Consider the following 57,671-nt stretch of genomic DNA (forward strand, 5'->3'; position numbering starts at 1 on the left):
TCGGCCGGCGCCAGCCGTGACTTCTCCCTGTCCATACCGATGGATCAGCTGCACCTGGGGGAGAACGGCGTCTATCAGCTCGGCGTCTCGCTCACCGGTGGCACCTCCAGTCAGCCGTGGCCGCAGGTGCTGGGCATCGAGCGGACCTTCCTGCCCTGGCAGTCGGGCCCGTCCACGAAGAAGTCCCAGCTCACCTATCTGTGGCCGCTGATCTCCGCCGTCCATGTGACCGCCCGCACGGACAACGACGAGGACCGCACCCCGATCTTCCGGGACGACCGTCTCGCCGAGGAGCTCGCTCCGGGCGGCCGGTTGCAGCAGATGGTCACGCTGGGGAAGAACCTCCCCATCACCTGGGTGATCGACCCCGACCTGCTCGCCACGGTCGACGCGATGACGAAGAAGTACGAGGTCCAGAACCCTTCGGGCAACGGGACCAGGGCGGGCAGCGGCCAGACGGTCGCCAAGCAGTGGCTCGACGCCCTCCAGAAGGCCGTGGACGGCAAGCAGGTGGTCGCGCTGCCGTTCGCCGACCCCGACCTCGCCTCGCTCGCCCACCGCGGTAAGAACGTCACCGGCGCCCTCAGCCACCTCCAGGGCGCCACCGAGCTCGCCTCGACGACCGTGGAGACCATCCTCGGGGTGCGGCCGCGCACGGACTTCGCCTGGCCGGTGGACGGCGCGGTCGACTCCTCGATCGTGGACGTCGCCACCTCCGCGGGCGCGCACAACGTCATCGCCCGCAGCGACAGCCTGCGCGAGACCGGCGGGCTCTCCTACACCCCCACCGCGGCCCGCCAGATCGGCGGTGGCAATACTGCGGTGGTCGCCGACGCGCGGCTGTCGACGGCCTTCACCGGCGACATGTCCAAGGCGGAGAACTCCACGCTCGCCATCCAGCGGTTCCTGGCCCAGAGCCAGATGGTCAACCTCCAGGCGCCGGACAAGCAGCGCAGCATCGTGGTCGCCCCCCAGCGGACGCCCACCACCAGCCAGGCGCAGGCGATGGCGGCGGCCCTGGAGGGCCTCTCCGGGCAGTGGACACAGCCGCTGGGCCTGGGGCAGGCCGCCAAGGCGAAGCCGGACCCGAACGCCACCCAGCGGGTTCCCAGCGCCCGCTCCTACCCCCGGTCGCTGCGGGCGCGGGAGCTGCCCACCGACGCGTTCAACAAGATCCAGGAGACCCAGAAGACCCTGGACAACTTCGAGCCGATCCTCACCGCCAAGTACCGGGTGGTCACCCCCTTCGGGAACGCGATCAGGCGCGAGATGTCCACCTCGTGGCGGAGCGAGGCGCGGAACGCGGCCGGCTTCCGTCACGACGTGCAGACCTATCTGTCCGGACTCACCAAGAAGGTGCGCCTGGTCCCGAAGACGGACATGACCCTCTCCGGGCGGAGCGCGACCGTCCCGGTCACCGTGCAGAACAACCTGGTGCAGAGCGTCGAGCTACGGCTCGTCCTCCGCTCCCAGCAGGGCAACCGGCTGGCGGTCAGCGAGCCCCAGCTGGTCAATGTCGAGGGTGGCCACAGCCAGTCCGTGAAGTTCGGGACCACGGCCAACGCCAACGGCCCGGTGTGGGTCTCGGCCCAGCTCTACACCCCGGACGGACAGCCTTACGGCCGCGAGATGCTGTTCGAGGTGAATGTCACCGAAATCACGTCCACCGTGATTCTCGTGATCGCGGGCGGTGTGCTGCTGCTGGTCCTCGCCGGTGTCCGGATCTACGTCCAGCGCAAGCGCGCGGCCGCGAAGAGCGGTGAGGATGGCGGAGACGGGGAAGACGCCGAGAAGGCGCACGGGCAGGATGAGGACGACAGCGAGGCGCCGCGGACCGACCGGTGTGACCCCGCACACGCCCTCGTGCCCGAGCAGCCGAGTGACCCGGCGCCGGACACCGGATCGCAAAGCGCTGGCCCATCCGGCTCGGGTGAGAAAGTGGACCATTGAGCAATGCCGGGGCCGGTCGGCCGCAGTGGACGATGAGGTGGGGTAGCGATGAACGCGCCGTATGACGGTGATGGCCGAGTGCCACCACCGCCGCAGCCTTCCCCTCATGGCTCCCACGACCCTTACGGACAGGAACCGCACCAGCGGGATCCGTATCTGGGCGATTCCCACCAGGCTCCCCAGGCCGATCCGCGTCAGTCGTACGGCCAGCAGTACTACGCACCGGATCCGTATCTGGACGACGCGTACGCGACGGGCAGCTTCACGCCCTACCCGTATCCGACGCAGGACCGCTACGCCCACGATCCGCTGACGGATCCGATCTACGACCGGCACGCCCCGCAGCAGGGCGGCTACCAGCAGCAGCACTACCCGCAGCCCCCCACACCGCAGGGCCCCGACCCGCGCGCATGGGCCCCCGAGGCCGCGGCCGGCCCCCAGGGCACGGCACAGCAGCCGTACACCGCCGATCAGCCGGGCCAGGGCTATCCGGGGCCCGGCGACGGCTACGGCACGGCGCAGCAGCCGCAGCGGGACGCCTTCGCGCATCTCTACCGCGATCAGCAGCCCTATGAGCCCCGGCCCGCCCAGGGCCAGGGCTATCCGCAGGGCGCGGAGAACCACCCGCACGGGCAGGCTCCCGCGCAGGGGCAGGCACCGGTCCCCGGGCCGGCGAGATCCGAGTCCGCCAACGCGACGGCCGCCGCTCCCACGGTGGCCGCTCCTGTGGTGACCGCCCCCGCGGCGGAGCCGAAGAAGCCCTCAGGGGGCAAGGGCCGCGCGTCCAGCGTGCTCCAGTCCAGCGCGCTGATGGCCGCGGGCACCCTGGTCTCCCGGCTCACCGGCTTCGTCCGGCAGATGGTGGTCCTCGCGGGGCTGGGCGCCGCCACCCTCGGCTCCACCTACGCCCTCGCCTACACGCTGCCGACCATGGTGTACATCCTCACCATCGGCGGCGGTCTGAACTCGGTCTTCGTCCCGCAGCTCGTGCGCGCGATGAAGGAGGACGACGACGGCGGCGAGGCGTTCGCCAACCGGCTGCTCACGCTGGTGATGGTGGTGCTCGGCCTCCTGGTCGCGGTGACCGTGGTCGCCGCGCCGCTGCTGATCCGCGCGATGTCGCCGACCATCGCGGACAACCCCGCCGACAACGAGGTCGCGGTCACCTTCGCCCGCTACTGCCTGCCCACCATCTTCTTCATGGGCATTCACGTGGTGGTCGGCCAAATCCTCAATGCCCGGGGCCGGTTCGGGGCGATGATGTGGACCCCGGTCCTGAACAACATCGTCATAATCTTCACCTTCGGGCTGTTCATCTGGGTGTTCGGCACCGCCGGCAGCTCCAAGATGGACACCACGACCATCACCGCCGAAGGCATCCGGCTGCTGGGCATGGGCACCCTGCTGGGGCTCGTCGTCCAGTCCCTGGCGATGTTCCCGTATCTGCGCGCCACCGGCTTCCGCTTCCGGCCGCGCTTCGACTGGCGCGGCCACGGCCTCGGCAAGGCCGCCAGGCTGGCCAAGTGGACAGTGCTGTTCGTCCTCGCCAACCAGGCGGGCGTGCTGGTCGTGACCCAGCTCTCCACCGCGGCCGGTTCCGAGGCCGAGAACCAGAACGCGCCGGGCATGAGCTTCGTCGGCTACTCCAGCGCCCAGCTCATCTGGGGCATGCCACAAGCCATCATCACCGTCTCCGTCATGGCCTCGCTGCTGCCCAGGATCTCCCGGGCGGCCCACGACGGCGACTCCGGAGCGGTCCGCGACGACATCTCACAGGGCCTGCGCACCTCCGCCGTCGCCATCGTCCCGCTCGCCTTCGGCTTCATCGCCCTGGGCATCCCCATGTGCACGCTGCTGTTCGGCGCCTCCGGCACCGACGCGGCCGTCTCCATGGGCTACATCCTCATGGCGTTCAGCCTCGGTCTGATCCCCTTCTCCGTGCAGTACGTCGTCCTCCGTGGCTTCTACGCCTACGAGGACACCCGCACCCCCTTCTACAACACGGTGATCATCGCCGCGGTCAACGCCGCCGGCTCCGCACTCGCCTATGTCGTGCTCCCCGCCCGCTGGGCCGTCGCCGGTATGGCGGCCGCCTACGGCCTGGCCTACGCCACCGGCGTGGGCGTGGCCTGGAAGCGGCTGCGCAAGCGGCTGGGCGGCGATCTGGACGGCCCCCGCGTCGTACGCACCTACACCCGTCTCGTCGGCGCCAGCGTCCCCGCCGCCCTCCTGGGCGGCGGCGCGGCCTACGCCATCATGCAGACCCTCGGAATGGGCGTCGTCGGCTCCGTAGCGGCTTTGCTGGGCGGCGGTCTCGTTCTTATCGCGGTCTTCTACATTGCTGCGAAACGGATGCGCGTTGAGGAGCTGACGGCCATGGTCGGTATGGTGCGCGGACGACTCGGACGCTGATCATTGAGCACAACCATCGTCCGCCACCGTGTGTCGTGCATAGCGGCGGACTGTGGGCACAATTGTCTTGGCTCGGAGTAGGCGCAACGGATGGGGAGGCAGGAACGACGGTGGCGGAACGGAGCACGGCTGCCGTCGACGTGGCCGACAGCGGTGGAGAGGAGCCGCTGACCGCCGAGGCGGGCAAGGCCACGGCCGACGGGGCGGGGACGAAGAAGAAGGTCGGTAAGGGGACAGAGGCCGCGGTCACCGATGATGCGGGCGCCGCGGCCGAAACCAACTCGCTGGAGCTGCACAGCGGTCACAAACTGGCCAGACGTTACCGTCTGGAGGAGTGCGTCACCCGTCTGGACGGATTCAGCAGTTGGCGTGCCGTGGACGAGAAGCTGCGGCGTGCGGTCGGGGTGCATGTGGTGCCCGCGGACCATCCACGCGCCAGGCCGGTGCTGGCCGCCGCCCGTTCGGCGGCCCTGCTGGGCGATCCTCGCTTCGTCCAGGTCCTCGACGCCGTCGAGGAGAACGATCTCGTCTATGTCGTCCATGAGTGGCTCCCCGACGCCACCGAACTCACCGCCGTGCTGGCCGCCGGGCCCCTCGAGCCGCACGACGCGTACCAATTGGTCAGCCAGGTCTCCCAGGCCATGGCCGCCGCCCACCGCGAGGGCCTGGCCCATCTGCGGCTGAACCCCGGCTCCGTGTTGCGCACCGAGTCCGGCCAATACCGCATCCGCGGACTCGCCGTGATGGCCGCCCTGCGCGGAATCAGCGCCGACCACCCCCAGCGCACCGACACCGAGGCGATCGGCGCGCTGCTGTATGCGGCGCTCACTCAGCGCTGGCCGTACGAGACCAACGCCTATGGCCTCTCCGGGCTGCCCAAGGGCGTGGGCCTGATCGCCCCCGACCAGGTCCGGGCGGGAGTGCACCGCGGCCTGTCCGAACTCGCGATGCGCGCGCTGGTCAACGACGGGGCCACCGCGTCCCGTCAGGACCAGCCCTGCACCACCCCCGAGGAGCTGGCCAAGGCCGTCGCGGCCATGCCGCGCATCCGGCCGCCCGAGCCCGCCTTCACCCCCTCCCCGGCGTACCAGCGCACGACATACCAGCAGGGCGTGTACGGCCAGCCGCCGACCCGGGGCGGTGCCCCGCACACGGCCCGCCCGGCCGCTCCCGTGCCGCCTCCGCCGCCGTTGCAGAGCCGCACGGGCAAGGCCCTCAAGTGGACCGTCTCCGCGCTTCTGATCGCCGCCCTCGGCCTCGGCAGCTGGCAGCTCGCGGACACCCTCCTCAAGGAGGAGAACAAGCCCGGTCCGAGCAACTCCAGTGAGAAGGACGACGGCAAGGGCGCGGAGGTTGCCAGCAAACCGCTGAAGATTCAGAACGCCGTGGAGTACTACCCCGACGGGAATCCCCAGCACACCAACCAGGTGCCCTTGACCTACGACGACAACCCAGACACCGTGTGGCGCAGCAAGTCCTACGACGAAGGCCCCGATCTCAACCCGGCCTTCAAGAAGGGTGTGGGCTTGGTGTACGACCTTGGTGCGGGGCAGAAGCCCAAGACGGCCACGCTCGGGCTAAAGTACGGCGGCGACCACACCACGGTGTCGCTGTACGCGGCGGACTCGCTTTCCTCCTCCGCACCGTTGGGTTCCATGAAGAAGCTCGCAACAACCACGACCTCGGACACCACGGCCAAGCTCACCGTGAACCGGCCTGAATCGGCCCGGTACGTCGTCGTGTGGATGACCGCGATGCCGCAAGCGCCCGGTGACACGTACAGCGACCCCGGCTACAAGCAGGCCATCGCCGAAGTGAAGTTCACCGGCTGAGCCGGTTGATCGGGCAGGGGGCTCAACGTTGGACGACGCCACCATCGGCGGGGCGAGCGACAGCGAGCTCCTTGCCCGGCACGTCGACGGCGACCCGGACGCCTTCAGCGAAATAGTGCGGCGCCACCGCGACAGACTCTGGGCGGTGGCGCTGCGCACCCTCGGCGACCGTGAGGAAGCAGCCGACGCGGTCCAGGACGCGCTCGTCTCCGCCTACCGCGCCGCGCACACCTTCCGGGGCCAGTCCGCCGTGACGACCTGGCTCCACCGCATCACGGTCAACGCCTGTCTGGACCGTGCCCGCAAGGCCGCCTCCCGTCGTACCTCCCCCGTCGACGACACCGAGCGGCTCGAGCAACTTCTGGAACCCCATGAATCAGCCGCCGCTCCCGCCGAACGCGGTGATCTCCATCGCGAACTGCTGCGGGCGCTGCGTACCCTCCCTCCCGAGCAGCGCGCGGCCCTGGTGCTGGTCGATATGCAGGGCTACCCCGTCGCCGAGGCGGCGAAAGTCCTGGAGGTTCCCACCGGCACGGTGAAGAGCCGCTGTGCCCGGGGCCGCGCACGGCTGCTGCCGCTGCTCTCACATCTCCACCCCAGCGGGAGGGGTAGCTCACCCTCGGGCGTGGGAAGGAACCGGACGCAGGGGACGTCCGTCCCACCGACGGCAGGACCGAACGACACAGATGCCGTGAAGGGCGGAGGTGGGCGAGCGTGACATCCTCGACGGACACGGACGAGCACCCTGAGGTCGCGGAGATCTCCGCACTCACCGAAGGTCTGCTCTCTCCGTCCCGCGCCGTCGATGTGCGCACTCACCTCGCGAGCTGCGCGCTGTGCACGGACGTATGGGAGTCCCTGGACGAGATCCGCTCTCTGCTCGGGACCTTGCCCGGGCCGGTGCGGATGCCCGCCGAGATCGCGGGCCGGATCGACGCGGCGCTGGCCGCCGAAGCGCTTCTCGACGCGACCGCCCCCGAGGGCGTGGCCGATGTTTCACGTGAAACTCCGGAGCCCGAGCCCGTTTCACGTGAAACGGCCGACAGCACCTCCAGCTCCTCCGGCTCCGACACCGTGCAGCCCGCCTCCAAGACCTCCACCGCGACGGACCGACCCGCCGGGCGTCCGCGTGGGGCCACCGGGCCGGGACGGGGATCCACCGGACCCGGCACCCGCCCGGGGGGCGCTCGCCGCTGGCGCAAGGTGGTCCTCGGTGGCGCATGCGCCGCGGCGGTGATCGGTATCGGTTCGTTCTTCATCCCGAGCGGCTCCTCCGGTGATCACGGCGACGCCGACCAGCAGGCTCATGCCAGCCAGAGCTCCGCCGGGAAGTCCACCCTCTCCTCGGGCACGCTCAAGGACCGCGTGCACGAGCTGCTCGCCGACCGGAAGTCCACCGCGTCGGATGGCGTCACCGGGCAGGGCAACTCACCCGATGTGCCGCTGCGCGCCGACGACGACCCTGAGGTGCCGTCCTGTGTACAGAGCGGCACCGGGCGCAAGGAACCGGCTCTCGCGGCGCAGCAGGACACCTACGACGGCCAGACCGCCTATATCGTCGTCCTCCCGCACCCCTCCGACAGCACACGCGTCGACGCCTTCGTGATCGACGCATCCTGCGTCTCGGCGTCCCCGTCGACTCCCGGGGAGCTTCTGGTGACCCGGACCTACCCCCGGCACTGAGGCACACCGCACACAGGGCCCTGCCTGACAGCGCTCGGGAATGCCTGACCCGTAGGATCCGTTGGGTGGGGTGGCAGCGGAATTCCGGGGGAACCCGGAGCCGCCCGCCCAGTCAGCAGTCCGGCAGTCGGCAGAGACAAGGAAGTCATCCGTGAGCGACGTCCGCAACGTGATCATCATCGGTTCCGGGCCCGCGGGCTATACGGCCGCGCTCTACACCGCCCGCGCTTCCTTGAAGCCGCTGGTCTTCGAAGGCTCCGTAACCGCCGGTGGTGCTCTGATGAACACCACCGATGTGGAGAACTTCCCCGGTTTCCGGGACGGGATCATGGGCCCCGATCTGATGGACAACATGCGGGCCCAGGCCGAGCGCTTCGGCGCCGAGCTCATCCCGGACGATGTGGCCGCGGTCGACCTCAGTGAGCAGATCAAGACCGTCACCGACTCCGCCGGTACGGTCCACCGTGCCAAGACCATCATCGTGGCCACCGGCTCTCAGCACCGCAAGCTGGGACTGCCGCGCGAGGACGAGCTCTCCGGCCGTGGTGTCTCCTGGTGTGCCACCTGTGACGGGTTCTTCTTCAAGGACCAGGACATCGCCGTTATCGGCGGTGGCGACACGGCCCTGGAGGAGGCGACCTTCCTGTCGCGGTTCGCCAAGTCGGTCACGGTGGTCCACCGCCGGGACACCCTGCGCGCCAGCAAGGCGATGCAGGAGCGGGCCTTCGCCGACCCGAAGATCTCGTTCGTCTGGGACAGCGTGGTCGAGGAGATTCACGGAGACGGCAAGCTCTCCGGTCTCACCATCCGCGATGTCAAGAAGGACGAGACCTCGGAGCTGCCGGTCACCGGGCTGTTCATCGCGATCGGCCACGACCCGCGGACCGAGCTGTTCAAGGGCCAGCTTGGCCTGGACGACGACGGCTACCTGAAGGTGGATGCGCCCACCACCCGGACGAACCTGTCCGGTGTCTTCGCTGCGGGCGATGTCGTGGACCACACCTACCGTCAGGCGATCACCGCGGCCGGCACCGGCTGCTCGGCGGCGCTGGACGCCGAGCGGTACCTGGCCTCGCTCGGTCAGGGCGACGCCACCGTCTGACTTCGCTTCCCACCCCTGCACCAACTCACTAAGGAGATTGCCATGGCCGGTGCCACGGTCACCGTGACGGACGCCGACTTCGAGGAGAAGGTCCTCAAGAGCGACAAGCCGGTACTCGTCGACTTCTGGGCCGCGTGGTGCGGTCCGTGCCGCCAGATCGCCCCCTCCCTGGAGGCCATCGCGGCCGAGCACCCCGACAAGATCGTCATCGCCAAGCTCAACATCGACGAGAACCCGGCGACGGCCGCTAAATACGGCGTGATGTCCATCCCGACGCTCAATGTCTACCAGGGCGGCGAGGTCGCCAAGACCATCGTCGGTGCCAAGCCCAAGGCCGCCATCGAGCGCGACCTGTCCGACTTCATCGGCTGAGCGAACCTCGCGTCGTCCTCATCCACGAAGGGGCTGCCCGTACGGGCAGCCCCTTCGTGTTTCACGTGGAACGCTGTACAGCGCGGGGAATCCTCTACAGCGGCCGAAGCGCGGGCTCCTTCTGGACGGCGCCGAGCAGCCGGTCCAGCGCCAGCTCGACATCCTCTTTCCAGGAGATCGTCGTCCTCAGCTCAAGCCTCAGCCGGGGGTAGCGCGGATGCGGCCGTACGGTCTTGAAGCCCACGGCCAGCAGATGATCGGCGGGCAGCACACACGCCGGTTCCTTCCAGGTGGCGTCCCCGAACGCCTCCACCGCCTTGAAGCCCCGGCGGATCAGATCCTTCGCGACGGTCTGCACCATCACCCGGCCCAGCCCCTGCCCCTGGTATCCGGGCATCAGCCATGCCGTCATCAGCTGGACGGCATCCGCCGCCACCGGACTGGTGGGGAAGGCCGTGGAGCGCGGCACATACGCCGGCGGCGCGTACAGCACAAAGCCCACCGGAACCTCATCGACATAGACCACCCGGCCGCAGGAGCCCCACTCCAGCAGTACGGCCGAGATCCATGCCTCCTTCTCCAGCTCCGGCCGGCCGGCCCTTACGGCTGCCTCGCCGCTGACCGGATCGAGTTCCCAGAAGACACAGGCGCGACAGCGCTTGGGGATGTCCGGGAGGTTGTCCAGCGTGAGCGGTACGAGCCGACGCCCCATGAAGCCAGTCCTTCACTTCCGTGGCCAGCCGCGCCACGGGCGGCTGACAGCGCACTACGCTCCCTGAGCAGGCTGCCGACGAAACCTCCGACAGCGCCCAGGCCCAATCCTGTGGCCACCAGTCCGGTGCGGCTCACCGATCGCATGGCCCTGACCTCCACATACGGCGCCTCCACATGGATCCGCCCTATCTGATCGCATCGTATCCGTGCCGAGATTGCACCGATACCGCCCTTTGGCAAACAGCGGGTCGCGTTCCGACCATCTCGGTACGCGACCCGCCCCATGCGCTGCCCCTACGGCATGGCCGCACGGGCAGCGCCTCACTCGTCCTCGTCCGCCTCTTCGCCCTCGGGAGAGAGCGGCTGCTCCAGCACCGGCCCCTCACCGGGAGCCAGCGAGCCGAGGATCCGCTCCAGATCCTCTATCGAGGCGAACTCGACGACGATCTTTCCCTTCTTCTGACCGAGGTCGACCTTCACCCGGGTCTCGAACCGATCGGAGAGACGCGACGCCAGATCCGTGAGCGCGGGGGACACCCTCGCGCCCGCCCTCGGACTCTTGGACTTCGTCGTACCACCCGACCGCGACCCCATCAGGGTGACGATCTCCTCCACCGCACGCACCGAGAGCCCCTCGGCGACAATGCGGTGGGCCAGCCGGTCCTGCTCCTCCGGGTCATCCACGGAGAGCAGCGCCCGGGCGTGTCCCGCGGAGAGAACCCCCGCGGCCACCCGGCGCTGAACCGACGGGGAGAGCCTCAGCAGCCGCAAGGTGTTGGAGACCTGCGGACGTGAGCGCCCGATACGGTCGGCCAGTTCGTCATGCGTGCAGTTGAAGTCCTTCAGCAACTGGTCGTACGCGGCCGCCTCCTCCAACGGGTTCAGCTGAGCCCGGTGCAGGTTCTCCAGCAGCGCGTCGAGTAGCAGCTTCTCGTCGTCGGTGGCGCGGACGATCGCGGGGATCTTCTCCAGCCCGGCCTCACGGCAGGCCCGCCAGCGGCGCTCGCCCATGATGAGCTCATAGCGCTCCGGCGCCAACTGCCGTACGACGACGGGCTGGAGGAGACCGACCTCCTGGATCGAGGTGACCAGCTCGGCGAGCGCGTCCTCGTCGAAGACCTCGCGGGGCTGCCGTGGATTGGGGGTGATGAAGTCCAGCGGCAGCTCGGCGAAATGAGCCCCGGCCACCTCCTCCGGCATCACCACCGGCTCGACGGCCTCGGGCTCCTTCTCCCGCGGTGCGGGCTCCGTTTCCTGTGGAACCGTATGCGTGGGCAGACCGGCCACCTTGGCCGCCGCCACTCCGCGCTCCTGGGTGAGCACCGGGACCGCGGTCGGTGAGGTGGTGGCCCCGGTCGTCGTGACCGTTCCCGCCCCCGCCGAGGGCCCGGCGCTATCCGTCCCCTTCGGCGCGGGAGGAATCAGGGCACCGAGCCCACGGCCCAGTCCTCTGCGTCGCTCACTCACTGAATCCCCTCCTGCATGCTGCTGTGCTGGTCGTGCTGGCTGAACTCGGGCAAGGCATGAGCGTGCTGGGCGTCGTAGTTCACGTTGACACCTCTGAGGGCGATCTCACGGGCCGCCTCGAGATAGGAGAGCGCCCCGCTCGACCCGGGGTCGTAGGTGAGGACGGTCTGCCCATAGCTGGGGGCCTCGGAGATACGCACCGATCTGGGAATGCTCGTCCGGAGCACCTCACCGCCGAAGTGGCTGCGCACCTCGTCCGCGACCTGAGAGGCCAGCCGGGTGCGGCCGTCGTACATGGTGAGAAGGATCGTCGAGACATGGAGTTTGGGGTTGAGATGGCCCCGCACCAGGTCCACGTTCCGCAGCAGCTGACCCAGCCCTTCCAGCGCGTAGTACTCGCATTGGATCGGGATCAGCACCTCCGCACCGGCCACCAGCGCATTGACCGTCAGCAGACCCAGCGAAGGCGGGCAGTCGATCAGGATGTAATCCAGCGGCTGCTCATATGCCTCGATGGCCCGCTCAAGCCGGCTCTCCCTCGCCACCAGGGAGACCAACTCGATCTCGGCACCGGCGAGATCGATCGTGGCCGGAGCGCAGAACAGTCCCTCCACATCCGGGACCGGCTGCACCACATCGGACAACGGCTTGCTGTCGACCAGCACGTCATAGATCGATGGAACCTCGGCGTGGTGGTCGATCCCCAGCGCCGTCGACGCATTGCCCTGGGGGTCAAGGTCGACCACCAGAACACGACCTCCGTGCAGGGCCAGCGAGGCGGCCAGATTGACCGTCGTCGTGGTCTTTCCGACCCCGCCCTTCTGGTTGGCGACCACCATCACCCGGGTCTGCTCCGGCCTGGGCAGTCCCTCACCGGCACGGCCCAGGGCTTCTACCGCCAGTTGAGCGGCACGACCGATCGGGGTGTCGTCCATCGGGGGCGGCGTTTCACGTGAAACATCCTCCCCCGACAATTCAGTACGGGGACCGGGGACCGGATCGGTCATCGGCCCCGCGATGTTGGCGTCGGACCGCAAGGATTCACTCTCCTCGACATCAGGCTCGCAATAAGCAGAGCCTGCCATGCTTTTGGGGTCGTGAACCAGCGAGGCCCGTTCTCCTGTGGATGAATCCACGTTCATACGGGGTCGGCGGTCGCGGGGCGAGGCCGCCGCACGACCGCGACTGATGATTCCATGCAGCAGGGAGCGACGTTTCACGTGAAACACGATGCACGGGACGCCTCGCCGATTGGTCGCGACACTCCGGTATGCGTAGTTTTGCCAGCTTGTATGGAGCAACGCCCTCGACTCCGGGCCGACGACTCAGGGCCAACAGCTCAGGACAGACAGCTCAGGGTCGATGACTCGGAGCCGGGTGATCGAAGCCAACTGATCAGGGACACTGATCAAGGTCGATGGCTCAGGGGCGACGGCGCGGCGACCGCCGAGCCGCCTTGGCCCGCTTCGCCGCGAAGCGCACACCTCCGGGGCTCTCCCCGACCTCGACCCGCACCACCGTCGACGGCGGGTCCACCACACCCTCACCGACATGCAGCACCGAGGTCTCCACCACCCCCAGCTTGCCCAGCGCGGCCCGGGCCTGCTTCAGCTCCTCCTCGGCGGTGTCGCCCTTCAGAAGCAGCATCTCGCCGTACGGGCGCAGCAGCGGAACCCCCCAGCCGGCCAGCCGGTCCAGCGGGGCCACTGCCCGAGCCGTCACCACATGCATCGGAGCCAGCTTGCCGAGCACCTCCTCGGCGCGGCCGCGCACCACCGTCACATGCTCGAGCCCCAGCAGCTCCACCACTTCCCGCAGGAAGTTCGTCCGGCGCAGCAGGGGCTCCAGAAGCGTGATCCGGAGATCCGGCCGGGTCAGGGCGAGCGGGATACCGGGAAGCCCGGCCCCCGAGCCCACATCGCAGACGGTGACTCCGTTGGGCACCACTTCGGAGAGCACGGCGCAGTTCAGCAGATGCCGCTCCCACAGCCGCGGCACCTCACGCGGGCCGATCAGCCCGCGCGTCACTCCCACATCGGCCAGCAGCTCGCCGTAGCGGACGGCCTCCGGGAAACGGTCACCGAATACATCCCTTGCCTCGGGGGGCGCTGGGGGGAGCTCCGCTGCTTCCGTCACGGGGACCATCCTTCCGTACCGAACACTGTGCTGAACGATGATGTAAGGCTGACAAGATTCGGCCCCGTCTGCGTGCAGACGGGGCCGGGTGGATCACGAGGCGGTACTGCTTCAGACCGGAAGCACGACCACGCAGCGCTGGGGCTCCTCGCCCTCGGACTCGCTGCGCAGCCCGGCGGCGGCCACCGCGTCGTGCACCACCTTCCGCTCGAAGGGCGTCATCGCCTTGAGCTTCACCGGCTGACCGGTGCCCTTGGCCTCCTCGGCCGCCTTGGTGCCCAGCTCGGTCAGCTCGGCACGCTTACGGGCCCGGTATCCGGCGATGTCGAGCATCAGCCGACTGCGGTCGCCGGTCTCCCGGTGCACCGCGAGGCGGGTCAGCTCCTGAAGGGCCTCCAGCACCTCGCCATCGCGACCGACCAGCTTCTGGAGATCGCGGCTGGTCGAGTCGCTGATGATCGACACCGCTGCGCGATCGGCCTCGACGTCCATGTCGATGTCGCCGTCGAGGTCCGCGATGTCCAGCAGCCCCTCGAGGTAGTCGGCCGCGATCTCCCCTTCCTGCTCAAGGCGGGTCAGGGTGTCGACACCCTCGGCGGCCGGGGTGGTGCCTTCCGTCACGGATGGACTCCTTCGTTACTTCTTGGACGGGTGCTTGGGGCGCTGCTGGCCCTTGCGCTGGCCGGACTTCGCACGGGCGGAGCCGGAAGCCGAGCCGCCGGCCGGCTTGCCGCCCTGCGCGCCCTTCTTCTGCCCCGCGCCCTGCTTCTCGGCGGGCTTGTCCGCAGCGGTGGACTTCTCCATATCGACCGGGGGACCCGACTGCGAGCTGGCCTTGCTGTGGCCGGTCGTGGCCCGCTGCGCCTTGGTCTGGCGCTTGGGCTGCTGACGGTTGGCACGCGCCGTCTCGGCCGCCTCCTTCGCGGCGACCTCGGCCGGCTCCTCCTTCAGCTTGCCCTTGGCCCGCAGCCGCTCCTGGCGGGCCTGGAAGGCGAGACTGCCCGGGGTCGGGTTACGGCGGATGACGAACATCTGCTGGCCCAGGGTCCAGACGTTGGTGGTCAGCCAGTAGACGAGGACACCGACGGGGAAGTTGATACCGAAGACGGCGAACATGACCGGGAAGATGTACATCAGCATCTTCTGCTGCTGCATGAACGGCGTCTTCACCGTGAGGTCGACGTTCTTGGTCATCAGCTGGCGCTGGGTGAAGAACTGCGATGCCGACATCAGGACGATCATGGTGATCGTGACGATGCGGACATCGGTCAGCGAGGCGCCGAGGGATTCGATCTTCGAGGCCGAGTCCAGGAACTTCACCGACAGCGGAGCGCCGAAGATATGGGCGTTACGGGCGCTGTCCAGCAGGGACTGGTCGATGACACCGACCGTCCGGTTGTTCGCGATGTGGTTGAGCACCTGGTACAGCGAAATGAAGAACGGTGACTGCGCCAGAATCGGGAGACAGCTCGAGAGCGGGTTGGTGCCCGTCTCCTTGTAGAGCTTCATCATCTCTTCGGACTGACGCTGTTTGTCGCTCTTGTAGCGCTCCTGGATCGCCTTCATCCTGGGCTGGAGCGCCTGCATGTTCCGCGTCGACTTGATCTGCTTCACAAAGAGCGGGATCAGGCAGATACGGATCAGCACCACCAGCGAAACGATGGACAGACCCCACGCCCAGCCACTGTCCCGATCGAAGATCAAGCTGTAGAACGAGTGGAACTGGACGATGATCCAGGAAACTACGTCATAAAGAGGACCGAGGATCGTGTCCACGAATCAGGCTCCTTGGGCGTTGGGCTGGGTCTCGGGCTGTGCGGCAGGCTCCACAGCCGGATGCCCGCCGAGGCGGTTCCGCAGCCGCTGGTGCCACACCGGACGCTTCCGGGGCGGGACGTGGTCGACGCCACCGAGCGACCATGGGTTGCAGCGCAGGATGCGCCAGGCCGTCAGCGCCGTTCCTTTTACCGCGCCGTGCCGATCGATGGCCGTATAGCCATAGTGCGAGCACGACGGGTAGTACTTGCAGACCGGTCCCAACATCGGGCTGATGGTCCACTGGTACAGCTTGATCAACCACAGCAGCGGGTACTTCATCGCGGCACCCCTCCCAGTAGCCGCTGCACTGCCGTGTCGAGATCACGGGCCAGCTGGTCGTGACCCGCTTCACCCGCGCCGGGCAGCGCCCGTACGACCACAAGGCTACCTGCGGGAAAACGGTCGATGCGGTCCCGCATGAGATGGCGCAGTCTCCGCTTCACCAGGTTACGGACGACGGCGCCGCCCACGGCCTTGCTTACGACGAAACCCGCACGCGCCGGAGGAGCACTCTCCCCGGATGCGTGCGGGTCCGTATCACCGCTGGTGAGGCCGGTACGAAGATGGACGACAAGGAGCGGGCGACCGGCCCTGCGTCCTCGGCGTACCGCGGCCGCGAAGTCCTCGCGCCGCCTCAGCCGATGCTCGGTAGGCAGCACGTCATGGACCTTGGGTCAGGCTGCTCAGGCCGACAGGCGGGCGCGACCCTTGCTGCGGCGGGACGCGAGAATCGCGCGGCCGGCACGGGTGCGCATCCGCAGCCGGAAGCCGTGGGTCTTCGCGCGACGACGGTTGTTCGGCTGGAAGGTGCGCTTGCTCACTCGGGGGCTCCAGAGATGAATCGGAAGGTGGCGGTCTATCGCTTGGCTGTCACCGTGCGCCCACGAGTAGCTCGCAATACGCCCGAGTGCACCGCTTCACGATCACAGGTCATCACGCCCGTGATCCTTGCCCATCGGAGGCAGGCGGCAGCAGCCATCGACAACTCGACCTCGTTACGGTACGCGCGGTTACGCCATCCGGTCAAACCGGTGGCCGACACCCTGACAGCGCGCTTTCCCCCTCAGGGTAGGGGCAAGGGAACGCCCGGCGACATCGCATGGCACATTTGTACACACCCTGTGGACAACGACTTGAACCGTGCACCCCGGCCTGACTACCGTGGCTGGGCTCCGATTCCTTCACGCCCGTCCCGAGAACCACGCATTCGTGGGACCTGTCGGCGTCCCCCACCCAGCGAGTGAGAGAGCGTGCCCTGTGGCTGACGTACCCGCCGATCTTGCCGCAGTGTGGCCACGTGTGCTCGAGCGGCTGCTGGGAGAGGGCTCCGGGCAGGGCGGACAAGGCGTCGAGGCCAAGGACGAGCACTGGATCAAGCGGTGCCAGCCCCTCGCTCTGGTCGCCGACACCGCGCTGCTCGCCGTCCCCAATGAATTCGCCAAGGGCGTACTGGAGGGCCGGCTGGCCCCCGTCGTCAGCGAAACGCTGAGCCGGGAGTGCGGCCGCCCGATCCGCATCGCGATCACGGTCGACGAGTCGGCCGGCGAACCGATCGTCCCCGCGCAGCCGCAGCGCGAGCAGCGCGAGTCCTACGAGAGCTACGACGGCCGGGACGGCTACGGCCGCCAGGCGCCGGACGATCTGCCGTCGGCCCGCCCCGCCTACCCCGGCTATCAGCAGCCGCGCCCCGATCCGGGCGCCTGGCCACGGCCCCGTGACGACTACGGCTGGCAGCAGCCCCGGCTCGGCGGCTTTCCCGAGAGCGATCCTTACGCCTCCCAGCACTCCTCGTCCGGCTATGACCAGCAGCCGTACGACCAGCACCCGCGCGGCGACTACCGCGGTCCGGGCGCCGAGCGCCCGGGCCCGGGCGGCGGCCACGGCGGCCACGGCGGTCCCGGGCCGGGCCCCGACCGCCCGCCGTACGAGCAGCGCCACGATCTGCCCGATCCGCTCGAGCGCGCCCGCGGCGGACCGCCCGTCCTGCCCTCGCAGACCGGCGCCCCCGGCCCGCTCGCCGCTCAGCCCGCGCCCGCGTCCGGCCCCGGTGAGCCGACCGCGCGGCTGAACCCCAAGTACCTCTTCGACACCTTCGTCATCGGCGCGTCCAACCGTTTCGCGCACGCCGCGGCGGTCGCCGTCGCCGAGGCACCGGCCAAGGCGTACAACCCGCTGTTCATCTACGGGGAGTCCGGGCTCGGCAAGACCCACTTGTTGCATGCCATCGGGCACTACGCACGCAGCCTCTACCCCGGCACCCGGGTGCGCTATGTGAGCTCGGAGGAGTTCACCAACGAGTTCATCAACTCCATCCGCGACGGCAAGGCGGACGCGTTCCGCAAGCGCTACCGCGACATGGACATCCTGCTGGTCGACGACATCCAGTTCCTGGCGAGCAAGGAGTCGACGCAGGAGGAGTTCTTCCACACCTTCAATACGCTCCACAACGCCAACAAGCAGATCGTGCTCTCCTCCGACCGGCCGCCCAAGCAGCTGGTCACCCTGGAGGACCGGCTCCGCAACCGCTTCGAGTGGGGCCTGATCACCGATGTGCAGCCGCCGGAGCTGGAGACGCGTATCGCGATCCTCCGTAAGAAGGCGGTGCAGGAGCAGCTGAACGCTCCGCCGGAGGTGCTGGAGTTCATCGCCTCGCGGATCTCCCGCAACATCCGTGAGCTGGAGGGCGCGCTGATCAGAGTGACGGCCTTCGCGAGCCTGAACCGGCAGCCGGTGGACCTCGGGCTCACCGAGATCGTGCTGAAGGATCTGATCCCCGGCGGCGAGGACGCGGCCCCGGAGATCACCGCCACCGCGATCATGGCGGCGACCGCCGACTACTTCGGGCATACGGTCGACGATCTGTGCGGCGCCTCCCGCAGCAGGGTGCTGGTCACCGCGCGGCAGATCGCGATGTACCTCTGCCGGGAGCTGACCGATCTGTCGCTGCCCAAGATCGGCGCGCAGTTCGGCGGCCGCGACCATACGACGGTGATGCACGCCGACCGCAAGATCAGGGCGCTGATGGCCGAGCGGCGCTCCATCTACAACCAGGTGACCGAGCTGACCAACCGCATCAAGAACGGCTGAGACGGCTGCGAGGGGGCCGCACACGGCCACCGCGAACCGCTGAAGGGCGCTCCGGGGACGGACAACTCCCGGGGCGCCCTTCAGCGTTCATGGCCGTTCATGGCCGTTCATGGCCGCGTGCCGCCGCGCAGGGCCGTTCATCGCTGTCATGGCCGCGCGTCGCCGCGCACAGCCGTTCATCGCTGTTCATGGGCCACGCGTCACCCCGCGCGTGGTCGTTCATGGCTACGAAGCTGTTCGATTCGCCGTCCGGGAGACCCGGTTCTCCACAGATCCACAGCTCATCCACCGTCCACACCCTGGGGACATATGAGTTGTCCCGATCCTGTCCACAGGGTGTGCGGTGGGCAGGGCATCGCCCGAGGTCAGGTGGTTGTGGAATTGTGGCTATCCGAAGTCCACAGACTGTGGATGACCGAGCTGCCCACAGGCCGCGCGTCAGCTTGTCCACAGGCAACCCACAGCCGAAGGCCCATTGCCCACAGCTTCTCCACACCGCTGTCCACTGTTCGGCAACGAAACGGCCACGGTCACCGGCGAGAGTGAAAGGCGTCACACCAAGGAGGCGGGTTGGGCTGTGGGGAAGGTGGGTAAAACTGGGGACGACGCTGGGGAGAACCGGCCGATGTCTGTGTATCGCATGTGCAGAACTCTTCGGCATCCACAGAAAGCCCCGGTTGTCCACTGCCTCCGCCCACAGGCACGGTGGATAAAAAACCGCCCCTGACCAGGGCGTATTGAGTTTTCCACGGTTTCCACAGGCCCTACTACTACGACCACATAGAGTTAGCCGGGAAATCGCTTCGAAGTGGGGCCTGTGCACAACCTCGGGCCGAGCCGCCCGACACCCCGTGCACCGACTTGACCCCGAGCCGCACCGACTGTCCCTGGCGTGCGTCAGACTGGTCTCCGGCGACTCAGCCGACGACGAAGGCCAGCAGGGCGAGCCAGCAACAGCAGGAGGCGGCTTACGGTGAAGATCCGGGTGGAGCGCGATGTACTCGCGGAGGCGGTGGCCTGGACGGCCCGCAGCCTCCCGGCCCGACCGCCGGTGCCGGTCCTCGCGGGCATCCTGATGAAGGCGGAGGAGGGCACGCTCAGCCTCTCCGGCTTCGACTACGAGGTCTCCGCCCGCGTCTCCGTGGAGGCCGACATCGAGGACGACGGCACGGTCCTCGTCTCCGGCCGCCTTCTCGCCGACATCTGCCGCGCCCTTCCCAACCGCCCGGTGGAGATCTCCACCGACGGGGTGCGGGTCACCGTGGTCTGCGGCTCCTCGCGATTCACACTCCACACCCTGCCTGTGGAGGAGTACCCGGCACTGCCGCAGATGCCGACCGCGACCGGCACCGTCCCCGGTGAGGTCTTCGCCGCCGCCGCGGCCCAGGTCGCCATCGCCGCCGGCCGTGACGACACCCTGCCGGTGCTCACGGGTGTGCGGATCGAGATCGAGGGCGACACCGTCACGCTGGCCTCCACCGACCGCTATCGCTTCGCCGTCCGCGAGTTCCTGTGGAAGCCCGAGACCCCCGACATCTCCGCCGTCGCGCTGGTGCCCGCCAAGACGCTCCTCGACACCGCCAAGTCGCTGACCAGCGGTGACACCGTCGCGCTCGCGCTCTCCGGCTCGGGTGCGGGCGAGGGCCTGATCGGCTTCGAGGGCGCCGGGCGCCGTACCACCACCCGGCTGCTCGAGGGCGACCTGCCGAAGTACCGCACGCTCTTCCCCACCGAGTTCAACTCGGTCGCGGTGATCGAGACCCCCCCGTTCGTCGAGGCCGTCAAGCGTGTGGCCCTGGTCGCCGAGCGCAACACCCCGGTGCGGCTCACCTTCGAGCAGGGGGTGCTGATCCTGGAGGCCGGATCCAGCGACGACGCACAGGCTGTGGAGCGGGTGGACGCCCAGCTCGACGGCGACGACATCTCGATCGCCTTCAACCCGACGTTCCTGCTGGACGGGCTCAGCGCGATCGACTCGCCGGTCGCCCAGCTGTCCTTCACCACCTCGACCAAGCCCGCCCTGCTCAGTGGCAAGCCCGCCATGGACGCCGAGGCGGACGAGGCGTACAAGTACCTGATCATGCCGGTCCGGCTGAGCGGCTGAGGCGAACGAATGAGCAGGTGTAGCCCACATCTGTGCGGCTACCCGCGGGCGTAGGCTCGGATTCACCGCGAAACGCTAGGGACTACGAAGGATCACTGATGGAGCTCGGTCTCATCGGCCTCGGCAAGATGGGCGGCAACATGCGCGAGCGCATCCGCCGCGCAGGCCACACCGTCATCGGATACGACCGCAACCCGGACGTCGCCGATGTCCACAGCCTCGATGAGCTCGTCAGCAAGCTCAAGGGCCCGCGTGTGGTGTGGGTCATGGTCCCGGCGGGCGTCCCCACCCAGATCACCATCGATGAGCTGGCCGAGCTGCTGTCGCCCGGCGACATCGTCGTGGACGGCGGAAACTCCCGCTGGACCGACGACGAGAAACACGCCGAGCAGCTCAACGCCAAGGGCATCGGCTTTGTCGACTGCGGTGTCTCCGGCGGTATCTGGGGCCTGGAGAACGGCTACGCCCTGATGTACGGCGGCGCCGCCGAGCATGTGGCCCGGGTCCAGCCGATCTTCGACGCGCTCAAGCCCGAGGGCCAGGGCGGGGCCGTCCACGCCGGCAAGGTCGGCGCGGGCCACTTCGCCAAGATGGTCCACAACGGCATCGAGTACGCGATGATGCAGGCGTACGCCGAGGGCTGGGAGCTGCTGGAGAAGGTGGACTCGGTCACCGACGTCCGCGAGGTCGTCCGGTCCTGGCAGGAGGGCACGGTCATCCGTTCCTGGCTGCTGGACCTGGCCGTCCGCGCCCTGGACGAGGACGAGCACCTGTCCAAGCTGCGGGGCTACGCGGAGGACTCCGGTGAGGGCCGCTGGACCGTGGAGGCCGCGATCGACCACGCCGTGCCGCTGCCCGCGATAACCGCGTCGCTCTTCGCCCGGTTCGCCTCCCGCCAGGAGGACTCGCCGCAGATGAAGATGGTCGCCGCGCTGCGCAATCAGTTCGGCGGCCACGCCGTCGAGAGCAGCGAGAAGTAACCACCCCGCGGGGTGGAGCAAGCAGTCCTGCCGGGGGAGGTCGGCGCAGCTCACTATGCACGTCACGCATCTCTCGCTCGCCGACTTCCGCTCGTACGCCCGGGCCGAGGTGGCTCTCGACCCGGGCGTCACGGCCTTCGTCGGGCCCAATGGCCAGGGCAAGACCAATCTGGTCGAGGCCGTCGGCTATCTCGCCACCCTCGGCAGCCACCGGGTCTCCTCCGACGCCCCGCTGGTGCGCATGGGCGCGGAGCGGGCCGTGGTCCGGGCCGCGGTCGTCCAGGGGGACCGGCAGCAGCTGGTCGAGCTCGAGCTCAACCCGGGCAAGGCCAATCGCGCCCGTATCAATCGGTCCTCGCAGGTCAGACCGCGTGATGTGCTGGGGATCCTGCGGTCGGTGCTGTTCGCGCCGGAGGATCTGGCCCTGGTCAAGGGCGATCCGGGCGAGCGCCGTCGCTTCCTCGACGAGCTGATCACCGCGCGGGCGCCCCGGATGGCGGGAGTCCGCTCCGACTACGACCGGGTGCTGAAGCAGCGCAACACCCTGCTGAAGACCGCCGCCCTGGCCCGGCGCCACGGTTCGCGCGGCGGTGGCGGCGACGCGGCCCTGTCCACCCTCGACGTCTGGGACCAGCATCTGGCCAGGACCGGTGCCGAGCTGCTCGCCCAGCGGCTCGATCTGATCTCCGTGCTCCAGCCGCTCACGGACAAGGCGTACGAGCAACTCGCCCCGGGCGGCGGCCCCGTGCTGCTGGAGTACCGCGGCTCGGCCGGTGAGGGCCTGACGGACGCGGGCAGCCGCGAGGAGCTGTACGAGCTGCTGATGGCCGCCCTCACCCAGGCCCGTAAGCAGGAGGTCGAGCGCGGGGTCACGCTGGTGGGCCCGCACCGCGACGACCTGGTCCTCAAGCTGGGCCGGCTCCCGGCGAAGGGCTACGCCAGCCATGGCGAGTCCTGGTCGTACGCCCTCGCGCTGCGGCTGGCCTCCTACGATCTGCTGCGCACCGAGGCGGGCGAGCCGGTGCTGGTGCTGGACGACGTCTTCGCGGAGCTGGACGCGCGGCGCCGAGAGCGGCTGGCCGAGCTGGTCGCCCCCGGGGAGCAGGTGCTGGTGACCGCGGCGGTGGAGGACGACGTCCCGCAGGTGCTGGCCGGCACGCGCTACGCGGTGTCCGATGGCGAGGTGCGGCGCGTATGACGGACCGGATGGACCAGCCAGGGCGGCCTTCGCCGGTTCCCGAACCCTCGGCGCCCGAGCCGTCGGGGGTCGATCTCGCGCGGGTGGCGCTGCGCGCCGCCAAGGAGCAGGCGCGCGCCCGGGGGGCCGCGGCCCAGCAGAAGAAGCAGGCGCGCAGAGGGGGCCTGCGCTCCGGCGCACGCGCCGATGGCCGCGATCCGCTTCCGCTCGGTGCGGCGATCAACCGGCTGATCACCGAGCGCGGCTGGGAGACCCCGGCCGCGGTCGGCGGGGTGATGGGCCGCTGGCCCCAGATGGTGGGGCCCGAGGTGGCCCAGCACTGCGAGCCCCAGCGCTATGACGAGGACGCCCGGGTGCTCACGGTGCGCTGCGACTCCACGGCGTGGGCGACCCAGCTGCGGCTGCTCGCCCCGCAGCTCGTGGCCCGGCTGAACGCGGATCTGGGCCAGGGCACCGTAAAGATGATCAAGGTTCTGGGCCCCGGCGGCCCGCCCCGCCGCTATGGCCCGCTGCGTTCCCCGGGCTCCACAGGACCCGGGGACACCTACGGCTGAGCAGGGGCTCGTGCCCTCGTGTTAACCGGTGGTAACAGGGTGACTGCTGAGACCCCGGTCACGGTAGCCGGTGGTTGACAGCCCGAAGCGCTGAGTGGCGGTGTGAGCCTCTTGGAGCCCGTCCCCGCATATGGGGAGTCGGCGGCGGGCGGTTCAGGGCGGCACATGCGGACTCAGGCGCCAGCAAGCCCCCATTCTTGTCGGCGCTACCGGTAGACTGGGGCCGTACACCGTCGCCGCTGGCGCACCGAGCGCTTGCGGACACATGTTGAACGACGCAGCCGCTCCCGCCTGTCCGGAGACGGCTCGTGCTGTGCCAGAAAGGGCGCTTCGTGGCCGATTCCGGCAACCCCATCGAAAACATCCCGTCCACGCCCGATGACGAGGCACTTGCTTCGCCGTCGTACGACGCCAGTGCGATCACCGTTCTGGAGGGGCTGGAGGCGGTCCGCAAGCGACCCGGTATGTACATCGGTTCCACCGGTGAGCGCGGCCTGCACCACCTCGTCCAAGAGGTCGTCGACAACTCCGTCGACGAGGCCATGGCCGGTCATGCCGACAGCATCGAGGTCACGATCCTCGCCGACGGCGGCGTACGCGTCGTCGACAACGGCCGTGGCATCCCCGTGGGCATCGTCCCCTCGGAGGGGAAGCCGGCCGTGGAGGTCGTGCTGACCGTGCTGCACGCGGGCGGCAAGTTCGGCGGCGGCGGCTACGCCGTCTCCGGCGGTCTGCACGGCGTCGGCGTCTCCGTCGTCAACGCCCTGTCGTCGAAGGTGTCGGTCGAGGTCAGGACGGACGGCTACCGCTGGACCCAGGACTACAAGACGGGAGCGCCGACCGCGCCCCTGGCCCGGAACGAGGCCACGGAGGAGACCGGCACCACGGTCACCTTCTGGGCGGACCCGGACGTCTTCGAGACCACCGAGTACTCCTTCGAGACGCTGGCCCGGCGCTTTCAGGAGATGGCGTTCCTCAACAAGGGGCTGTCGATCTCGCTCACGGACGAGCGCGAGGCCCATGTGGACGAGGAGGGCAAGCCGCTCTCCGTGAAGTACCACTACGAGGGCGGCATCGTCGACTTCGTCACCTACCTCAACTCCCGCAAGGGCGAGCTGGTCCACCCCACGGTGATCGGCTTCGAGGCCGAGGACAAGGAGCGGATGCTCTCCCTCGAACTCGCGATGCAGTGGAACGCGCAGTACACCGAGGGTGTCTACAGCTTCGCGAACACCATCCACACCCATGAGGGCGGCACCCACGAGGAGGGCTTCCGCGCCGCGCTGACGTACCTGATCAACAAGTACGCGCGCGACAAGAAGCTGCTCCGGGAGCGCGATGACAACCTTACGGGCGAGGACATCCGCGAGGGCCTGACCGCGATCATCTCGGTCAAGCTGGGCGAGCCACAGTTCGAGGGCCAGACCAAGACCAAGCTGGGCAACACGGAGGCCAAGACCTTCGTCCAGAAGATCGTCAACGAGCATCTCGCCGACTGGCTGGACCGCAACCCCAATGAGGCGGCGGACATCGTCCGCAAGGGGATCCAGGCGGCCACGGCCCGCGTCGCGGCCCGTAAGGCGCGCGATCTGACCCGCCGCAAGGGGCTGCTGGAGACCGCGTCGCTGCCGGGCAAGCTGAGCGACTGCCAGTCCAACGACCCGGCGAAGTGCGAGATCTTCATCGTCGAGGGTGACTCCGCCGGCGGCTCGGCCAAGTCCGGCCGTAACCCGCAGTATCAGGCGATCCTCCCGATCCGAGGCAAGATCCTCAACGTCGAGAAGGCCCGGGTCGACAAGATCCTCCAGAACAACGAGGTCCAGGCGCTGATCTCCGCCTTCGGCACCGGGGTGCACGAGGACTTCGACATCACCAAGCTCCGCTATCACAAGATCATTCTGATGGCGGACGCCGACGTCGACGGCCAGCACATCAACACCCTGCTGCTGACCTTCCTCTTCCGCTTCATGCGCCCGCTGGTCGAGGCGGGCCATGTCTTCCTGTCCCGTCCGCCCCTCTACAAGATCAAGTGGGGCCGGGACGAGGTCGAGTACGCATACTCGGACCGGGAGCGGGACGCGCTGATCCAGGCCGGCCGTGAACAGGGCAAGCGCATCAGGGACGACTCCGTCCAGCGCTTCAAGGGTCTGGGCGAGATGAACGCCGAAGAGCTGCGAGTGACCACGATGGACCAGGACCACCGCGTCCTCGGCCAGGTCACGCTGGACGACGCGGCACAGGCCGACGACCTGTTCTCGGTTCTCATGGGTGAGGACGTCGAGGCACGGCGCTCGTTCATCCAGCGCAACGCCAAGGATGTCCGCTTCCTCGACATCTGAGTCGGCCCCCAGCCGCAGACGACAGAAGGATTTTGACCAGCAATGGCCGACGAGAACACCCCGAACACGCCCGACGACCAGACCCCCGACGAGCTCGCCGAAGGCGCCGCCCTCCGCGTCGAGCCGGTCGGCCTCGAGACGGAGATGCAGCGCTCGTACCTCGATTACGCGATGAGCGTGATCGTCAGCCGTGCGCTGCCCGACGTCCGGGACGGCCTCAAGCCGGTGCACCGCCGGGTGCTGTACGCGATGTACGACGGCGGGTACCGCCCCGAGAAGGGCTTCTACAAGTGCGCCCGCGTCGTCGGCGACGTCATGGGCACCTACCATCCGCACGGTGACTCGTCGATCTACGACGCGCTGGTGCGGCTGGCCCAGCCGTGGTCCATGCGGATGCCGCTGGTCGACTCCAACGGCAACTTCGGCTCCCCGGGCAACGACCCCGCGGCGGCCATGCGGTACACCGAGTGCAAGATGGCGCCGCTGTCGATGGAGATGCTCCGGGACATCGACGAGGAGACCGTCGACTTCCAGGACAACTACGACGGCCGTAACCAGGAGCCGACGGTCCTGCCGGCCCGCTTCCCCAACCTGCTGATCAATGGCTCGGCGGGGATCGCGGTCGGCATGGCCACCAACATCCCGCCGCACAATCTGCGCGAGGTGGCCGAGGGCGCCCAGTGGGCCCTGGCCAACCCCGAGGCCACGCAGGAGGAGCTGCTCGACGCCCTGATCGACCGGATCAAGGGCCCGGACTTCCCGACCGGGGCGCTGGTCGTCGGCCGTAAGGGCATCGAGGAGGCGTACCGCACCGGGCGCGGCTCGATCACCATGCGCGCGGTGGTGGAGGTCGAGGAGATCCAGGGCCGGCAGTGCCTGGTGGTCACCGAGCTGCCGTACCAGGTGAACCCGGACAACCTCGCGCAGAAGATCGCCGACCTGGTGAAGGACGGCAGGATCGGCGGCATCGCCGACGTCCGCGACGAGACCTCCTCGCGCACCGGCCAGCGCCTGGTCATCGTGCTCAAGCGGGACGCGGTCGCCAAGGTGGTGCTCAACAACCTCTACAAGCACACGGATCTTCAGACCAACTTCGGCGCCAACATGCTGGCGCTGGTCGACGGTGTGCCGCGCACCCTCTCGCTGGACGCGTTCATCCGCAACTGGGTCACGCACCAGGTCGAGGTCATCGTCCGCCGGACGCGTTTCCGGCTGCGCAAGGCCGAGGAGCGGGCGCATATCCTGCGCGGTCTGCTCAAGGCCCTGGACGCGATCGACGAGGTCATCGCGCTGATCCGGCGCAGCGACACGGTCGACACCGCGCGCGGCGGCCTGATGGGGCTGCTGGAGATCGACGAGATCCAGGCCAACGCGATCCTGGAGATGCAGCTGCGGCGGCTGGCCGCCCTGGAGCGTCAGAAGATCATCCAGGAGCACGACGAGCTCCAGGCGAAGATCAGCGAGTACAACGCGATCCTCGCCTCGCCGGAGCGGCAGCGGCAGATCATCAGCGAGGAGCTGACCGCGATCGTCGAGAAGTACGGCGACGACCGGCGCTCCAAGCTGGTCCCCTTCGACGGCGACATGTCCATCGAGGACCTGATCGCCGAGGAGGACATCGTCGTCACGATCACGCGTGGCGGCTATGTCAAGCGCACCAAGACCGAGGACTACCGCTCGCAGAAGCGCGGCGGCAAGGGCGTGCGCGGGACGAAGCTGAAGCAGGACGACATCGTCTCCCACTTCTTCGTCTCGACCACCCACCACTGGCTGCTGTTCTTCACCAACAAGGGCCGGGTCTACCGGGCGAAGGCGTACGAGCTCCCGGACACCGGACGCGACGCGCGCGGCCAGCATGTGGCGAATCTGCTGGCCTTCCAGCCCGATGAGAAGATCGCGCGGATTCTCGCCATCCGGGACTACGAGGCGGTGCCGTATCTGGTGCTGGCCACCAAGTCCGGGCTGGTGAAGAAGACCCCGCTGAAGGACTACGACTCGCCCCGCTCCGGCGGTGTGATCGCGATCAACCTCCGGGAGATGGAGGACGGCCGCGAGGACGAGCTGATCGGTGCCGAGCTGGTCTCCTCCGAGGACGATCTGCTGCTGATCAGCAAGAAGGCGCAGTCGATCCGGTTCACGGCGACGGACGATTCACTGCGGCCGATGGGGCGCGCGACCTCCGGTGTGAAGGGCATGAGCTTCCGCGAGGATGACGAACTCCTCTCGATGAATGTGGTCCGGCCCGGTACGTTCGTGTTCACCGCCACGGACGGTGGGTACGCGAAGCGGTCCAATGTCGATGAGTACCGCGTCCAGGGGCGCGGCGGTCTCGGGATCAAGGCAGCGAAGATCGTCGAGGACCGTGGTTCCCTGGTCGGGGCGCTGGTGGTCGAGGAGACGGATGAGATCCTCGCCATCACGCTCAGCGGTGGCGTGATCCGTACCCGGGTCAATGAGGTCAGGGAGACGGGCCGTGACACCATGGGCGTCCAACTGATCAACCTGGGTAAGCGCGATGCCGTCGTGGGCATCGCCCGGAACGCCGAGGCCGGTCGTGAGGCTGAAGAGGTCGAGGAGGAATCCTCGTCCGGGAACGTGGCAGCCGAGGAGGCCGCGTCCGAGGCGGCCGAGGGCACAGCGCCCCCGGCCGACGAGACCGAGGAGTAAGTCGTGAGTGGAGCCACGGGTGCCGCGGGCGGCGGTGCGGACGCCGGAGGGCGTCCGGGACCGGGAGCCCCGACTTCGGTGGGCGGCACCGCCGCTGGGGAAGGCGCCCGTGGCCCGGCCGGGGAGTCCGCCGTGACGGAGACCCGGAAGCTGCGGCCGCAGCGCGATCCGCACCCCCAGTACGCCAGCCCGCTCCCCAATGAGCGCCCCGCCCCCTCCCAGCCCGCGCAGCCGTACCACCCGCCGCAGGCATACGCCCCGCCGCCCGGCGGCGGGGCCGGACGGGGCGGTTCCGGGGTGCCCGGGCAGTCGGCCCAAGGCGCCCAGCAGGGGCACCAGCAGGCCGCCACGGGCGTCCGGCGCCCCCGTACGTCCGCGGGGGCCCGTCAGGCGCCGCGGACCCGTAAGGCGCGGCTGAGGGTCGCCAAGGTCGATCCGTGGTCGGTCATGAAGGTCAGCTTCCTGCTGGCGATCGCGCTGGGCGTCTGCACGGTGATCGCGGTGGCGGTGCTGTGGGTGGTCATGGACGCCATGGGCGTCTTCAGCGCGGTGGGCAACACCATCAGCGATGCGACGGAGTCGCAGAAGGGCAGCGGGTTCGACCTGGAGTCGTTCCTGTCGCTTCCGCGTGTCCTGGGGTTCACCGCGATCATTGCCGTGATCAATGTGGTGTTGGCGACCGCGCTGGCCACGCTCGGGTCCTTCATCTACAACCTGTCGGCGGGCTTCGTGGGCGGCGTCGAGCTGACCTTGGCCGAGGACGAGTAGCGGCCCGCCGATACCGATTTTGGGACGGGGCAGGTGGTGCGCTAATCTTTCGGTGCAGCGCGGGGCTATAGCTCAGACGGTTAGAGCGCTTCCCTGATAAGGAAGAGGCCACAGGTTCAAGTCCTGTTAGCCCCACCGTCGCGATCAGCCTGGATGGAGATCTTCTCCGTCCAGGCTGATGTCGTATGAGGGCCGGGAGTTGATCCCCGGTTCCTTCCCGATTTCTCACCTGCCAATGCCGGTCATAGGTCACCGATCGGTATCGGTCGGTGTGTATCATCGGGCGCCAGAGGTCCCCTACGTCAAGAAAGAGACGAGGTAGCGCAGTGAAGAAGCTGCTCCTGGTCGCACTGGCCGCCATCGGCGGGCTCCTCGTGTACCGCCAGATCCAGGCGGATCGCGCCGAGCAGGATCTGTGGACGGAGGCGACCGACTCCGTGCCCGCAGGCTCGGGTGTGTGAGCCCCTACGACAGTCCCGATACGGGGCCCCGACCGCTGGAGTGGTCGGGGCCCCGTCGGCTTTACTGGCGCCTGACGGGGAAGTCGCGGGGGCGTCGGGGACGGGATGTCGGGGGGCCTTCGTGTTTCACTCTCGCAAACGAATAGCTTGCACAGGCAAAGTTGAACGGGCTGACCGGCCGGTACGACGAGGAGTGACGCGCGATGAAGGACCGCCGCAAGGTCAGGGCCGGTCTCGCCGCGGCGGTGGCGCTGTGCGCGGTGGCCGCGGCACCGGGGACGTCCCTCGCCGACGGTGCCGCCGGGGCCCGGGCGTACGAGACCCGCGGCACCCGGATAGACGGCGCCGAGGGTGAGACGGGCGCCCCCTCCCTCGCGGCCGGCCGCACCTATGTCGACAGCATCGGGCCGGGCGAGAAGCGGTACTACGGCGTGACGCTCGACACGAAGTCGGCCGCCTATGTCTCGGCGGTCGCGGCACCCCGGCCGGGGGCGGAGGTGGCCTCGTACCGCGACGGTGTGAAGGTGACGCTGGAGAGCCCTGACGGGGCCATCTGCGGCACCGCCTCCCCGAAGGTCGAGACGAGTGGCGTCGCCTATCCCCTGGCCGACTACGCCTCCCGCCAGACGGACTCCGGCCCCGCCTCCTGCCACCAGGCGGGGCGCTATGCGGTGACGGTGGAGCGCCAGGACGGATCGCCGGACCCGGAGCGCTGGCCCATGGAGCTCCGGCTGATGGTGGAGCCACCCGTGAAGGGCGGGGCCACCGGAGCGGCCCCGGAGGGGAGTTCGAGCACACCGCCGCCCGAGCCGCCGGAGGGCACGGCCTGGCCGAGGAGCGGCGGACGCGGCTTCACCGACGCGCCGACCCTGGGGACCGGGGTGTGGGGGGACGAGATCACGCCGGGGGAGACGCACTTCTACCGGGTGCCCGTCGACTGGGGCCAGCGCCTCTCCGCCGTCGCGGAAATGTCCGCCGACGGCAAGGACCAGAGCACCCGTCTGCTCGACCGCGCACTGTCGATGCACGCCTACAACCCGGCGCGCGGACTCGCGAAGCGCGGCACCCCCGCCGCACAGGACGGCGAGTCGCCCCGCACCCAGGTGACCACCGCGCCGGTGGCCTACGGAAACCGGTATGCGAACACCGGCTCCACGGTCCGCGCGATGAGCTTCAGCGGCGGGTACTTCCTGGCGGTCACCCTCAACCCGCCACAGGTGGCACCGCATCTGAACACCTCGGTGCCGGTCGTCCTGCGGGTGCGGGTCGCGGGCGCCGCGCGCGGCGGGCCCAGCTACGACAAGGACCCGGTCGAGGCGGGGTTCGGGCTCACGGCGGCCGACCGGCGGGCGGCCAAGCGCCATCCGGACGCCGCGGCGGACGACGACCGGATGGAGGGGCCCGGCTCCGGCATCGCCGACTCGAAGGCCGCGCTGCGGGTGGTGGGGTACGCGGGCATCGGCACAGGGACGGCCCTGGTGCTCGGGCTCGGCGTGTGGACGTACGCCGCCAGGCGCCGGGCCTCGTCCCAGCGGTACGGGCCGCCGTCGGGTTGGTAGTTGGGGTCTGTTCGGCGGTTGGGGTCTGTTTGGTGCCTGGGGTCTGTTTGGTGGCTGGGGTCTGCCTGGTGGCCGGGGCCTGTTTGGCGGCTCGGGTCTGTTCGGTGGCCGGGGCCTGATTTCTCCGGGGCGTGTCGCGGGGCGCCGTCAGCGGGGGCGTCGTCAGGGGGCGTCAGAGGGCGTCAGGGGAGGGCGCTGTTCAGCCCGAGGCGACGAGCGCCCATGCGCCGACGGCGAAGCACAGCGCCGCGACGATCAGGATCGAGAGCGTCGCCCTCCGGGACGGCCCGGGGCGTCGCCGGGTCGCGACGGGAACCTGCGGCCGCTCGGCGGTGTATGGACGAGTAGAAGGGAAATCACGCGGGGGCGGCGTCGGCGTCGGGGTCGGAGTCGGCGTGGGTGTCGGCGTCGGTGTCGGAGTCGGCGAGGGAGCCGCGGTCGGATGGGGAGCGGGGGTGGGCGTATGCGGGTGCGCATGCTGCACCGGCTGTACGGGGTGTGGGGGCTGCTGTGCGTGGTGCGGATGGTGCACGGGCGGCTGTGCCGGTGGGAGCGGGGCCGCCGTCGAAGGGGTCGGCGGGGCCAGCGGGTGGGGTATCGACGGCTGCTGGACCGGCGGGGGTGGAGTCGCGGGCTGGGCGGCCGGTGGCGGGGGCGTCGGTGTCGGCGGGCCCGCGGGCTGGGGCGGTGGGGTCCGGTTCAGGGGCGCCTGGGCGTACGGGGGCCCGGTGTACCGGACTTCGGAGGACGGAGCCCCGGGAGACCCAGGAGCCCCGGGCGTATGGGTGTGCGGAGTGCGGCCGGGCGTGGCCTCGGGGCGCGAGGCCCGGTCGGACGGGGTCTGCGGGAGCTGTGGCTGGTCGTTCCGGGGGAGCGGTGGCGGGAGGGTGAAGCTGCCGGTGTCGGACATGGACGGCTGTGGAGTGGCCGGCTGAGGAGGAGCCGCCTCACCGGCGGGCTGCTGGGGCGGGTCCGCTTGGGCGGCGGGGGCCGCGCCGACGGCGGGGGCCGTCTCGGCGGTGGACTGAGGTCCGGACGGCGCCGAGCCGTTCCCCTGGGGCGGGTCGGCCTTCGCATGGCGGCGGCGCGGCCGGGTCGGGCCTTCGGGGCCGAACCCGGTGGGCAGCGGCCCGAGATGGTCGAAGACCTCGATGGCCTCGTCGTCCAGGTCGGCCTCGGGCAGCAGATCGATCGCTGTCGCCAGCGCCTTCCGCGCTCCCGTGGCGGTGCGGAAGCGGTTCTCGGGGTCCGGTTGCAGCAGGCCCGCGATCACCTGCCACAGCGGTTCGGGCACGTCCGTGGGCGCGTTCGGCACCCCCTGTTCGAACAGCTTGACGAGCGCCTCCCCGTCCGGCTTGTGCCCGGTGAGCAGATAGAGCGTCACCAGCCCGACGGCGAAGAGGTCGGCGGGGAAGTCCGGGTCGTCGCCCATCATCTGCTCGGGCGCGAAGTAACCAGGCGTGCCCATCACGTAGTTGGCCTCGGTGAGGCGCGGCTCGCCCTTGGTCAGCGCGATGCCGAAGTCGCCCAGCCGGACGTGCGGCCGGCCGGTCCCGGTGGACTCCAGCAGGATGTTCGCGGGTTTGATGTCCCGGTGCACCACACCCTCGGCGTGCACCGCGGCCAGTCCGGCGAGCAGCTGGTCGAGCAGTGTGCACACATAACGGGGCGGCAGCGGGCCGTAGTCCCCGATGAGATGGGCGAACGAACCGCCGCCCACCAGGTCCATGGTGAACAGCACCTTGTCGTCGTCGGCCGCCCAGCTGGCCGGTGCCAGTACATGGGGGTGATCGATCCGCAGGGCCTGTTCCCGGACGAAGCGCAGCAGTGTGTGGGCATCGCGTTGCTGGAGCACCTTCGCTGCCACGTACCGTCTGCGGCGATGGTCCCAGACGCGCCATACGGCGCCCACCCCTCCACGCCCGATCGGGTCCACCAGCTCGTACCGGCCCGCGAAGATCTCACCCATCGCGCCGTGCCCGCCCCGTCATCGACTCGTCAGCAGTTCAGCCCGTCAGCTCTGGTGCGCCTCATAGTGGGCGACCGCCTCGGCGGTCCGCCCGGCGCCGTACACACGGAGAAACTCTGCCAGCTCGGGGTGGGTGGGGGCGAGGGAGTCGGCGGCATCGATGATGTCTCCCGCGGCCGACACGGACCTCAGCAGCGACTGGATCTCTCGCACCACTCGCCTTACGGTCGGGGCGCCCGTGCTCGCCGTGGTCTGGGTGGAGTTGAGGACGGAGCCGCCCGCGGACTTCTTGATCTCCTCCATGCGCTCGGCCGCCTCGGCGGCGCTGACCCTGCCGTCCGCCGCCTGACTGGACAGCTCCTGGAGCGCCTGTACCCGCTGGACGACCGCGGGGTTGCCGATTTTGGCTCGCTGGCCGCTCATGAGCTGCGAGAGCATGGGCGCGGACAGACCGAGGACGGCGGCGAGACGTGCTTGGTTGAGACCGAGATCGTCGATGAGACGGCGAAAGAGCGCCCCCAGCGGCTCCCCGTACCAGCTGCGCTGAAGCTCCCGTGCGCGCGCGGTGGCATCCTGCTGTGTTGCGTCCATCTCGCTCTCCCCTTCGCTTCGCTGCCGCGAATCTTGCGTGGCATCCTACGGAGAGGTCTACGCGCGAGCGATACCCGGTCGGGAATGGTGGTCGGTACCGGGTATCCTGATCGGCGAAGGGGCCTTAGCTCAGTTGGTAGAGCGCCGTCTTTGCATGGCGGATGTCAGGAGTTCGACTCTCCTAGGCTCCACCTCCATCGCCAGCCGGGACACCGTGATCGGTGTCCTGGCTGTTTCGTTTCGCCCCTGATATCGGTGTTGCCACTCCTGTCAATACCCGGCGCAACACCCTCGGGATGCTCCAGGGTGTTTCCCACAACTCGGGCAGATCGCCCGGGAGTCGTCTGATCGGCGCAGGCCGCCGTACAGGGGGACACGATGGGTGAACTGCATCCGCTGGGCGAGAACCTGCCCGAGGAGTGCCGGGTGTTCGCGGTGGAGCTGAGGAAGCTGTTCCTGGGGCTGGGGATCTCGGTGCGCAGATACGCGGTGCGCAGGCACCGGGACCCGAGCACCGTCTCGCGGTTTCTGAACGGCACCCGCATCCCGCCGTGGGAGTTCGTCTTCGATCTGTTCACCGATCTCGCCGCGCGGCGGGGCGTCGCTCCCACCCCCGCCGCCATCGAGCTGGTGCGGGAGCTGCACCGGGCCGCGGTCCGCACCAGCCGCTCCCCCGGGCACGCCATGGAGATCCTCCAGATCCAGCTGGCCGACGCCGACCGGGACGCGCGGGTTTCCATGGCGCACCAGGACGCGCTGGGCGAGGCGCTGCTGGACCGCAAGCACCGCATCGCCGATCTCGAGGTGCGGCTGAACCAGGCCGAGGCGGCATGGGCGACGGAGCGTGCCCGGGCGGACGCGCTGGAGCGGGACCTCCCGGACCGGGACGAGCTGCTCAAGGAGCGGGATCTGCTCCAGCAGGAGGTGCGGCGGCTGGCCGAGGAGCTGGAGGAGGTGCGGCTGCGGGGGCGGCGGGCGGAGGAGCGCTGCCTGGTCCTGGAGCGGCAGCTGGCCATGGTGGAGTCCCAGCCTCCGGTCGTGGTGCCACAGCCGAAGGAGGCGCCCGAGGGTCCGGAGGGGCCCGCGGCGCCCAAGCGGGGCACGGGCCCGCGGCCGAAGATCCTCGTGGTGGACGACCAGCAGAACAATCTGCTGGCCATGGAGGCCGTGCTGGCCACGCTCGACCAGGAGCTGGTGACCGCGACCTCCGGACAGGAGGCACTCAAGGCACTGCTCGACCACGATGACTTCGCGGTGATCCTGCTGGATGTGCAGATGCCCGAGATGGATGGCTATGAGACGGCGGCCCATATCAAGCGGCGTTCTCGCAACCGCGACATCCCGATCATCTTCCTCACCGCGATGGGCGCCGATCCCGAGCACTCCTCGAGGGGGTATGCGGCCGGTGCGGTGGACTACATGGCCAAGCCGTTCGACCCCTGGGCGTTACGGGCCAAGGTCTCGGTCTTCACCGAGATCTTCCTGGAGCGGAGGCAGCGCCGTTCCCAGGGGGAGGACCCGGCGGACTGGGACTGAGCCGGGGGCTGGTGCGGAAACCGCACGCGGCGTGGAGACGGCGCGGGGCGGTGAGACGGGGCGAGGGGCGGGAGATCCCTTGATCTCCCGCCCTCGTGGAAGGCCGCGCCGGGCGCTCGCCGTGGAGGGCCGCGCCGGGCGCCCTGTGCGGCGGCGCCGTTCAGCGCTCGTCGTCCCTGCGGGCCTGGGCCTCGGCCTGCTTGGCCCGCACCTCGGGGTCGAGGGTGTTCTGGTCGCTGCCGTCCACCGCCGATAGCCGCTCGCGGTCGCCTACCTCGGTCGCCGCCGGGGGCTCGACCAGCCAGTCGGGGTTGGCCTGCCTGTCCCACCACTTCCAGGCGGCGTAGACGGCCGCGCCCACCAGCCCGATGAAGGCCGCCCGCTTGGCGACACGGGCGGCCCGGGCCCGGCGGCGGTGCTTCCTGGCCAGCTTCTCGATCTCCGCGGCCGTCACATGGGTGCGCAGCGCCGCGATGGCCGCGCCCGTGCGGACGGCCGCCTCCTCGCGCGCGGGTCCGGCGACGGCGCGCATCCCGGCCATCGCCTGCTCCATCCGCGGTGCGGTGTAGTGGGCGGCGTACCGCGCCGCCTTACGGGTGCGCTTGGCGGCCCGTGTGGCGGCCTGGTCCACCTTCGGCGGCAGGGTGCCTCGGGCCTGGTTGAGCCGTGGCGCGACATGGGCGTGGTACTGGGCACCGGCTGTGCACCGGGCCTGGTGCGCCGCGGTCGAGACCTTCGGCGCCAGCCGTACGCGGGCCTCGTACGCGTAGCGCGCCGCGGTGTCCTTGGCCGTGCCGGCGTAGGGTGCCACCGCCTCCGCGGCGTGCAGGACACTGCCCTTGGCCGTGCCGGTCGCGGCTCGCACGCTGTCAATGCGGGTCACGGGATCCTCCTCCTCGGTGGCGTGGTCAAGCTCCGGGGTTCAGAGTCGTGCGTTTTCCTCGCGCGCTCTATTTGCCCAGTTTCGTGTTTCCATCCCAAGAAAGATCATGCCTGTTTGTGGAGATCATGCCCCTTGGCGGCGCGGTCAGCATGTGTGAACGGGCATCCGGGTCATAGGGAGGATTCTCGGTGAAACCGCCCGGGTTGGCGCGCCCGGCGGCGCCTCCGCGGCTACTCGTCGGCGTTGCGTCCGTGCGAGGATCAGGAGACGGAAGTGAAAACGATGGAAGGTTGATCGTGGCCGAGCAGCTTTACGCCACCCTGAAGACGAACAATGGCGACATCGTGGTCCGGCTGCTGCCGAACCACGCCCCCAAGACGGTCAAGAACTTTGTTGAACTGGCCGAAGGCAGTCGCGAGTGGACCCACCCGGCCACTGGCAAGAAGGCCAAGGAGAAGCTCTACGACGGCACCGTCTTCCACCGGGTGATCAGCGGTTTCATGATCCAGGGCGGCGACCCGCTGGGCAACGGGACCGGCGGCCCCGGCTATGAGTTCGGTGACGAGTTCCACCCGGACCTGGCCTTCAACAAGCCGTACCTGCTGGCGATGGCCAACGCCGGCCCGGGCACCAACGGCTCGCAGTTCTTCATCACGGTCGCCCCGACCGCGTGGCTGACCGGTAAGCACACCATCTTCGGCGAGGTCGCCGACGAGGCCAGCAAGAAGGTCGTCGACGCGATCGTGGGCACCGCGACCAATCCGCGCACCGACCGTCCGCTTCAGGACGTCGTCATCGAGTCGGTCGTCGTGGAGACCCGCGAGGGCTGAGCGCGTCGGGGAACTTTCATGCCCCGCTTGTCCGTGTGAACAAGTGTCCGTGTGAACAAGCGGGGCGGGGGAACGCCCGATCAGAAGTGGAACAAGGGGCGAGGGGACACCATGGAGGACCAGGCGGTCTGCTGCTACCGGCACCCCCAGCGGGAGACCGGCATCACCTGCACCCGCTGTGAGCGCCCGATCTGCCCCGAGTGCATGATCAGCGCTTCGGTGGGGTTCCAGTGCCCTGAGTGCGTGAGCGGACGGGTGTCGTCCGGGGCCTCGGCCGCCGGTCCCCCGCCGAGTGCCGCACGGCCGCGCACACTGGCCGGCGGCACGATGACGTCGGACCCCCGGCTGGTCACCAAGATCCTGCTCGCGATCAATATCGCGGTATGGCTCGCGGTGCTGTCCCTGGGCGACCGGCTGGTGAACGATCTCGACCTGGTCGGCCGTGCCTACGACCCGGGCACGGTGCAGATCGTCGGTGTCGCCGAGGGCCAGTGGTGGCGCCTGGTGACCTCGGTCTTCCTGCACCAGCAGCTGATGCACATCGCCTTCAACATGCTCTCGCTGTGGTGGATCGGCGGCCCGCTGGAGGCCGCGCTCGGCCGCGCCCGCTTCATCGTGCTGTACGCGCTGTCGGGGCTTGGCGGCAGTGCGCTGTCGTATCTCCTGGCCGCACAGAACCAGCCGTCGCTCGGCGCCTCCGGCGCGATCTTCGGTCTGCTCGGCGCCACCGCCGTGCTGATGCGCCGGCTGAACTACGACATGCGCCCGGTCATCGCACTGCTTGCGCTGAATCTGCTCTTCACCTTCACCTGGTCCGGAATCGCCTGGCAGGCCCATGTCGGCGGCCTGGTCGCGGGCACGGTGGTGGCGTACGGGATGGTGCACGCGCCCCGTGACAAGCGGGCGCTGGTGCAGCGCGGGACCTGTGCCCTGGTGCTGCTCGCGATCGTCGCGATGGTGTGGATCCGGACGGTGCAGCTCACCGGCTGAGCGGAGTGGTCGGCCGGTGAGCGGCGGGCCATGCCGGACGTCCGCCCACAGTGCCGTGGACGGTTCCCGACGATCTCCGATGACCTGAACCGGGCCGGACCCGCTCAGTTGTCCACAGCGAGTGGTGGATCTTAGGCAACCTGTGGAGAACCTGCGGACGCCCCCCGACTGACCTGCGTTTTCGCAGGAAGGCGGGGGTATGAACGATCGAACAGACGCCCGTCGCCGGTCACACCGGCGTCAACACGGCAGAGGTTATCCACAGATCTTCTGAGTTTTCCCCGGCTGTGGATAACTCTGTGGACAACCTGGGGACGACCCTGAGGACAGCCAGGTCACTTCCACTGGGTGGAGACGACGAAGCCCGCGGCGATGAAGCCGAAGCCGACGACGATGTTCCAGTTGCCCAGTGACTCGACCGGCATGTCCCCCGTGGTCACGTAGAAGATGACGATCCACGCGAGGCCGATCAGGAACATGGCCAGCATCAGCGGTGCCACCCACCGGCGGCCGCTGCTCAGATTGATGCTGGCTGCCTGCTTCGCGGGCGGCGGCGTGAAGTCGTCCTTCTTGCGGATCCGTGACTTCGGCACGAGGAACTCTCCTGTCGATGCGCTGCGTGACCGCGCGGGGATGTGTACGGACGGCGCCGGGGCGGGACAGCGACGGGGACCACGTCCCTCCCCCACACGTCGGTTAGCGTAGTCCTTCCGCGGCGTCGTAAGGAGTAAGGGTACGTTGAGCAATTCCGCTGACTCCCCCACCCCGGCGTCCCGCCACCCCCGGTTCCGGCCTGTGCGGCTGCTCACGGGAGCGGTTTTCGCACTGGCCGGAGTGATCTTCTGGACCAGTTTCAACACAGCCCAGGGCACCAATCTCCGCAGTGATGAATCGATGCTGCGGCTCTCCGATCTTATCCAGGAGCGCAGCCGTAAGAACGGCACCCTGGGCGAGAGCACCGCCAAAATACGCTCCGAGGTCGACGCCCTCGCCCGGCGGGACAACGGCAGCACCGAGGCCGAGCGCCGCAAGCTGGCCGCCCTGGAGGAGACCGCCGGCACCAGGGACCTCTCCGGCTCCGGGCTCACCGTCACCCTCACCGACGCCCCGCCCAACGCCACCCCGAAGATCCCCGGCGTCCCGGACCCCCAGCCCAACGATCTCGTCATCCACCAGCAGGATCTCCAGGCCGTGGTCAACGCGCTGTGGCAGGGCGGCGCCAAGGGGATCAAGGTCATGGACCAGCGGCTGATCTCCACCAGTGCGGTGCGCTGTGTCGGCAACACCCTGATCCTCCAGGGCCAGGTCTACTCCCCGCCCTACAAGGTCACCGCCGTGGGTGACCGGGGCAAGCTGAGCGCCGCCCTCTCCGCCTCGCCCGCGATCCAGAACTACCGCAGCTATGTCGACGCGTACGGCCTCGGCTGGAAAGTCGACAAGCACGACACGGTGACTCTTCCCGGCTACTCCGGCACAGTGGATCTGCACCAGGCACAGCCCATCGGATAGCGCCGGCGGACACCGGTAGGCGTCACCGGGACGGCGGGAGCGGACAGTGGGGGCCGATGAGAACGCGGCTGATCGTCAGAACGCTCAGTGAGATCTGTGTCACCGTCGGAGCTCTGATCGTTCTTCTGGTGGTCTACGTCCTCTACTGGACCTCGGTACGGGCCGACCGCGCCATGGACGGCGAGATCGACCACCTCCAGGACCGCTGGGCCACCGGCACGGTCTCCGCCGGTGCCGAACCCTCGTCCGAGCCGCGCCGCTATGAGCCCGGCGCCTCCTTCGCGATCATGTACATCCCGCGCTTCGGCGCCGACTGGGCCAAACCCGTCCTCGAGGGCACCGCCACCGGCACCCTGAAGAAGGGGCTCGGCCACTACTCCCGCACCGCCCGCCTCGGTGCCCTCGGCAACTTCTCCGTCGCCGGGCACCGCCGCACCTACGGCGACCCCTTCAAGGACTTTCCCCAGCTGCGCCCGGGTGACGCGGTGGTGCTGAGCGACGGCACCACCTGGTTCACCTACCGGGTCGACCGGCGGCCCTACCGCACCCTGCCGACCGACACCGGGGTGATCGATCCGGTGCCGCGAGCCTCCGGTTTCCGGCGCCCCGGCCGCTATCTCACGCTGACGACCTGTGAGCCGGAGTGGGGCCACAGCCACCGTCTGATCGCCTGGGCACACCTCGACGCGACCCAATCCGTAGCCCAAGGCAAGCCCAAGGCTTTGTACAGCTGACCCTCCGGCCCCACCCCTCGACCCTTACTCTGGTGCTGCACTCCGGTGCTGCAATCGACTTCGTCATCGGTGAGTAGGGATGGCATGTACGGCTGGATCTGGCGGCATCTGCCGGGTAACGCATGGATGCGGGCGCTGATTTCGCTCGTGCTGGTGCTGGCGATCGTCTTCGTGCTCTTCCAGTACGTCTTCCCCTGGGCGGAGCCCCTGTTGCCGTTCAACGACGTGACCGTCGACCAGGGAATGGCGGGTCCGCGATGAGCACGCGCATCCTGGTCGTCGACAACTACGACAGCTTCGTCTTCAACCTCGTCCAGTACCTGTACCAGCTCGGCGCCGAGTGCGAGGTGGTGCGCAACGACAAGGTCTCCCTGGCCCACGCCCAGGACGGCTTCGACGGGGTCCTGCTGTCCCCCGGGCCCGGCACCCCTGAGGAGGCCGGGGTCTGCGTCGACATGGTGCGGCACTGCGCGAGCACCGGCGTACCGGTGTTCGGCGTCTGCCTGGGGATGCAGTCCATGGCCGTCGCGTACGGCGGAGTCGTCGGACGGGCCCCGGAGCTGCTGCACGGCAAGACCTCGCTGGTGACCCACGAGGGGGCCGGCGTCTTCAGCGGGCTGCCCTCGCCCTTCACCGCCACCCGCTACCACTCGCTGGCCGTGGAACGGGGCACCGTGCCCCCGGAGCTGGAGATCACGGCCTGGACGGAGACCGGTATCGCCATGGGGCTGCGCCACCGTGAACTGCGCGTCGAGGGCGTCCAGTTCCACCCCGAGTCGGTCCTCACCGAATGGGGCCACCGAATGCTCGCCAACTGGCTGTTGGAGTGCGGGGACACGGATGCCGTGGGGCGGTCCGCGGGGCTCGCCCCGGTGGTCGGGGCGGTCGGCGGTAAGGCCGGCGAGTGACCGGACCGCGCCACGAGCGCGAGGGCGCCGCCCGTGGCGCCCGGGAGCCCGCCCCGTACGCGTCGTACGGGGCTCATGAGCGGCACGCCGCCCATGACGCCTATGGCGCCCACGGCTCCCATGCCGCCCATGGGGGCCCGGAGGCGTTCGCGGCGGCTGCGGAGGGTCCTGGAGACTCGCTGACCGGCCCGTCGGCCGATTCGCTGCCGGACTCCGTCCCGTCCGGGCCCACGGGGCGCACCACGGGCACCGCGTCGCTCTCCGTGCCGCCGCCCACCGGCCGCCGACGGCGCGCCCGCCCGGCCTCCACCGGCCCTGAGGAGGCCGCTGAGGCGGCCGGGCCGCCCACGGGGCGCCGACGCGCCCGCGCGGCCCCCTCAGGGCCCTCAGGGCCCGCACACGCCCCCCAGGCGCCCGGACGGGACGCCCAGGGGTCGTCCTCGGGCCGAGGCCCCGGCCCAGGCTCCGGCTCCTTCTCCGGCGAGCCGTCCGCACGCGTCCCCGATGCCGCGGAGACGGCCGTCCTGCCCCCGGTGAGGCCCCGGGGCGACGACGAGACGGTCGCCCTGCGCGCCGTGGACGCGCACCCCGCCGACCAGACCGTGATGCTGCGCAAGGTCGAGCCGGACCGGGACGCCGACCCCACGACCCCGCCCGGCGGCCGGGCCGCCCGCCGTAAGGCCGCCCAGGGGGTCGGGAAGCGCGCCGGACGCCATGGCTCCCGCGCCCGGCGCGGCACGGCGGAAGCGGACGACGGGCGGCTCGCGGAGGGCGCGGGGGGTGCCCGGCCCCGCACCCGTATGGAGGCCAAGCGCGCCGCGCGGGCGAGCAAGGACAGCCCCGGGGTGGTGGCGAGCCGGGTGGTCGGCGAGCTGTTCATCACGCTCGGCGTGGTGATGCTGCTCTTCGTCACCTATCAGCTGTGGTGGACGAACATCCGTGCCCATCAGCAGGCCAATGGCGCCGCGAACAACTTGCAGAAGAAGTGGGACGAGAGCGGCGACAACCGGGACCCGGGCACCTTCTCCCCCGGGCAGGGGTTCGCGATCCTCTACATCCCCAAGCTGGATGTGAAGGCCCCGATCGCGGAGGGCATCGACAAGCACAAGGTCCTCGACCGCGGCATGGTCGGCCACTACGGCAAGAGCCCCCTGAAGACCGCGATGCCGTGGGACAAGAAGGGCAACTTCGCGCTCGCCGGGCACCGCAACACCCATGGCGAGCCGTTCCGCTACATCAACCGCCTCAAGCCCGGCGACGAGATCGTCATCGAGACGCAGAGCCGGTACTACACCTATGCGATGAGCAGCATCCTGCCGCAGACGCCGCCGTCCAACACGGGCGTCATCAAGCCGGTGCCGCCCGGCTCCGGATTCACCGGACCGGGCCGATACATCACGCTGACCACCTGCACCCCGGAGTTCACCAGCACTTACCGGATGATCGTCTGGGGCAAGATGGTCGACGAACGGCCGCGTAGTAAGGGAAAGCCGGACGCGCTGGTCGAATGAGCGGGTACAGCCGGGAAACCAGAAAAAGGGGTACGACGCGGTGGCACGCACCGACCACGACGAGCGACAGGACCGGCACCCCGGCCCGCCCGCGACGCCCAGCCGCCGTCCCGGCCGTGGCCGGGTCGCCGCGGCCATAGCGGTCTTCGGCGAGCTGCTGATCACCGCGGGGCTGATCCTCGCCCTGTTCGTCGTCTACTCGCTGTGGTGGACCAACGTCCTGGCCGACCGTGAGGCGAAGAAGCAGGGCGACCAGGTGCGCAAGCACTGGGCCCAGCAGGGGCCGGGCAAACTGGACACCAAGGACGGCATCGGCTTCCTGCACGTGCCGTCCATGCACAACGGCGAGGTGCTGGTCAAGAAGGGCACCAGCACCGAGACCCTCAACGACGGTGTGGCCGGCTACTACACCAAGCCGGTCAAGTCCGCGATGCCGTGGGACAAGAAGGGCAACTTCAGCCTGGCCGCGCACCGGGACGGGCACGGCGCGCAGTTCCACAACATCGACAAGGTGCGCGAAGGCGATCCGGTGGTCTTCGAGACCCGCGACACCTGGTACGTCTACAAGGTCTACGCGACGCTGCCGGAGACCTCGAAGTACAACGTGGATGTGCTGGACGCGGTCCCGAAGGAGTCGGGCAGGAAGCGGCCGGGCCGTTACATCACGCTCTCGACCTGCACCCCCGTCTACACCTCCCGCCACCGCTACATCGTGTGGGGCGAACTGGAGCGCACCGAGAAGGTCGACGCGGACCGCACGCCCCCCGAGGAACTGCGCTGACCCGCCCGCGACGACCCCTGAGGGCCTGAGCATCCGTAAAGCCCGAGCACCCGAGCCCCCGGAGAGCCCGAGCACGAAGTAGCCCCCGGCACCCTTCTCGGAGTGCCGGGGGCTACTTCGTGTCGCCGTGCCGTGCCTAGAAGCCGTTCTGGCCGCCGAAGATCCCTCCGCCGCCGTTGTCACCGCCGCCGTTGCCACCCTGCCCGGCGACCGTGATGAGGTTCACGGACTGGCCCTTGGGCACCTGGGTGCCCGCACCGGGCTGGCTGGCCACCACGGTGGCGTTGTCGTCCTGCGGACCGGCGATGTTGCCCACGTTGAGGCCCAGGTCCTGGAGCGCCTTCTTGGCGTCCTTGAGCTTCTGGCCGCCCAGGTTGGGCACGGGCACGTTCTCCTGCTCCGCGGGCTTCTTGGCCACGGTCAGCGTGACCGTCGAACCGGGCAGGACCTCCTGGCCGCCCTTGGGCGTCTGGTCGGTCACCGTGCCGGGCTCGACGTCGCCGTTGTCGACCTCCTGCGCCTGGACCTTGAGGCCCTTCGCCTCGAGGGACTTCGTGGCGTCCTCGACCTTCTGGGTGGTCACGTCCGGGACGACGACCTTCTGCTGCGCCTCGGCGACCGTCAGGGTGATCGTGGCGCCCTTGGGGACCTTCTTGCCGCCCTTGGGGTCCTGGTCGATCACCTTGCCGGCGGTCTGGTCCGACTGCTCGGTCTTCTGGTTGACCTCGAAGCCCTTGGCCTCGAGCTGCTGCTTGGCGGATTCGAACTGAACGTTGAGGACGTCGGGCACCTCGACCCGCGCGGCGGGCTTGGGGCCCTTGGACATGGTCAGCTCGACCGTGCCGTACCGCTTGACCTCGTCGCCGCTCTTGGGGGTCTGCTCGCAGACGGTGTTCTTGTCCGCGTTCTCGCAGAACTTGGAGCCGACGGTCTTGACCTTGAAGTCGCCGTTCTCCCCTTGGCTCTTGGCGTCGTCGAGCGTCTTGCCGACGAGGTTGGGGACCGGGACCATGTCGTCGTTCTTACCGCCGCCGAACAGCGACTTACCGATGAAGATCGCGCCGACCAGCACCAGTATCCCGGCGACGATCAGCAGGATCGTCGAGAGGTTGCTCTTCTTGCCGGCGCCCCCGCGCCCCCGGCCGCGGTCCGGCCGCTCGTCGTAGCCGAAGCCGCCGTCGTCCTCGCGCATCGGCGGAAGCATCGAGGTCTGCGCCCCGGCGCCGGAGTTCTGCGGCCGCAGCATCGCGGTGGGCTGGTCGTCGGAGCCGTAGCCGACCGCGCCCAGCGCCGCGGTGGCGGCCACCGGCTGGCCCTCCAGGGCCGCCTCGATGTCGGCGCGCATCTCGTCGGCCGACTGATAGCGGTAGTCGGGGTCCTTGACCAGCGCCCGCAGGACGATGGCGTCCATCTCCGGGGTGATCTCGGGGTCGTATGTGCTCGGCGGCTGCGGGTCCTCCCGCACGTGCTGATAGGCGACGGCCACCGGGGAGTCGCCCACGAACGGCGGTCTTACGGTCAGCAGTTCATAGAGCAGACACCCGGTGGAGTACAGGTCGCTGCGCGCGTCGACGGTCTCGCCCTTGGCCTGCTCGGGGGAGAGGTACTGGGCGGTACCGATGACGGCGGCCGTCTGCGTCATGGTCATACCGGCATCGCCCATGGCCCGGGCGATGCCGAAGTCCATCACCTTGACCTGGCCGCTCCGCGTGAGCATGACGTTGGCCGGTTTGATGTCGCGGTGGACGATGTTGTTGCGGTGCGAGTACTCGAGAGCCTGGAGGATGCCGGTGGTCATCTCCAGTGAGCGCTCGGGGAGCAGCTTTCTGCCCGAGTGGAGGAGCTCACGCAGCGTGGAACCGTCGACGTACTCCATCACGATGTAGGGGATCGAGACACCGTCGACGTAGTCCTCGCCGGTGTCGTAGACCGCGACGATCGCGGGATGGTTGAGCGAGGCGGCCGACTGGGCCTCTCGGCGGAACCGGGCCTGGAAGGACGGGTCACGGGCGAGGTCCGCCCGCAGCGTCTTCACAGCGACAGTACGGCCGAGGCGGGTGTCGTGCGCGAGGTAGACCTCCGCCATGCCACCGCGGCCGAGCACTGAGCCCAGCTCATACCGGCCGCCGAGGCGACGCGGCTCTTCCATAGCTACTCCAGCCCTCTTCCGTGGTTCCCGGCACCTGCTGTGGGGGCCGGCGAAGTGCTGCTCGCGCATACGGTACCCGGCACGTCTTACGGGACCCGGCGTCAGTCGCTATCTGATACCGGACCGGTACGGCGACGTGCGGGATTGATATCCGGACGTGACGGGGGTCACTTGTCGCGCTCGGTTTCCAGTACGGCCTGCATCACGCTCTTGGCGATCGGCGCGGCCAGCTTGCCACCGGCGATGTCGCCGCGGAGGGTGTCGGACCCTTCGATGACGACGGCGACCGCGACCGGCGAGCCGTCGTTCCCCTTGGCGTAGGAGATGAACCACGCATAGGGGTTCTTGCTGTTGGCGACGCCGTGCTGGGCGGTACCGGTCTTGCCGCCGACCGTGACGCCCGGGATCTGGGCGCTGGTGCCGGTCCCCTCCTTGACCACGGTCTCCATCATGCTCTGGAGCTTCTGGGCGTTCTCCGAGCTGAGCGGCTGGCTCATCTGCTCCGGGTCGGTCTGCTCGACGGTGTTGAGGTTGGGGGCGCGCAGCGAGTCGACCATGTACGGCTTCATCAGCTTGCCGTCGTTGGCGACGGCGGCGGCGACCATCGCCATCTGGAGCGGGGTGGCCCGGTTGTCGAACTGGCCGATGGCCGACATCGCGTTGCCCGGCCGGTCCATGTCCTCGGGGTAGACGCTGGCGTAGGCGCGGACGGGGGTGTCGACCGTCTTGTTGAAGCCGAACTTCTCGGCCTGCTCCCGCATCTTGTCCTTGCCGAGGTCGTCACCCAGCTTGCCGAAGACCGTGTTGCAGGAGTAGCGGAGCGCCTGCCGCAGCGAGGCGTCCTTGCAGGGGATGTTCCCCTCGTTGGGCAGGTTCTGGGTGGACAGCGGCAGCCTCCAGGGGAGCGGCGACTCCGTCGGCCCGTCGATGTCGTCGTACTTGCCGTTCTCCAGCGCGGCCGCGGCGGTGACGACCTTGAAGGTCGAACCGGGCGGGTAGGTCTGACGGAGCGCCCGGTTGAGCATCGGGTCGTCCTTGTCGTTCGTCGGCTTGAGCGCGTTCCACGCCTTCTCGTCCTTGGTGGACCCGCCCGCGATCGTCGAGGGGTCGTAGCTCGGGGTCGAGGCGAGGGCGAGGATCTTGCCGGTGCGCGGGTCGAGTGCGGCGACGGCGCCCTTCTTGTTACCGAGGCCCTTGAACGCGGCCTCCTGGGCCTTGCCGTTCAGCGTGGTGATGACGTCGCCGCCCTTCTGCTTCTTACCGGTGATCATGTCGATCGTCCGGTTGAAGAAGAGGCGGTCGTCATTGCCGGTGAGGATGCCGTCTTCGATCTTCTCGATCTGGTTGGCGTCGTATGCCTGGGAGGCGTACCCGGTGACCGGCGCCCACATGGGGCCGTTCTTGTAGGTGCGCTTGTACTTGAAGTCGGTGCCGTTGGTCTCGGCGGATCCGGTGATCGGCTGGCCGTCGACGATGATGTTGCCGCGCGGCTGGCTGTAACGGGCGATCAGGACACGGCGGTTCTTCGTATGGTCCTTCAACTCGTCGGCTTGGACGTACTGGATCCAGTTGTCCCGCAGCAGCAGGGCGAAGACGAGGAGTCCGCAGAAGATCGCGATTCGGCGCAGGGGCTTGTTCACGGTCGGACCACCTGGGTCATCTCGGCGTCAGTGGTGGGAGCGGGCGCCGGCGCCGGACGGCGCGCGGTGTCGCTGACCTTGATCAGGATGGCGACGAGTGCCCAGTTGGCGATGACGGACGAGCCACCCGACGCGATGAACGGCATGGTCATACCGGTCAGCGGGATCAGGCCCATCACACCGCCCGCCACGACGAAGACCTGGATGGCGAAGGCGGCGGACAGGCCGATGGCCAGCAGCTTGCCGAACGGGTCACGGGCGGCGAGCGCGGTGCGCACACCGCGCTCCACGATCAGGCCGTAGAGCAGCAGGACGCCCATGGTGCCCGCGAGCCCGAGCTCCTCGCCGACCGTGGCCAGGATGAAGTCGGAGTTGGCGGCGAAGCCGATCAGGTCGGAGTTGCCCTGGCCGAGGCCGGTGCCGAAGACACCGCCGGAGCCGAAGGCCATCAGCGCCTGGGCGATCTGGTCACTGCCGCCGGTCTTGAACGCCGCGAACGGGTCGAGCCAGGCGTCGACGCGCTGCTGGACGTGCGGTTCGAAGCTGGCGACGCCGACCGCGCCGACCGCGGACATCAGCAGGCCGAAGACGATCCAGCTGGTGCGCTCGGTGGCCACGTACAGCATCACGACGAAGAGGCCGAAGAACAGCAGCGAGGTGCCCAGGTCGGTCTCGAAGACCAGGATGAGGATGCTCATCCCCCAGACCACCAGGATCGGGCCGAGGTCGCGGCCGCGCGGCAGGTACAGCCCCATGAAGCGGCGGCTGGCCAGCGCGAGCGCGTCCCGTTTGACCATGAGATAGCCGGAGAAGAACACGGCGATGATGATCTTGGCGAACTCACCGGGCTGGATGGAGAAGCCGCCGATGGTGATCCAGATACGGGCGCCGAACCGGGCCGGGAAGAACACCGGAAGGATCAGCAGAATCAGCGCCGCCACCATGGAGATGTAGGTGTAGCGCTGGAGGAGGCGGTGATCCTTGAGCAGGATCAGGACGCCGACGAAGAGGGCGACGCCCAGTGCCGAGTAGATCAGCTGGTTGGGCGCCGAGGGCGAGAAGACCTGGTCGACGGCCTCCGCCCGGTCGGCCAGCCGCCTGGACTGGTCCAGCCGCCAGATGAGCACCAGGCCCAGCCCGTTGAGGAGCGTGGCGATCGGCAGCAGCAGCGGATCCGCGTACGGCGCGAATTTCCGGACCACCAGATGTCCGACGCCGGCCAGCAGCCCGAGCCCGAGGCCGTAGCTCAGCATGCCCGAGGGCATTTCGTCGCTGAGCGCCAGACCCGCGTTGGCATAGGCGAAGACCGGAATGATCACCGCGAAGACGAGCATGGCCAGCTCGGTGTTCCGCCTGCTCGGCGGCCCGGTCGTACTGATCGTCGTCGTGTTGGTCGTACTACTGCTCATGGGTGGACGGCCCCTTACGGACTCACTACTGGGTGCTGCTGCACTGCGGGACCAACTTCTTCTCCTCCTCCGAGAGGGTGGGGCCGGGCTTCGGAGCGGGAGACGTCGTCGGCGTGGGCTTGTTCGTGGCCTTGGCGGCGCGCGCCCCGAGTTGGCTCTCGGTCTTCTCGTTCCCGGGCTGGCCGCTGCTGCTGTGGGACGGGTCGGCGCTGCTGGAGGCGCTGCCCCCGGAGGCGCCGTCGCCCTTGCCCTTGTCGCCGCCGGTGAGGTCCTTCTGGCTGTCCTCGGCCTTGTCCTGGGCGTCGGCCTTCTTACAGGCGCCGGCGAGGGTGGCGAGGTCCTTGGTCTTGTCCCGCGCCTGGCCGAGACCGCTGACCGTGATGGTGTCCTCCACGCGGCCGCGCTGGTCCGGCGGGAGGTACTTGAGTTCGATCTCGCGGTGGTCCTCATGGACCTTGTTGAGCTTGATCCAGGCGAGGTCCTGGCTGATGCCCTGGTAGATCGCCACGTGGTCGCCATTGGAGCCCACGTAGTACTGCGTCTGGGTCCAGCGGTAGCCGCCGTAGAGCCCGCCGCCGATCACGGCGAGGCCCAGCACGATGAAGAGCGACCGCTTGGCCCATGTCTTGCGGCCGCTCTTCTTGGTGAACTCACCTTCGGCGTAGTCGCCGTAACTGCCCTGTGGCAGACCGCCGATGGCCGGGTCGCCGCTGCCGGGCGGTCCGAAGCCGCCGTGCGGGTCCCCCTGCTGCGGTACGGAGCGGCCGAGCTCGGCGGCCCGGCCCGCGGGGGTGTGCGCCGCGCCGCCGTCCCCGAGCGGCACCTGGTTCTCGGCGACCGCGCCCACGATCACGGGGGTGTCGTTGAGCTGGGCGGCCAGGGTGTCACCGCCGTCCACGTCGAGGACGTCGGCGACGATGCAGGTGATGTTGTCGGGGCCGCCGCCGCGCAGTGCGAGCTGGATCAGCTCCTGCACCGTCTCATGGGGGCCCTGGTAGCTGGCGAGGGTCTCTTCGAGGGTCTGGTGGCTCACGACGCCGGACAGACCGTCGGAGCAGATCAGATAGCGGTCACCGGCCCGGACCTCGCGAATGGACAGATCCGGTTCGACATGGTCGCCGCTGCCCAGCGCGCGCATCAGCAGCGAGCGCTGCGGATGGGTGCCCGCCTCCTCCTCGGTGATCCGGCCCTCGTCGACCAGCCGCTGAACCCAGGTGTGGTCCTGGGTGATCTGGGTGAGCACACCGTCGCGCAGCAGATACGCGCGCGAGTCGCCGACGTGCACCAGACCGAGCCGCTGGCCGGTCCACAGCAGGGCGGTGAGCGTGGTGCCCATGCCCTCCAGCTGGGGGTCCTCCTCGACCATGAGGCGCAGCTGATCATTGGCCCGCTGCACGGCGGTGCCGAGGGACGTCAGGATGTCCGAACCCGGGACGTCGTCGTCGAGCTGGACGAGGGTGGAGATCACCTCGGAGCTGGCGACCTCACCGGCGGCCTGGCCACCCATGCCGTCGGCGATGGCGAGCAGCCGGGGACCGGCATAGCCGGAGTCCTCGTTGCCCTCCCGGATCATGCCCTTGTGCGATCCGGCCGCGAAACGCAGTGACAGACTCATGCGCACCTCGCCCGTCGGCTCCGGGTACAGCCCCTTGCCAACCACGCTGCCCACCCTCCGGTCGTCATGGTCCTACTACTTCCGCAGCTCGATGACGGTCTTGCCGATGCGGATCGGCGCACCCAGCGGAATCGGTGTCGGTGTGGTGAGTCGGTTCCGGTCGAGATAGGTGCCATTGGTGGACCCGAGGTCCTCGACGATCCACTGGCCGTCACGGTCCGGGTAGATCCTGGCATGCCGACTGGAGGCGTAGTCGTCGTCGAGCACGATTGTTGAATCGTGCGCACGGCCGAGGGTGATGGTCTGCCCCTGCAAGGCGACCGTGGTGCCGGTCAGCGTGCCCTCGGAGACCACCAGCTTGGTGGGGGCACCGCGGCGGCCGCGGCCCCCGGACTGCTGGCGCTGCGGCGGCGGCGCGCTCTGCCGCTGCTGCGCTTGCGGCCGGTCGGGGGCCCCGCGCCGCGCCGAACCGCGCTGGGTCACGCGGGTCCCGAACAGGTCGCTGCGAATGACCTGGACGGCCACGATGACGAACAGCCACAGTACGGCGAGGAAACCCAACCGCATGACCGTGAGGGTCAGCTCTGACATTGCCCCCGCTTCACCCTTCGGCTTGCCGGTAAACGATGGTGGTGCTGCCCACGACGATCCGCGAGCCGTCGCGGAGCGTAGCGCGGGTGGTGTGCTGTCCGTCCACCACGATGCCGTTCGTCGATCCGAGATCCTGGACGGTCGGTGGGGTTCCGACCCTGATCTCGCAGTGTCTGCGGGAGACTCCGGGATCGTCGATCCGCACGTCAGCGTCGGTGGAGCGGCCCAGGACGAGCGTGGGCCGGGAGATCTGGTGGCGGGTGCCGTTGATCTCGATCCAGCGGCGGGACTGGCCCTGCTGCTGGCCAGCGGCACCGGCACCGGCCCCGGCTCCGCCGGTGCGGGGCACCGGACGGGCGCTCGGCGGCGCGGACGGCATCGGCGGGGCGCCGGCGGGCTGGGCGGGGTAGCCGTAACCGCCGGGGCGCTGCTGCGGGGCTCCGGAGCCGGAGCGGCCCGACGCCTGCTGCGGGCTCTGGGACTCGCTGGAGGCCAGGGTCCGGCTGCGCACCCGGTACAGACCGGTGTCGAGGTCCTCCGCCTTTTGCAGATGCACCTTGATGGCGCCCATGAAGGTGTAGCGCTGCTGCTTGGCGTAGTCGCGGACCATACCGGCCAGCTCGTCGCCGAGCTGGCCGGAATACGGGCTGAGCCGCTCGTAGTCGGGCGTGCTCAGCTCGACGATGAAATCGTTGGGGACGACCGTCCGGTCGCGGTTCCAGATCGTGGCGTTGTTGTCGCACTCGCGCTGGAGCGCGCCGGCGATCTCGACCGGCTGGACCTCGGACTTGAACACCTTGGCGAAGGTGCCGTTCACGAGGCCCTCGAGACGCTGCTCGAAGCGTTTCAGTACTCCCACGGGGCACCTCCTTCCTCAGTCGTGCTCTGGGTCGTCCTGGTACTGCTTACTGATCGTATCCACGCGTCGGGAAATCGGGTGGTTCCCCTTCCTGGCCCTGTGGAGCAGTGTCACCTCTCACAGGGATCGTAGAGGTGCCCTGACGACAGTGTCCCGCAACCGTGACGGTCCTCGGACGGGCGGGGGCGGGGGCACCGATAACGGGTGTGATTGCACCCCGCGCAGCGTGCTAGTGTTCTGGATGTCGGAAGGCGCCCCACAGGAACCGGACGGATCGAGACGATCAAGCCGGGGAGCAAGGCGAGTAGCCGGAAGACAACACCCATGCGCGGGTGGCGGAATAGGCAGACGCGCTGGATTCAGGTTCCAGTGCCCGAAAGGGCGTGGGGGTTCAACTCCCCCCTCGCGCACCAGTCGGAGCGGGTCTCTCCGGAGTGACGAAAGTCGCTCCGGAGGGGCCCGCTTCGCGTTGTGGCCCGTGACGGGGGTCTCCCGGGGCACGGCGGATGACAGGGGCCTCCCCGGGCGGGGAGGCCCCTGTGGCTCGATATGGCCCGATGTCCGGGTGGGACCGGATCGGACGGGCCGAACGATCGGACCGACCGGAATGGCCGGAACGATCAGTTGGACCGGGCAGACCGATGGATCGGGCAGACCGGATGGATCCGGTGGATCGGGCGGATCAGTCCGCTCAGGCGGCGAAGCGGGCGGCGAGCGCCTTGGCGTGGGTCGTGACGTCCTCGTGGGCCTTCGCCTTGGAGGCGTCCGAGAGCTCGACGAGGTCGGCCATGGCCGGATTGGAGCGGGCCAGCGTGAGCTCCGGCACAACGAACGTGACATCGAGGCCGAGCCCGTCGCCCAGCGCCTTGCCCAGGTAGTTGGTGACGAACTCGAAGCTCTCCCGCGGGGTGCCCGGGCCGTAACCGCCGCCACGGCTGGCGACCACGATGGCCGGGGTGCCCGAGGTGGTCGTCTGCTCGGCGCCGGCGGTGCGGCCCATGATGATCACGTGGTCCAGCCACGCCTTCAGGGTGGAGGGAATCGTGAAGTTGTACATCGGGGCCCCGATCAGGACCACATCGGCCTGCTCCAGCTCGCTGGCAAGGGTCTCCCGCAGGGCGAAGGCGGCCTCCTGCTCGGGGGAGCGCTGATCGGGAGCGGCGAAGCCCGCGGCGGCGGCGAGGCCGTCCAGGTGCGGCAGTGGCTCGGCGGCCAGATCGCGGTAGATCACCGTGCCGTTCGGGTGCTGGGCTTCCCATTCCTTGCGGAAGGTGGCCGTGACCGAGCGGGAAGCGGAGGCTTCGCCAGGGAAAACGGACGTGTCGACGTGGAGAAGAGTTGGCATGGATGCCTCCGGTGACAGGGCTCGGGTAAGGAGCCAGCAATACCTACGTACCTACGGAAGGCACAGTAGCTTACTTTTCCGTAGTCCCGAACTGGAAAGCAGTAGTGTGTATTCCATGGCGAAGGATCGTGGGGATCACAGCGAGCAGTCCTGCAAGCAGGTCGACGGCGAGATGACGCGGTTCTTCGAGCTGTTCGGCAAGCGCTGGACGGGGCTGATCGTGGCCGTGCTGACGGAGCAGGGGGCCTACTTCGCCGAGCTGAGACGGGCCATTCCGGGGATCAGCGAGCGGATGCTGTCGGACCGGCTCACCGAGCTCTCCACGGCGGGTCTGGTGGTGCGGGAGGTCGACGCCGGGCCGCCGCTGCGGGTGGCCTACCGGCTGACGGACGCGGGCAAGGCGCTGGAGCCCGCGCTGAAGGAGCTGTCGCGGTGGGCGGAGAGTCATCTGCCCTCGGGCGGCAGCGACTGTCCGGAGCAGCTGCGGGGCTGAGCGGGGACTGGGGTCCGGGGCTCGGGCTGAGGCTTGGGCTTGGGCTCTGGGGCTGGGTCGAGTCGGTCCCGGGCCGAGTCGGGGCTGGGGCTTGTCGGTCCCGGATCGAGCCGCGTCGAGCTTGCGCCCGCGCCGGGCCGGGGCTGGGTCGGGGCTGGGCCGAGTGGGGGTGCGGCTCGTGTGCGTCCGAGCCGGTCTGAGCTGGGACTTCACCATGATCATCGAGGTTTTCCACAGGCTCTGACGGGGTGAGCTGCCAGGGGGTACGGTCTGCTCAGTCGATGTCGTGTGCGAGGAGGCGGGGGGCGCGATGACGGACGACCGGAGCGTTCAGGGCGACGGAAGCGGCGAGACCGGCCGGAGCGGTCATAGCGGAGAGAACGGCCGTAGTGGCGAAAGCGGTCGAAGCGGCGAGATCGGCAAGACCGGCGAGACCGGTGAGATCGGCAAGACCGGTGAGATCGGCGAGAGCGGCCGTAGTGGCGAGATCGGCGAGCGGGGGCCGGGCGGCGCGGACGGCGGGAGCGCCGCGGGCGGGGTGGCCCGGCGGCTGCCTCCGGTCCCGGGCTTCGCCGTCTGGCGCGGTGACGGGCCGTCTCCCCGGCAGCTGGGCAAGGCGCTGCGCAAGCGGATGCCGCGCTCGGCGCATGCCGGGCCACCGAGTGCCGACGGCCGGCCGGATCCGGTGGCGGCGGTCGAGCGGTCGAACACCGGGCGGCTGCCGGAGCTCACCCCGATCCGGGTGGGGCGGATGGCCGCGACCCCCTTCTCCTTTCTGCGCGGGGCCGCCGGGCTGATGGCGCACGACCTCACGACCACGCCGGTGACCGGTATCGGGGCCCAGCTGTGTGGCGACGCCCATGCCGCCAACTTCGGGATCTACGGGGATGCGCGCGGTGGCCTGATCATCGATCTCAACGACTTCGACGAGACCGTCCACGGTCCGTGGGAGTGGGATGTGAAGCGGCTCGCGGTCTCGCTGGTGCTGGCGGGCCGGGAGGCGGGCGCCGACGAGGACGCCTGCCGGGCCGCGGCCCAGGACGCCGTGGGCGCCTATCGGCGCACGGTGCGGCTGCTGGCCAAGCTGCCGGCGACGGACGCGTGGAACGCGATCGCGGACGAGGAGCTGGTCTCCCACACGGACGCCAAGGACCTGGTCGGGACGTTGGAGCGGATCTCCGAGAAGGCCCGGCGGAACACCAGCGCGCGGTACGCCGCCCGATCCACCGAGCCCGTGCCGGGCGAGGAGGACTCCTCCGGCCGGCCCCGGGCCCGGCGCTTCGTGGACGCGCCGCCGGTGCTGCGGAGGGTGCCGGACGAGGAGGCGGAGGCGGTGGCCTCGTCGCTGGCCGAGTATCTGGCCACGCTGCCGGAGGACCGGCTGCCGCTGCTCTCGCGGTACGAGGTGCACGATGTGGCGTTCCGGGTGGTCGGCACGGGCAGCGTGGGCACCCGCTCGTATGTGGTGCTGCTGCTCGACCACCGGGGCGAGCCGCTGGTGCTCCAGGTGAAGGAGGCGCGCCCCTCCGCGCTGCTGCCGCATGTCGCGAAGGCCGGTTTCGAGGTGCCGGATGTCACACACGAGGGGCGGCGGGTGGTGCTCGGCCAGAAGCGGATGCAGGTGGTCAGCGACATCCTGCTGGGGTGGACGACGGTGCGGGGGCGCCACTACCAGGTGCGGCAGTTCCGCAACCGCAAGGGAAGCGTGGACCCGGCGGCGCTGGCCGCGGACCAGATGGACGACTACGGGCGGATGACCGGGGCGCTGCTGGCACGGGCGCATGCCCACACCGCGGACCCTCGGCTGCTGGCCGGTTACTGCGGCAAGGGGGAGGAGCTGGACGAGGCGGTGGCCGCCTTCGCGGTGGCGTACGCGGATCGCACGGAAGCGGATCACTCCGCGCTGGTCGTGGCGGTGCGCAATGGGCGCATAGCCGCCGAGATGGGGGTGTGAGGCGCGGGTGGGGGTGTGAGCTCCATCGCCGATCACCGCCGGACGTAGTCTGAGCGGGTGACGAATCCGGAAGCGCAGCAACAGGCACGGCAATCGGTGTCGGACGCGGAGCCCCAGGCGGAGTCGCACGACCGGTCGCAGGAGGAGGCTCAGGCCGCCGAGCGTCTGGAGCGGGCGGTGCGCGCGGCCGAGCAGGCGCTGATCGAGTTCGAGATAGCGGTGGAGACCTTCCGGGTGGAGGTGGAGAACTTCTCCCGGCTGCACCACCAGCGGCTCGGGCCGATGTACTCACGCCTCGACGAGCTGGACGCGCTGATCGCCGAGGCGGTCGCGGCGCGTACCGGCGATCCGGAGGACATCCGCAAGGCCCGTGAGGCGCGTGGGCTGGTGCAGCCGATGCCGGGCGTGGAGGAGCTGTTCCACGGCTGGATCGACTCGGATGGTCTCTCGCCGGAGGCGGCCGCGATGCTCACCGAGCGGCCCGTGCAGCCGCCGCCGCGGGTGCGGCCGAGCGAGGAGGCCCGCCGGATCTACCGGGAGCTGGCCCGTAAGGCCCATCCGGATCTGGCCGAGGAGGAGGCCGAGCGGGAGCGGCGCGGTGCCTTCATCGTGCGGGTCAACGCGGCGTACGCGGCCGGGGACGAGGAGGCGCTGCGGGCGCTGGCCGAGGAGTGGGAGGCCGGTCCGCCGCCGCCGGAGCGGCGGGCGAGCCCCAGCGAGGAGCTGTACGCCCGGCTGGAGTGGCTGGCCGAGCGCAAGGAGATGCTGGCCGCGGTCGCGGCGGAGCTGGAGTCGAGCGCGATCGGCGCGATGATCAAGATGGCGCCCGAGGACCCCGACCGGCTGCTGGACGAGATCGCCGAGCAGTTGCTGGCGCAGGCCGCGGAGAAGGAGGCCCGGCTCGCGGAGCTGGCGCGGTAGTAGGTTTGCAGCGCAGCTGCCGATGTGATGTGAGAGGTGTGTCCGATGCATTTTGCCCAGCTTCCCCAGGTGGAGGCGGCGGTGGTACCGGCCGATGGCCTGCTGCTGGACGTCCGGGAGGACAACGAGTGGGCGGCCGGGCATGTCGAGGGCGCGCTGCACATCCCGATGGGTCAGGTCGTGGCGCGGTTCGATGAGCTGACCGCGGCGGTCGGCGAGGGGCGCCGGGTGCATGTGATGTGCCGGGTCGGCGGCCGCTCCGCGCAGGTGACGCAGTATCTGGTCGCGCAGGGGCTGGACGCGGTGAACGTGGACGGCGGGATGCTCGCCTGGGACGCGGCCGGTCGGCCGATGGTGAGCGGCCCCGACGGCACCGCCGAAGGGGCCTTTGTGCTCTAGGGGTTCGTTCTCTCTAGGGGATTCCCTATGGATCGGCGGGGCCCGCTGGTCAGCCGAGGGGATGGGCCGCGAGGAGCTCGCCCAGCGCCTCCTCATGGGCGGCCGCGGACCCCAGGGAGAGCTCCAGCTGCTTGCCCCAGGCGTGATAGCGGTGCAGGGGGTAGTCGGTGACCGCGCCGAAGCCGCCGTGCAGATGCTGTGCGGTCTGTACGACGCGGCGCACGCCCTCGGCGGCCCAGATCTTGGCGACGGCGACATCTCCGGCGATGGGCAGCGTCCCGTTCACCGTCGGCCGCTCCTCGGCCAGGGAGAGCCGCCAGGCGGCCTGCCACAGGGTGGCCTCCATGGCCCGCAGATCGATATAGCGGTCGGCGGTCTGCACGGCGACCGCCTGGAAGGTGGCGAGCGGGAAGCCGAACTGCTCGCGCTGGCTCACATAGGAGCTGGTGAGGTCCAGCACCGCCGAGCCGAGGCCCAGCGCGAGAGCGCAGGTGCCGGTGGTGAGGAGGTCGCGCAGCCATTCCCAGGCGCCGTCCGCGGCCAGCACCTCGTGGTCGGCGAGCCGCACCCCGTCCAGCCGGATCTCGGCCTGCCGCTCGCCGCTGGTGGAGATCTGCTCCTCGAGGACGACGCCCTCGTGGTCGCGGGGGACCAGGGCGAGGACCGTACGGCCCTCCCCGGTGTGGGCCGGGATCAGCACTCGCTCGGCGCCATGGGCCCAGGGGACGGCGGTCTGGACGCCCTCCAGCGCCCAGCCCTCGCCGTTCCGCCGCGCCTGGACGGCGAGTTCGGCCGGGCCATGGCCGGTGCGACCGCTGGAGGCAGCGGTGAGGACCAGCTCGCCGCGGGCG

Annotated in this window: 51 protein-coding genes and 3 tRNA genes (2 of these 54 only partly in view); 33 read left to right on the top strand and 21 right to left on the bottom strand. The window is 69.4% G+C overall.

What is annotated here, in order from left to right; translation table 11 throughout:
- The 7 genes from AB0E24_RS12670 to trxA form a co-directional block, all read left to right on the top strand.
- On the top strand, nt 1–1,950 hold the 3' portion of the coding sequence (locus AB0E24_RS12670; protein WP_102935186.1) for a DUF6049 family protein. It extends 408 nt beyond the left edge of the window; only the last 1,950 of its 2,358 coding nucleotides appear in the window; its start codon lies off the left edge, out of view; the stop codon is at nt 1,948–1,950.
- A gap of 48 nt (nt 1,951–1,998) precedes the next feature.
- Nucleotides 1,999–4,362 (top strand): murein biosynthesis integral membrane protein MurJ, encoded by a 2,364-nt coding sequence (gene murJ, locus AB0E24_RS12675; protein ID WP_079258275.1) that lies wholly within the window; start codon nt 1,999–2,001, stop codon nt 4,360–4,362.
- Between the two features lie 110 nt (nt 4,363–4,472).
- The gene (locus AB0E24_RS12680) at nt 4,473–6,194 is read left to right on the top strand and encodes a protein kinase family protein (protein WP_079258276.1); all 1,722 of its coding nucleotides are present in this window, start codon (nt 4,473–4,475) and stop codon (nt 6,192–6,194) included.
- Between the two features lie 28 nt (nt 6,195–6,222).
- On the top strand, nt 6,223–6,912 hold the full coding sequence (sigM, locus tag AB0E24_RS12685) for an RNA polymerase sigma factor SigM (RefSeq protein ID WP_069861211.1): 690 nt from the start codon (nt 6,223–6,225) through the stop codon (nt 6,910–6,912).
- The gene (locus AB0E24_RS12690) at nt 6,909–7,877 is read left to right on the top strand and encodes an RsmA family anti-sigma factor (protein ID WP_069861213.1); all 969 of its coding nucleotides are present in this window, start codon (nt 6,909–6,911) and stop codon (nt 7,875–7,877) included. Before sigM ends, AB0E24_RS12690 begins: the two co-directional genes overlap by 4 nt.
- 151 nt (nt 7,878–8,028) lie before the next feature.
- Nucleotides 8,029–8,979: a thioredoxin-disulfide reductase gene (gene trxB / locus AB0E24_RS12695; protein WP_069861215.1), complete on the top strand. Its 951-nt coding sequence runs from the start codon at nt 8,029–8,031 to the stop codon at nt 8,977–8,979.
- 42 nt (nt 8,980–9,021) lie between these two features.
- Nucleotides 9,022–9,351 (top strand): thioredoxin, encoded by a 330-nt coding sequence (gene trxA / locus AB0E24_RS12700; RefSeq protein ID WP_069861217.1) that lies wholly within the window; start codon nt 9,022–9,024, stop codon nt 9,349–9,351.
- Nucleotides 9,352–9,445: 94 nt separating this feature from the next.
- Here trxA and AB0E24_RS12705 read toward each other — a convergent pair whose 3' ends face one another.
- From AB0E24_RS12705 to rpmH, 9 genes are all read right to left on the bottom strand, one after another.
- A complete protein-coding gene (locus tag AB0E24_RS12705) occupies nt 9,446–10,063 on the bottom strand; it encodes a GNAT family N-acetyltransferase (protein WP_037954609.1) in 618 nt (205 codons plus the stop codon).
- Nucleotides 10,064–10,386: 323 nt separating this feature from the next.
- A complete protein-coding gene (locus AB0E24_RS12710; protein ID WP_359376577.1) occupies nt 10,387–11,532 on the bottom strand; it encodes a ParB/RepB/Spo0J family partition protein in 1,146 nt (381 codons plus the stop codon).
- Entirely contained in the window at nt 11,529–12,617 is a 1,089-nt protein-coding gene (locus AB0E24_RS12715) for a ParA family protein (RefSeq protein WP_079152837.1), read from the bottom strand. The genes AB0E24_RS12710 and AB0E24_RS12715 overlap by 4 nt, the downstream gene beginning before the upstream one ends.
- Nucleotides 12,618–12,954: 337 nt before the next feature.
- Entirely contained in the window at nt 12,955–13,668 is a 714-nt protein-coding gene (gene rsmG / locus AB0E24_RS12720; protein WP_069861440.1) for a 16S rRNA (guanine(527)-N(7))-methyltransferase RsmG, read from the bottom strand.
- A gap of 111 nt (nt 13,669–13,779) precedes the next feature.
- A complete protein-coding gene (locus AB0E24_RS12725; RefSeq protein WP_020869968.1) occupies nt 13,780–14,289 on the bottom strand; it encodes a Jag family protein in 510 nt (169 codons plus the stop codon).
- A 15-nt stretch (nt 14,290–14,304) separates the two neighbouring features.
- Nucleotides 14,305–15,444: a membrane protein insertase YidC gene (gene yidC / locus AB0E24_RS12730; protein ID WP_069861223.1), complete on the bottom strand. Its 1,140-nt coding sequence runs from the start codon at nt 15,442–15,444 to the stop codon at nt 14,305–14,307.
- A gap of 3 nt (nt 15,445–15,447) precedes the next feature.
- On the bottom strand, nt 15,448–15,765 hold the full coding sequence (gene yidD / locus AB0E24_RS12735) for a membrane protein insertion efficiency factor YidD (RefSeq protein ID WP_030827780.1): 318 nt from the start codon (nt 15,763–15,765) through the stop codon (nt 15,448–15,450).
- Entirely contained in the window at nt 15,762–16,145 is a 384-nt protein-coding gene (rnpA, locus tag AB0E24_RS12740; protein ID WP_079152838.1) for a ribonuclease P protein component, read from the bottom strand. The genes yidD and rnpA overlap by 4 nt, the downstream gene beginning before the upstream one ends.
- 24 nt (nt 16,146–16,169) lie before the next feature.
- Nucleotides 16,170–16,307 carry a 50S ribosomal protein L34 gene (gene rpmH / locus AB0E24_RS12745; RefSeq protein WP_003956500.1) on the bottom strand — a complete coding sequence of 46 codons (138 nt, stop codon included), beginning with the start codon at nt 16,305–16,307 and terminating at the stop codon, nt 16,170–16,172.
- Between the two features lie 436 nt (nt 16,308–16,743).
- Between rpmH and dnaA the strand changes: the two genes are divergently transcribed.
- The 11 genes from dnaA to AB0E24_RS12800 all read left to right on the top strand — a co-directional run bounded on the left by dnaA (nt 16,744) and on the right by AB0E24_RS12800 (nt 31,203).
- Entirely contained in the window at nt 16,744–18,573 is a 1,830-nt protein-coding gene (gene dnaA, locus AB0E24_RS12750; protein WP_359376581.1) for a chromosomal replication initiator protein DnaA, read from the top strand.
- Nucleotides 18,574–19,546: 973 nt separating this feature from the next.
- The gene (gene dnaN, locus AB0E24_RS12755) at nt 19,547–20,677 is read left to right on the top strand and encodes a DNA polymerase III subunit beta (RefSeq protein ID WP_079258282.1); all 1,131 of its coding nucleotides are present in this window, start codon (nt 19,547–19,549) and stop codon (nt 20,675–20,677) included.
- Between the two features lie 98 nt (nt 20,678–20,775).
- Complete coding sequence (gene gnd / locus AB0E24_RS12760) at nt 20,776–21,657, top strand: phosphogluconate dehydrogenase (NAD(+)-dependent, decarboxylating) (RefSeq protein ID WP_069861229.1); 882 nt, start codon at nt 20,776–20,778, stop codon at nt 21,655–21,657.
- Between the two features lie 55 nt (nt 21,658–21,712).
- Entirely contained in the window at nt 21,713–22,855 is a 1,143-nt protein-coding gene (gene recF, locus AB0E24_RS12765; RefSeq protein WP_093702349.1) for a DNA replication/repair protein RecF, read from the top strand.
- Nucleotides 22,852–23,409 carry a DciA family protein gene (locus AB0E24_RS12770; RefSeq protein ID WP_079258284.1) on the top strand — a complete coding sequence of 186 codons (558 nt, stop codon included), beginning with the start codon at nt 22,852–22,854 and terminating at the stop codon, nt 23,407–23,409. The genes recF and AB0E24_RS12770 overlap by 4 nt, the downstream gene beginning before the upstream one ends.
- 308 nt (nt 23,410–23,717) lie before the next feature.
- Complete coding sequence (gene gyrB / locus AB0E24_RS12775) at nt 23,718–25,748, top strand: DNA topoisomerase (ATP-hydrolyzing) subunit B (RefSeq protein ID WP_069861235.1); 2,031 nt, start codon at nt 23,718–23,720, stop codon at nt 25,746–25,748.
- 42 nt (nt 25,749–25,790) lie between these two features.
- Nucleotides 25,791–28,415, top strand: a complete 2,625-nt coding sequence (gyrA, locus tag AB0E24_RS12780; RefSeq protein ID WP_079258286.1) for a DNA gyrase subunit A — start codon at nt 25,791–25,793, stop codon at nt 28,413–28,415.
- A 3-nt stretch (nt 28,416–28,418) separates the two neighbouring features.
- Complete coding sequence (locus AB0E24_RS12785; protein ID WP_435865272.1) at nt 28,419–29,183, top strand: DUF3566 domain-containing protein; 765 nt, start codon at nt 28,419–28,421, stop codon at nt 29,181–29,183.
- A 61-nt stretch (nt 29,184–29,244) separates the two neighbouring features.
- Nucleotides 29,245–29,318: transfer RNA gene (locus AB0E24_RS12790), tRNA-Ile, on the top strand.
- A gap of 191 nt (nt 29,319–29,509) precedes the next feature.
- Nucleotides 29,510–29,644 carry a DLW-39 family protein gene (locus AB0E24_RS12795; protein ID WP_003958712.1) on the top strand — a complete coding sequence of 45 codons (135 nt, stop codon included), beginning with the start codon at nt 29,510–29,512 and terminating at the stop codon, nt 29,642–29,644.
- Between the two features lie 203 nt (nt 29,645–29,847).
- Entirely contained in the window at nt 29,848–31,203 is a 1,356-nt protein-coding gene (locus AB0E24_RS12800; RefSeq protein WP_359376587.1) for a hypothetical protein, read from the top strand.
- 199 nt (nt 31,204–31,402) lie between these two features.
- Here AB0E24_RS12800 and AB0E24_RS12805 read toward each other — a convergent pair whose 3' ends face one another.
- Nucleotides 31,403–33,172 (bottom strand): serine/threonine-protein kinase, encoded by a 1,770-nt coding sequence (locus AB0E24_RS12805; protein ID WP_359376590.1) that lies wholly within the window; start codon nt 33,170–33,172, stop codon nt 31,403–31,405.
- A 45-nt stretch (nt 33,173–33,217) separates the two neighbouring features.
- Entirely contained in the window at nt 33,218–33,763 is a 546-nt protein-coding gene (locus AB0E24_RS12810) for a helix-turn-helix domain-containing protein (protein ID WP_069861242.1), read from the bottom strand.
- A gap of 118 nt (nt 33,764–33,881) precedes the next feature.
- Here AB0E24_RS12810 and AB0E24_RS12815 point away from each other — a divergent pair.
- Nucleotides 33,882–33,954: transfer RNA gene (locus AB0E24_RS12815), tRNA-Ala, on the top strand.
- A 187-nt stretch (nt 33,955–34,141) separates the two neighbouring features.
- Nucleotides 34,142–35,299, top strand: coding sequence for a response regulator (locus AB0E24_RS12820; protein ID WP_069861244.1), 1,158 nt, complete (start codon nt 34,142–34,144; stop codon nt 35,297–35,299).
- A 160-nt stretch (nt 35,300–35,459) separates the two neighbouring features.
- Here the strand turns inward: AB0E24_RS12820 and AB0E24_RS12825 are convergent, their stop codons facing one another.
- On the bottom strand, nt 35,460–36,182 hold the full coding sequence (locus AB0E24_RS12825; RefSeq protein WP_100806753.1) for a DUF5324 family protein: 723 nt from the start codon (nt 36,180–36,182) through the stop codon (nt 35,460–35,462).
- Between the two features lie 296 nt (nt 36,183–36,478).
- On the opposite strand from AB0E24_RS12825, the gene AB0E24_RS12830 reads away from it, so the two are divergent.
- Entirely contained in the window at nt 36,479–37,012 is a 534-nt protein-coding gene (locus AB0E24_RS12830) for a peptidylprolyl isomerase (RefSeq protein ID WP_069861444.1), read from the top strand.
- A 111-nt stretch (nt 37,013–37,123) separates the two neighbouring features.
- On the top strand, nt 37,124–38,002 hold the full coding sequence (locus AB0E24_RS12835) for a rhomboid family intramembrane serine protease (RefSeq protein WP_359376593.1): 879 nt from the start codon (nt 37,124–37,126) through the stop codon (nt 38,000–38,002).
- A 335-nt stretch (nt 38,003–38,337) separates the two neighbouring features.
- Here the strand turns inward: AB0E24_RS12835 and crgA are convergent, their stop codons facing one another.
- Nucleotides 38,338–38,595 carry a cell division protein CrgA gene (crgA, locus tag AB0E24_RS12840; RefSeq protein WP_069861250.1) on the bottom strand — a complete coding sequence of 86 codons (258 nt, stop codon included), beginning with the start codon at nt 38,593–38,595 and terminating at the stop codon, nt 38,338–38,340.
- A gap of 145 nt (nt 38,596–38,740) precedes the next feature.
- Between crgA and AB0E24_RS12845 the strand changes: the two genes are divergently transcribed.
- The 6 genes from AB0E24_RS12845 to AB0E24_RS12870 all read left to right on the top strand — a co-directional run bounded on the left by AB0E24_RS12845 (nt 38,741) and on the right by AB0E24_RS12870 (nt 43,445).
- Nucleotides 38,741–39,511 (top strand): DUF881 domain-containing protein, encoded by a 771-nt coding sequence (locus AB0E24_RS12845; protein WP_359376597.1) that lies wholly within the window; start codon nt 38,741–38,743, stop codon nt 39,509–39,511.
- Nucleotides 39,512–39,567: 56 nt separating this feature from the next.
- On the top strand, nt 39,568–40,245 hold the full coding sequence (locus AB0E24_RS12850) for a class E sortase (protein ID WP_069861255.1): 678 nt from the start codon (nt 39,568–39,570) through the stop codon (nt 40,243–40,245).
- Nucleotides 40,246–40,314: 69 nt separating this feature from the next.
- Nucleotides 40,315–40,506, top strand: a complete 192-nt coding sequence (locus AB0E24_RS12855) for a hypothetical protein (protein WP_159398929.1) — start codon at nt 40,315–40,317, stop codon at nt 40,504–40,506.
- A complete protein-coding gene (locus AB0E24_RS12860; RefSeq protein ID WP_359376601.1) occupies nt 40,503–41,153 on the top strand; it encodes an aminodeoxychorismate/anthranilate synthase component II in 651 nt (216 codons plus the stop codon). Before AB0E24_RS12855 ends, AB0E24_RS12860 begins: the two co-directional genes overlap by 4 nt.
- Nucleotides 41,150–42,664 carry a class E sortase gene (locus tag AB0E24_RS12865; RefSeq protein ID WP_359376603.1) on the top strand — a complete coding sequence of 505 codons (1,515 nt, stop codon included), beginning with the start codon at nt 41,150–41,152 and terminating at the stop codon, nt 42,662–42,664. The genes AB0E24_RS12860 and AB0E24_RS12865 overlap by 4 nt, the downstream gene beginning before the upstream one ends.
- Before the next feature lie 40 nt (nt 42,665–42,704).
- Nucleotides 42,705–43,445: a class E sortase gene (locus tag AB0E24_RS12870; RefSeq protein WP_079258294.1), complete on the top strand. Its 741-nt coding sequence runs from the start codon at nt 42,705–42,707 to the stop codon at nt 43,443–43,445.
- A 136-nt stretch (nt 43,446–43,581) separates the two neighbouring features.
- Here AB0E24_RS12870 and pknB read toward each other — a convergent pair whose 3' ends face one another.
- From pknB to AB0E24_RS12900, 6 genes are all read right to left on the bottom strand, one after another.
- Nucleotides 43,582–45,594: a Stk1 family PASTA domain-containing Ser/Thr kinase gene (pknB, locus tag AB0E24_RS12875; RefSeq protein ID WP_093700571.1), complete on the bottom strand. Its 2,013-nt coding sequence runs from the start codon at nt 45,592–45,594 to the stop codon at nt 43,582–43,584.
- A gap of 167 nt (nt 45,595–45,761) precedes the next feature.
- Nucleotides 45,762–47,234, bottom strand: a complete 1,473-nt coding sequence (locus AB0E24_RS12880) for a peptidoglycan D,D-transpeptidase FtsI family protein (RefSeq protein WP_099014334.1) — start codon at nt 47,232–47,234, stop codon at nt 45,762–45,764.
- On the bottom strand, nt 47,231–48,643 hold the full coding sequence (locus tag AB0E24_RS12885; RefSeq protein WP_359376607.1) for an FtsW/RodA/SpoVE family cell cycle protein: 1,413 nt from the start codon (nt 48,641–48,643) through the stop codon (nt 47,231–47,233). The genes AB0E24_RS12880 and AB0E24_RS12885 overlap by 4 nt, the downstream gene beginning before the upstream one ends.
- A gap of 25 nt (nt 48,644–48,668) precedes the next feature.
- Nucleotides 48,669–50,258 (bottom strand): PP2C family protein-serine/threonine phosphatase, encoded by a 1,590-nt coding sequence (locus AB0E24_RS12890; protein WP_359377028.1) that lies wholly within the window; start codon nt 50,256–50,258, stop codon nt 48,669–48,671.
- 75 nt (nt 50,259–50,333) lie between these two features.
- Complete coding sequence (locus tag AB0E24_RS12895) at nt 50,334–50,849, bottom strand: FHA domain-containing protein FhaB/FipA (protein WP_069861269.1); 516 nt, start codon at nt 50,847–50,849, stop codon at nt 50,334–50,336.
- A gap of 10 nt (nt 50,850–50,859) precedes the next feature.
- Nucleotides 50,860–51,708: an FHA domain-containing protein gene (locus AB0E24_RS12900; RefSeq protein WP_069861271.1), complete on the bottom strand. Its 849-nt coding sequence runs from the start codon at nt 51,706–51,708 to the stop codon at nt 50,860–50,862.
- Between the two features lie 326 nt (nt 51,709–52,034).
- On the opposite strand from AB0E24_RS12900, the gene AB0E24_RS12905 reads away from it, so the two are divergent.
- Nucleotides 52,035–52,121, top strand: a tRNA-Leu gene (locus AB0E24_RS12905).
- A gap of 278 nt (nt 52,122–52,399) precedes the next feature.
- Here the strand turns inward: AB0E24_RS12905 and AB0E24_RS12910 are convergent.
- The gene (locus tag AB0E24_RS12910; RefSeq protein WP_069861273.1) at nt 52,400–53,053 is read right to left on the bottom strand and encodes an FMN-dependent NADH-azoreductase; all 654 of its coding nucleotides are present in this window, start codon (nt 53,051–53,053) and stop codon (nt 52,400–52,402) included.
- Nucleotides 53,054–53,168: 115 nt separating this feature from the next.
- Here AB0E24_RS12910 and AB0E24_RS12915 point away from each other — a divergent pair, with 115 nt between their 5' ends.
- The 4 genes from AB0E24_RS12915 to AB0E24_RS12930 all read left to right on the top strand — a co-directional run bounded on the left by AB0E24_RS12915 (nt 53,169) and on the right by AB0E24_RS12930 (nt 56,820).
- Nucleotides 53,169–53,546 (top strand): winged helix-turn-helix transcriptional regulator, encoded by a 378-nt coding sequence (locus AB0E24_RS12915; RefSeq protein ID WP_069861275.1) that lies wholly within the window; start codon nt 53,169–53,171, stop codon nt 53,544–53,546.
- A gap of 310 nt (nt 53,547–53,856) precedes the next feature.
- A complete protein-coding gene (locus AB0E24_RS12920; RefSeq protein ID WP_359376610.1) occupies nt 53,857–55,500 on the top strand; it encodes a DUF2252 domain-containing protein in 1,644 nt (547 codons plus the stop codon).
- Between the two features lie 96 nt (nt 55,501–55,596).
- Entirely contained in the window at nt 55,597–56,421 is an 825-nt protein-coding gene (locus AB0E24_RS12925; RefSeq protein WP_069861277.1) for a hypothetical protein, read from the top strand.
- Nucleotides 56,422–56,466: 45 nt separating this feature from the next.
- Complete coding sequence (locus AB0E24_RS12930) at nt 56,467–56,820, top strand: rhodanese-like domain-containing protein (protein WP_069861279.1); 354 nt, start codon at nt 56,467–56,469, stop codon at nt 56,818–56,820.
- A 49-nt stretch (nt 56,821–56,869) separates the two neighbouring features.
- Here AB0E24_RS12930 and AB0E24_RS12935 read toward each other — a convergent pair whose 3' ends face one another.
- Nucleotides 56,870–57,671: the 3' portion of an acyl-CoA dehydrogenase family protein gene (locus AB0E24_RS12935; RefSeq protein ID WP_359376613.1), read on the bottom strand. It continues 347 nt past the right edge of the window; the window shows 802 of its 1,149 coding nt (coding positions 348–1,149); its start codon lies off the right edge, out of view; it ends in the stop codon at nt 56,870–56,872.

The sequence above is a fragment of the Streptomyces malaysiensis subsp. malaysiensis genome (assembly GCF_040653035.1).
Lineage (GTDB): Bacteria > Actinomycetota > Actinomycetes > Streptomycetales > Streptomycetaceae > Streptomyces > Streptomyces malaysiensis.

Excerpts from the sequence above, each read along its gene's own strand:
- trxA (WP_069861217.1), top strand. The coding sequence starts at position 9,022 with ATGGCCGGTGCCACGGTCACCGTGACGGACGCCGACTTCGAGGAGAAG.
- AB0E24_RS12885 (WP_359376607.1), bottom strand. The coding sequence starts at position 48,643 with ATGAGCAGTAGTACGACCAACACGACGACGATCAGTACGACCGGGCCG.
- AB0E24_RS12770 (WP_079258284.1), top strand. The coding sequence starts at position 22,852 with ATGACGGACCGGATGGACCAGCCAGGGCGGCCTTCGCCGGTTCCCGAA.
- AB0E24_RS12810 (WP_069861242.1), bottom strand. The coding sequence starts at position 33,763 with ATGGACGCAACACAGCAGGATGCCACCGCGCGCGCACGGGAGCTTCAG.
- AB0E24_RS12920 (WP_359376610.1), top strand. The coding sequence starts at position 53,857 with ATGACGGACGACCGGAGCGTTCAGGGCGACGGAAGCGGCGAGACCGGC.
- gnd (WP_069861229.1), top strand. The coding sequence starts at position 20,776 with ATGGAGCTCGGTCTCATCGGCCTCGGCAAGATGGGCGGCAACATGCGC.
- AB0E24_RS12820 (WP_069861244.1), top strand. The coding sequence starts at position 34,142 with ATGGGTGAACTGCATCCGCTGGGCGAGAACCTGCCCGAGGAGTGCCGG.
- AB0E24_RS12860 (WP_359376601.1), top strand. The coding sequence starts at position 40,503 with ATGAGCACGCGCATCCTGGTCGTCGACAACTACGACAGCTTCGTCTTC.
- AB0E24_RS12805 (WP_359376590.1), bottom strand. The coding sequence starts at position 33,172 with ATGGGTGAGATCTTCGCGGGCCGGTACGAGCTGGTGGACCCGATCGGG.
- AB0E24_RS12850 (WP_069861255.1), top strand. The coding sequence starts at position 39,568 with ATGAGAACGCGGCTGATCGTCAGAACGCTCAGTGAGATCTGTGTCACC.
- gyrA (WP_079258286.1), top strand. The coding sequence starts at position 25,791 with ATGGCCGACGAGAACACCCCGAACACGCCCGACGACCAGACCCCCGAC.
- recF (WP_093702349.1), top strand. The coding sequence starts at position 21,713 with ATGCACGTCACGCATCTCTCGCTCGCCGACTTCCGCTCGTACGCCCGG.
- AB0E24_RS12895 (WP_069861269.1), bottom strand. The coding sequence starts at position 50,849 with ATGTCAGAGCTGACCCTCACGGTCATGCGGTTGGGTTTCCTCGCCGTA.
- pknB (WP_093700571.1), bottom strand. The coding sequence starts at position 45,594 with ATGGAAGAGCCGCGTCGCCTCGGCGGCCGGTATGAGCTGGGCTCAGTG.
- AB0E24_RS12715 (WP_079152837.1), bottom strand. The coding sequence starts at position 12,617 with ATGGCAGGCTCTGCTTATTGCGAGCCTGATGTCGAGGAGAGTGAATCC.
- yidD (WP_030827780.1), bottom strand. The coding sequence starts at position 15,765 with ATGAAGTACCCGCTGCTGTGGTTGATCAAGCTGTACCAGTGGACCATC.
- AB0E24_RS12890 (WP_359377028.1), bottom strand. The coding sequence starts at position 50,258 with ATGAGTCTGTCACTGCGTTTCGCGGCCGGATCGCACAAGGGCATGATC.
- AB0E24_RS12705 (WP_037954609.1), bottom strand. The coding sequence starts at position 10,063 with ATGGGGCGTCGGCTCGTACCGCTCACGCTGGACAACCTCCCGGACATC.
- AB0E24_RS12930 (WP_069861279.1), top strand. The coding sequence starts at position 56,467 with ATGCATTTTGCCCAGCTTCCCCAGGTGGAGGCGGCGGTGGTACCGGCC.
- AB0E24_RS12835 (WP_359376593.1), top strand. The coding sequence starts at position 37,124 with ATGGAGGACCAGGCGGTCTGCTGCTACCGGCACCCCCAGCGGGAGACC.
- murJ (WP_079258275.1), top strand. The coding sequence starts at position 1,999 with ATGAACGCGCCGTATGACGGTGATGGCCGAGTGCCACCACCGCCGCAG.
- AB0E24_RS12800 (WP_359376587.1), top strand. The coding sequence starts at position 29,848 with ATGAAGGACCGCCGCAAGGTCAGGGCCGGTCTCGCCGCGGCGGTGGCG.
- AB0E24_RS12910 (WP_069861273.1), bottom strand. The coding sequence starts at position 53,053 with ATGCCAACTCTTCTCCACGTCGACACGTCCGTTTTCCCTGGCGAAGCC.
- AB0E24_RS12915 (WP_069861275.1), top strand. The coding sequence starts at position 53,169 with ATGGCGAAGGATCGTGGGGATCACAGCGAGCAGTCCTGCAAGCAGGTC.